44 protein-coding genes, 1 pseudogene and 2 riboswitches (1 of these 47 running past the window's edge) are annotated in these 57671 nt (G+C 70.9%); of the genes and pseudogenes, 31 read left to right on the forward strand and 14 right to left on the reverse strand.

Features of this window, described 5'->3' with window-relative positions:
* A pseudogene (locus tag V5F61_RS17180) lies at positions 1-1128 on the reverse strand (ribonuclease E/G); the annotation flags it as partial.
* Between the two features lie 796 nt (positions 1129-1924).
* Here V5F61_RS17180 and V5F61_RS17185 point away from each other — a divergent pair.
* The 15 genes from V5F61_RS17185 (at position 1925) to V5F61_RS17255 (ending at position 21559) form a co-directional block, all read left to right on the forward strand.
* Complete coding sequence (locus V5F61_RS17185) at positions 1925-3286, forward strand: N-acetylmuramoyl-L-alanine amidase (protein ID WP_393989210.1); 1362 nt, start codon at positions 1925-1927, stop codon at positions 3284-3286.
* Between the two features lie 370 nt (positions 3287-3656).
* A complete protein-coding gene (locus V5F61_RS17190; protein ID WP_393989211.1) occupies positions 3657-6068 on the forward strand; it encodes a penicillin-binding protein 1A in 2412 nt (803 codons plus the stop codon).
* 238 nt (positions 6069-6306) lie between these two features.
* The gene (locus tag V5F61_RS17195) at positions 6307-6876 is read left to right on the forward strand and encodes a PAS domain S-box protein (RefSeq protein ID WP_393989212.1); all 570 of its coding nucleotides are present in this window, start codon (positions 6307-6309) and stop codon (positions 6874-6876) included.
* A gap of 80 nt (positions 6877-6956) precedes the next feature.
* Positions 6957-8879: a putative bifunctional diguanylate cyclase/phosphodiesterase gene (locus tag V5F61_RS17200; RefSeq protein ID WP_393989213.1), complete on the forward strand. Its 1923-nt coding sequence runs from the start codon at positions 6957-6959 to the stop codon at positions 8877-8879.
* A 141-nt stretch (positions 8880-9020) separates the two neighbouring features.
* Complete coding sequence (prfB, locus tag V5F61_RS17205) at positions 9021-10151, forward strand: peptide chain release factor 2 (RefSeq protein ID WP_393989214.1); 1131 nt, start codon at positions 9021-9023, stop codon at positions 10149-10151.
* Positions 10152-10334: 183 nt separating this feature from the next.
* A complete protein-coding gene (locus V5F61_RS17210; protein WP_393989215.1) occupies positions 10335-11255 on the forward strand; it encodes a helix-turn-helix domain-containing protein in 921 nt (306 codons plus the stop codon).
* A 469-nt stretch (positions 11256-11724) separates the two neighbouring features.
* Positions 11725-12315, forward strand: a complete 591-nt coding sequence (locus V5F61_RS17215; RefSeq protein WP_393989302.1) for a hydrolase — start codon at positions 11725-11727, stop codon at positions 12313-12315.
* Positions 12316-12497: 182 nt separating this feature from the next.
* Complete coding sequence (locus tag V5F61_RS17220; protein WP_393989303.1) at positions 12498-13334, forward strand: alpha/beta fold hydrolase; 837 nt, start codon at positions 12498-12500, stop codon at positions 13332-13334.
* A gap of 53 nt (positions 13335-13387) precedes the next feature.
* A complete protein-coding gene (locus V5F61_RS17225) occupies positions 13388-13696 on the forward strand; it encodes a XapX domain-containing protein (RefSeq protein WP_393989216.1) in 309 nt (102 codons plus the stop codon).
* Positions 13697-13812: 116 nt separating this feature from the next.
* A complete protein-coding gene (locus V5F61_RS17230; RefSeq protein ID WP_393989217.1) occupies positions 13813-15669 on the forward strand; it encodes an amidohydrolase in 1857 nt (618 codons plus the stop codon).
* Positions 15670-15677: 8 nt separating this feature from the next.
* Entirely contained in the window at positions 15678-16118 is a 441-nt protein-coding gene (locus tag V5F61_RS17235) for a DoxX family membrane protein (protein WP_393989218.1), read from the forward strand.
* 29 nt (positions 16119-16147) lie between these two features.
* Positions 16148-17776 (forward strand): MFS transporter, encoded by a 1629-nt coding sequence (locus V5F61_RS17240; RefSeq protein ID WP_393989219.1) that lies wholly within the window; start codon positions 16148-16150, stop codon positions 17774-17776.
* A 483-nt stretch (positions 17777-18259) separates the two neighbouring features.
* On the forward strand, positions 18260-19681 hold the full coding sequence (locus V5F61_RS17245) for a glutamate decarboxylase (RefSeq protein ID WP_393989220.1): 1422 nt from the start codon (positions 18260-18262) through the stop codon (positions 19679-19681).
* 193 nt (positions 19682-19874) lie between these two features.
* A complete protein-coding gene (locus V5F61_RS17250; RefSeq protein WP_393989221.1) occupies positions 19875-21080 on the forward strand; it encodes a linear amide C-N hydrolase in 1206 nt (401 codons plus the stop codon).
* 14 nt (positions 21081-21094) lie between these two features.
* Positions 21095-21559 (forward strand): YbaK/EbsC family protein, encoded by a 465-nt coding sequence (locus tag V5F61_RS17255; RefSeq protein WP_393989222.1) that lies wholly within the window; start codon positions 21095-21097, stop codon positions 21557-21559.
* Between the two features lie 186 nt (positions 21560-21745).
* Here V5F61_RS17255 and V5F61_RS17260 read toward each other — a convergent pair whose 3' ends face one another.
* Entirely contained in the window at positions 21746-23086 is a 1341-nt protein-coding gene (locus tag V5F61_RS17260) for an Nramp family divalent metal transporter (RefSeq protein WP_393989223.1), read from the reverse strand.
* 226 nt (positions 23087-23312) lie between these two features.
* Here V5F61_RS17260 and mntR point away from each other — a divergent pair, with 226 nt between their 5' ends.
* The gene (gene mntR, locus V5F61_RS17265) at positions 23313-23792 is read left to right on the forward strand and encodes a manganese-binding transcriptional regulator MntR (RefSeq protein WP_393989224.1); all 480 of its coding nucleotides are present in this window, start codon (positions 23313-23315) and stop codon (positions 23790-23792) included.
* Positions 23793-24311: 519 nt separating this feature from the next.
* Here the strand turns inward: mntR and V5F61_RS17270 are convergent.
* The 4 genes from V5F61_RS17270 to cobO all read right to left on the reverse strand — a co-directional run bounded on the left by V5F61_RS17270 (position 24312) and on the right by cobO (position 30876).
* A complete protein-coding gene (locus tag V5F61_RS17270; protein WP_393989225.1) occupies positions 24312-27308 on the reverse strand; it encodes a glycosyltransferase in 2997 nt (998 codons plus the stop codon).
* Positions 27309-27930: 622 nt separating this feature from the next.
* On the reverse strand, positions 27931-29376 hold the full coding sequence (locus V5F61_RS17275; RefSeq protein WP_393989226.1) for a cobyric acid synthase: 1446 nt from the start codon (positions 29374-29376) through the stop codon (positions 27931-27933).
* 4 nt (positions 29377-29380) lie between these two features.
* Entirely contained in the window at positions 29381-30268 is an 888-nt protein-coding gene (locus V5F61_RS17280; RefSeq protein WP_393989227.1) for a DUF1289 domain-containing protein, read from the reverse strand.
* Positions 30268-30876 (reverse strand): cob(I)yrinic acid a,c-diamide adenosyltransferase, encoded by a 609-nt coding sequence (cobO, locus tag V5F61_RS17285; protein WP_393989228.1) that lies wholly within the window; start codon positions 30874-30876, stop codon positions 30268-30270. The genes V5F61_RS17280 and cobO overlap by 1 nt, the downstream gene beginning before the upstream one ends.
* A 38-nt stretch (positions 30877-30914) precedes the next feature.
* A riboswitch (cobalamin riboswitch) is annotated at positions 30915-31141 on the forward strand.
* 93 nt (positions 31142-31234) lie between these two features.
* Here cobO and cobW point away from each other — a divergent pair.
* Genes cobW through cobJ form a run of 6 tightly spaced genes read left to right on the forward strand, consistent with a single transcriptional unit; the run spans position 31235 to position 38920 of the window.
* Positions 31235-32290 (forward strand): cobalamin biosynthesis protein CobW, encoded by a 1056-nt coding sequence (cobW, locus tag V5F61_RS17290; RefSeq protein ID WP_393989229.1) that lies wholly within the window; start codon positions 31235-31237, stop codon positions 32288-32290.
* Positions 32291-32293: 3 nt separating this feature from the next.
* Positions 32294-35596: a cobaltochelatase subunit CobN gene (gene cobN / locus V5F61_RS17295; protein ID WP_393989230.1), complete on the forward strand. Its 3303-nt coding sequence runs from the start codon at positions 32294-32296 to the stop codon at positions 35594-35596.
* Positions 35593-36777: a precorrin-3B synthase gene (gene cobG, locus V5F61_RS17300; protein WP_393989231.1), complete on the forward strand. Its 1185-nt coding sequence runs from the start codon at positions 35593-35595 to the stop codon at positions 36775-36777. The genes cobN and cobG overlap by 4 nt, the downstream gene beginning before the upstream one ends.
* A gap of 3 nt (positions 36778-36780) precedes the next feature.
* Positions 36781-37410 carry a precorrin-8X methylmutase gene (locus V5F61_RS17305; protein ID WP_393989232.1) on the forward strand — a complete coding sequence of 210 codons (630 nt, stop codon included), beginning with the start codon at positions 36781-36783 and terminating at the stop codon, positions 37408-37410.
* Positions 37407-38135: a precorrin-2 C(20)-methyltransferase gene (locus V5F61_RS17310; RefSeq protein WP_393989233.1), complete on the forward strand. Its 729-nt coding sequence runs from the start codon at positions 37407-37409 to the stop codon at positions 38133-38135. Before V5F61_RS17305 ends, V5F61_RS17310 begins: the two co-directional genes overlap by 4 nt.
* Before the next feature lie 14 nt (positions 38136-38149).
* Complete coding sequence (gene cobJ, locus V5F61_RS17315; protein WP_393989234.1) at positions 38150-38920, forward strand: precorrin-3B C(17)-methyltransferase; 771 nt, start codon at positions 38150-38152, stop codon at positions 38918-38920.
* On the opposite strand, the gene V5F61_RS17320 is transcribed toward cobJ, so the two are convergent.
* A complete protein-coding gene (locus tag V5F61_RS17320) occupies positions 38893-39648 on the reverse strand; it encodes a cobalt-precorrin-6A reductase (protein ID WP_393989235.1) in 756 nt (251 codons plus the stop codon). The two genes, cobJ and V5F61_RS17320, sit on opposite strands and share 28 nt — an antisense overlap.
* Between V5F61_RS17320 and cbiE the strand changes: the two genes are divergently transcribed.
* The 5 genes from cbiE to cobF are packed head-to-tail and all read left to right on the forward strand — an operon-like array spanning position 39647 to position 44448.
* Positions 39647-40846 carry a precorrin-6y C5,15-methyltransferase (decarboxylating) subunit CbiE gene (cbiE, locus tag V5F61_RS17325; protein WP_393989236.1) on the forward strand — a complete coding sequence of 400 codons (1200 nt, stop codon included), beginning with the start codon at positions 39647-39649 and terminating at the stop codon, positions 40844-40846. The two genes, V5F61_RS17320 and cbiE, sit on opposite strands and share 2 nt — an antisense overlap.
* A 13-nt stretch (positions 40847-40859) precedes the next feature.
* Positions 40860-41654, forward strand: coding sequence for a precorrin-4 C(11)-methyltransferase (cobM, locus tag V5F61_RS17330; RefSeq protein ID WP_393989237.1), 795 nt, complete (start codon positions 40860-40862; stop codon positions 41652-41654).
* Positions 41647-42990: a cobyrinate a,c-diamide synthase gene (locus tag V5F61_RS17335; protein WP_393989238.1), complete on the forward strand. Its 1344-nt coding sequence runs from the start codon at positions 41647-41649 to the stop codon at positions 42988-42990. Before cobM ends, V5F61_RS17335 begins: the two co-directional genes overlap by 8 nt.
* On the forward strand, positions 42987-43721 hold the full coding sequence (gene cobA / locus V5F61_RS17340; protein ID WP_393989239.1) for a uroporphyrinogen-III C-methyltransferase: 735 nt from the start codon (positions 42987-42989) through the stop codon (positions 43719-43721). Before V5F61_RS17335 ends, cobA begins: the two co-directional genes overlap by 4 nt.
* Positions 43714-44448 (forward strand): precorrin-6A synthase (deacetylating), encoded by a 735-nt coding sequence (gene cobF, locus V5F61_RS17345; protein WP_393989240.1) that lies wholly within the window; start codon positions 43714-43716, stop codon positions 44446-44448. Before cobA ends, cobF begins: the two co-directional genes overlap by 8 nt.
* On the opposite strand, the gene V5F61_RS17350 is transcribed toward cobF, so the two are convergent.
* From V5F61_RS17350 to V5F61_RS17360, 3 genes are all read right to left on the reverse strand, one after another.
* Positions 44427-45086, reverse strand: coding sequence for a hypothetical protein (locus tag V5F61_RS17350; protein WP_393989241.1), 660 nt, complete (start codon positions 45084-45086; stop codon positions 44427-44429). The two genes, cobF and V5F61_RS17350, sit on opposite strands and share 22 nt — an antisense overlap.
* 241 nt (positions 45087-45327) lie before the next feature.
* The gene (locus tag V5F61_RS17355; protein ID WP_393989242.1) at positions 45328-46080 is read right to left on the reverse strand and encodes a CbtA family protein; all 753 of its coding nucleotides are present in this window, start codon (positions 46078-46080) and stop codon (positions 45328-45330) included.
* A 10-nt stretch (positions 46081-46090) separates the two neighbouring features.
* Positions 46091-46300, reverse strand: a complete 210-nt coding sequence (locus tag V5F61_RS17360; protein WP_393989243.1) for a CbtB domain-containing protein — start codon at positions 46298-46300, stop codon at positions 46091-46093.
* Between the two features lies 1 nt (position 46301).
* Positions 46302-46456, reverse strand: a riboswitch (adenosylcobalamin (AdoCbl) riboswitch).
* A gap of 66 nt (positions 46457-46522) precedes the next feature.
* Between V5F61_RS17360 and V5F61_RS17365 the strand changes: the two genes are divergently transcribed.
* On the forward strand, positions 46523-47098 hold the full coding sequence (locus V5F61_RS17365) for a histidine phosphatase family protein (RefSeq protein ID WP_393989244.1): 576 nt from the start codon (positions 46523-46525) through the stop codon (positions 47096-47098).
* 111 nt (positions 47099-47209) lie between these two features.
* On the opposite strand, the gene V5F61_RS17370 is transcribed toward V5F61_RS17365, so the two are convergent.
* From V5F61_RS17370 to V5F61_RS17380, 3 genes are all read right to left on the reverse strand, one after another.
* The gene (locus tag V5F61_RS17370; RefSeq protein WP_393989245.1) at positions 47210-48970 is read right to left on the reverse strand and encodes a methyl-accepting chemotaxis protein; all 1761 of its coding nucleotides are present in this window, start codon (positions 48968-48970) and stop codon (positions 47210-47212) included.
* 222 nt (positions 48971-49192) lie between these two features.
* A complete protein-coding gene (locus tag V5F61_RS17375; RefSeq protein ID WP_393989246.1) occupies positions 49193-50662 on the reverse strand; it encodes a sensor histidine kinase in 1470 nt (489 codons plus the stop codon).
* On the reverse strand, positions 50655-51332 hold the full coding sequence (locus V5F61_RS17380) for a response regulator transcription factor (protein WP_393989247.1): 678 nt from the start codon (positions 51330-51332) through the stop codon (positions 50655-50657). Before V5F61_RS17380 ends, V5F61_RS17375 begins: the two co-directional genes overlap by 8 nt.
* Positions 51333-51599: 267 nt before the next feature.
* Between V5F61_RS17380 and V5F61_RS17385 the strand changes: the two genes are divergently transcribed.
* From V5F61_RS17385 to V5F61_RS17395, 3 genes are all read left to right on the forward strand, one after another.
* On the forward strand, positions 51600-52805 hold the full coding sequence (locus V5F61_RS17385; RefSeq protein ID WP_393989248.1) for an efflux RND transporter periplasmic adaptor subunit: 1206 nt from the start codon (positions 51600-51602) through the stop codon (positions 52803-52805).
* A 10-nt stretch (positions 52806-52815) separates the two neighbouring features.
* Entirely contained in the window at positions 52816-55983 is a 3168-nt protein-coding gene (locus V5F61_RS17390; RefSeq protein ID WP_393989249.1) for an efflux RND transporter permease subunit, read from the forward strand.
* A gap of 95 nt (positions 55984-56078) precedes the next feature.
* Complete coding sequence (locus tag V5F61_RS17395; protein WP_393989250.1) at positions 56079-56345, forward strand: hypothetical protein; 267 nt, start codon at positions 56079-56081, stop codon at positions 56343-56345.
* Positions 56346-56507: 162 nt separating this feature from the next.
* On the opposite strand, the gene V5F61_RS17400 is transcribed toward V5F61_RS17395, so the two are convergent.
* On the reverse strand, positions 56508-57671 hold the end of the coding sequence (locus V5F61_RS17400) for an autotransporter domain-containing protein (protein WP_393989251.1). 5046 nt of this gene lie beyond the right edge of the window; 1164 of the gene's 6210 nt are visible here — the last part of the coding sequence; its start codon lies beyond the right edge, outside the window; it ends in the stop codon at positions 56508-56510.

Below are 57671 nucleotides of genomic sequence, written 5' to 3' on the forward strand. Positions count from 1 at the left end.
CATCAGCACCGAATAGCGGCCGGCGAGAGAGAGGTAGGTGGTCAGCGCCGCGCCCTTGTTGCCGCGCTCTTCCTTCACCACCTGCACCAGCATCACCTGGCGACGGCGGATGACCTCCTGGATCTTGTAGGTGCGGGCGCGCCGCTGGGGCGCGCGCTCGGGCACCTCCTCAAGCGCGTCCTCGTCGGACCCGAGGTGCTCGATTTCCTCTTCTTCGTCGATCTGGTCGACGTCGCCGTCGTCCTCATCTTCCTCGTCGTCATCCTTGTCGTCGTCGGAGCGACGGGCCTCGACGGGGGCGTCCTCGTCCTCCGGCAGGATGGGGGCGGGCTGCACCTCGCCCTCCTCCGCCTCGTGGCGGCGCTCGGCCTCGTCGGCGTGCGCCTGCTCGGCGGGAGCCGGCAGTGACGTGCCGAGGGCGGATTCGGCGACGGCCTCCTCGCGCTCCTCTTCCTGCTCCGCAGCCTCCGCGTTGGCGAGCAGGGACGTCACGGTATCCACATGCCGGGGCGCTTCCGCCTCGGGGCCGGATTCCGTGGAAGATTCGGCAAGAGCCTCAGCAGGCGCAGCGGCGGGCGAGCCCTCGGCGGCCTCCACTTCGTCGGTGCTTCCGGCGGCGGCAGCGGAGGCATCCGAGGACACAGCCTCATCGGCCGGCACGGCGGCGACCACAGGCGCATCTGCCGCAGCTTCGCCTTCCGGTGCCAGCACCGCGGCGGCATCCGCCTCCTCGGCCGGCGCGGCATCCTCGCTCACGCTGGCGTCGGCGCGGGAGCGCTTGGAGCGGCCGCGCTCGCGGCGCTTCTCGCGCAGGTCCGCCTCATCCTCGGCGAGGCGGGCGGCGCGCTCCTCCTCCTCGATCAGCGCGAGGCGATCAGCCACCGGGATCTGGTAGTAATCGGGGTGGATCTCGCTGAAGGCCAGGAAGCCGTGGCGGTTGCCGCCATACTCCACAAACGCCGCCTGGAGGGAGGGCTCCACGCGCGTGACCTTCGCCAGATAGATGTTGCCCCGCAACTGCTTGCGGGAGGCGGACTCATAGTCGAACTCTTCGACCCGGTTCCCGCGCACGACCACGACCCGGGTCTCCTCCGGGTGGGTCGCATCGATGAGCATCTTGTTGGCCATGGAATTCTCTCTTCACGGCGCCGGAGCCAAAGCCCCGCCGCAGGCGTCGTGGGGTGTCGCAGGACCCCGCAGGAACGCCGCTGGAACGCCGGATGTGATGACGAAAAGAGGCAGAGGCTCGGTCGCGCCGGGGCGTGTCATTCACACCCGCGGCGTCGGGGCACACTCTGGCGCGGCGAACGCGCCGGTCGTGCGGATAAAGGTCCATGCCCTCGGCTACCCGGTCCTCGATGAAAGGTCCAACCGGCCCCGGCGCCTAGGCTCCGGTCCGGCTACGGCACACGCCCGCCCGATTCCCCAGATCGTTCCTCGAAGGCATCTTTCGGGAGGGCTGCCGGAACCACCGCGCCATATGCCGCCGAAATCCCTCCCCGGCGCTCCGCGCCCGGGGAGAACGACCTGCGACGAACGGCACCGCGCCGAAGATGAAGCGCGCGCCGCAAGGACCACGCAGACTTCCAAACCGGCGGAGCACCCGCGGCAGCCGCGGCAGCCGGAGGCCGAAGGGCCTGGTCCGGAACGCGAACTGTGTACCGGCCTTTTGTAGACGCCCTGATCGATGCTTGGCAAGGTTTATGCGTGTGCAGGCATTCGGCCTTCGCACCGCGCCCCCGCGCGGCGGCTTGCCGACACACCATTTTCATACCGTCGTGAATGCGACGTCGCAGCCGTCCACCGGGCGCGGGCGAGGTGTCAACCGAAGGTTAACGGACCTGCCCCTATCCCTGAACGGACTGCGGAGCGGCGCCCCCTGAAAAGGCGGGCATCGCCCGGTCGCCGGCACGACGGGATGCGCATGGTCCAAGCCTTTTGGCACATCACAGCTTTTCGACCTGCCGCGCCGGGCGCCGGCGGCCGATCGATTCGTCGTCTGCTGCTGCCCCTGCTCCTTGCCGGGGCGGTTCTGGGCCCGCCCGCCCGCGCCGCCGGGCCGGACGCCGTGACATCCGACGCAGGGATGGACGCCACCGGGAGCATCGGCCGGCCGGCCGAGGCGCCACGCCCCCCGGTGCTTGCGCGCGACGCCCGCATCGCCGGGGACGAGGGACGCACCCGCCTCGTGCTCGATCTCGACCGGCCAGTGGAAATCCGCACCTTCACCCTCGCCGACCCGTACCGGGTGGTGGTGGACCTGGACGACGTGGTGTTCGCCATGGCGCCGGCCCCCGAGCAGCTCCAGCGCGGCATCGTCACCGCCTGCCGTTACGGAGTGCTGGCCCCCGGCAAAGCGCGCATGGTGCTGGATGCCGGCGGCCCGGTGGCCATCGAAAAGGCATTCATCCTCGATGCCGCGGACGACCAGCCCGCGCGGCTGGTGGTGGACCTCGTGCCCACCGATGCCGCCACCTTCGCCCGTACCCTCGCCAGCGCCGCCCGCACCCCGGCCGCTGCGCCCGCGCCGGTGGCCGCGCCCGCCGCCGGAGACACCCGGCCGGTGATCGTCATCGACCCCGGCCACGGCGGCATCGATTCCGGCACCACCGGCTACAGCGCCTATGCCGAGAAGAACATCGTGCTCGAAACCGGCCGTGCCCTGCGCGACAAGCTGGAGAAGACCGGGACCTACCGGGTGGTGATGACCCGCGACGCGGATGTCTTCATCCCCCTCGGCGAGCGGGTGCGCATCGCCCGCGCCCACCAGGCCTCCCTCTTCATCTCCCTGCACGCCGATGCCCTCGCGCGCAACGACGGGAAAGCCCGCGGCGCCAGCGTCTACACCCTCTCGGAGACCGCGAGCGACGCCGACGCCGCCCGCCTCGCCGAGCAGGAGAACAAGGCCGACCTCATCGCCGGCGTGAACCTGAGCGACGAATCCGACGCGGTGGCGGGGATCCTCGTGGATCTCGCCCAGCGGGAAACCCGCTCCTTCTCCGCTCATTTCGCCCGCGAGCTGGTGCACAGCCTGAAGGGCGTCGCGCGCACCCACCGCGGGGCGCTGAAATCCGCCGGCTTCCGCGTGCTGCGCGCCCATGACGTGCCCTCCGTGCTGGTGGAACTCGGCTACATGTCCAGCAAGGAAGACCTGAAGCTGCTCACCTCCGACGCCTGGCGCGACCAGGTGAGCGACGCCATGGCCGCCGCCATCGGCGACTTCTTCGCCGCGACGCGCGCCGCCGGCCAGACCGCCCGCGCCGAGCCCGGCAAGGCCGCCGACTGACGGCGCACCAGACGGCGCACCTACCCGCCACGATTCGCCCCGCTATGAACCGCCGTGCGCCCACGCGCCTTGCGCGATAAGGCCGCGGCGGTTGTGTGCGGCCGCCCTTCCCCTGCCGCCGTCGCGAAGCGGCCATGTTTGCCGGCCATAGGGCACGGATGCCCGCCGCGCGGCGGCAGCCGCCGGTGCCCGGCTTCGCGCTGTTGTGATGGCCGCGCGGCGTCGGTTCGCCGTGCGCTGCGGCATCTGCCGCTTCGCAGCGGAGGATAATCGCGGTAAGGCGATGTCTCCGCGGTTCCGGCGCGGCGGACGAAACCGGGCAGCATGCCCCTGCGGCATGCGCGGCAATCATGTGGAGGGGCCCTGCGAGATGAGTCTGTTGCTGCGGTTTCTGGGCTTCCTGTTCGCGCTGTTCTCCCTCGTCCTGCTGGTGGGGGCGGCTGGCGCGACCTATCTCGTATGGAAGTATTCCAAGGACCTGCCGGACTACACGCAGCTCCAGAACTACGAGCCGCCGGTGATGACCCGCGTGCACGCGGCGGACGGATCGCTGGTGGCCGAATACGCCAAGGAGCGGCGGCTCTACACGCCCATCCAGTCGGTGCCGAAGCTGGTCATCGAGGCGTTCCTCTCCGCCGAGGACAAGAATTTCTACGAGCACGGCGGCGTCGACCCCACGGGCATCTTCCGCGCCGCGTCCTTCTTCCTGCAGAACTACGGCAAGAACGTCCGGCCCCAGGGCGCCTCCACCATCACCCAGCAGGTGGCGAAGAACTTCCTCCTCACCAACGAGGTCTCCGTCGACCGCAAGATCAAGGAGGCGCTCCTGGCGCTGCGCATCGAGCGCGCCTATTCCAAGGACCGCATCCTCGAGCTCTACCTCAACGAGATCTACCTAGGCATGGGCGCCTACGGCATCGCCGCGGCTGCACTGGTCTATTTCGACAAGTCGGTGGAAGAGCTGAACGTGCAGGAGGTGGCCTACCTCGCCGCCCTGCCGAAGGCGCCCTCCACCTACAATCCCTTCCGCGAGCGCGCCCGCGCCACCGACCGCCGCAACTGGGTGATCGACCGCATGGTGGAGAACGGCTTCGTCTCCCCCGAGGACGGCGACGCCGCCAAGAAGGCGCCGCTGGAAGTGACCCCGCGCCCCTCCGGCGCCCAGATCTTCGCCGCCGAATATTACGCGGAGGAAGTGCGCCGCCAGATCTTCGAGCGCTACGGAGAGGGCAAGCTCTATGCCGGCGGCCTCTCGGTGCGCACCCCGCTCGACCCCAAGCTGCAGGTGCTCGCCAAGAAGACGCTCTCCGACGGCCTCGTGCGGTTCGACGAGCAGCGCGGCTGGCGCAAGCCCGTCACCCATATCGACATCACCGGCGCCGACTGGGGCGTGAAGCTCGGCGAGGTGAAGGAGTTCACCGATATCCCCTGGCGCCTCGCCGTGGTGCTGGACGTGAGCAAGGATTCCGCCCGCATCGGCCTGCAGCCGCCGCGCACCAAGTCCGGCGCGCGCTCCACCGAGCGCGAGGTGGGCCTCATCACCGCCGACGGCGCCAAGTGGACCCGCCGGCCCATCTCCAGCTTCCTGAAGACCGGCGACGTGGTCTATGTGGAGCCCATCGCCGACCGCCAGGGCCAGTACCGCCTGCACCAGATTCCCGCCGTGGAAGGCGCCATGGTGGTGATGGAGCCCACCACCGGCCGCGTGCTCGCCCTCTCCGGCGGCTTCTCCTATGACGAAAGCCAGTTCAACCGCGCCACCCAGGCCATGCGGCAGCCCGGCTCCTCCTTCAAGCCCATCGTCTATTCGGCGGCGCTCGACAACGGCTACACCCCCTCCTCCATCGTGGTGGACGCCCCCTTCGAGCTGGAGCAGGCCGGCCAGGCCACGTGGCGGCCGGAGAACTATTCCGGCAAGTTCTACGGACCGCAGACCCTGCGCTTCGGCCTTGAGCAGTCGCGCAACGTGATGACCGTGCGCCTCGCCAACGACATCGGCATGCCGATCATCTCCGAATACGCCAAGCGCTTCGGCATCTACGACAACATGCCGCCCATGCTCTCCATGGCGCTCGGCGCCGGCGAGACCACGCTGATGCGCATGGTGGGCGCCTACGCCATGATCGCCAATGGCGGGCGCAAGGTGACGCCGTCCCTCATTGACCGCATCCAGGACCGCTACGGCCACACCATCTACCGCCACGACGAGCGCGAGTGCCGCGACTGCGACGCCGACCAGTGGGCGAACCAGCCGGAGCCCACCCTCATCGACCGCCGCCCCCAGGTGCTCGACCCCATGACCGCCTACCAGATCACCTCCATGATGGAGGGTGTGATCCAGCACGGCACGGGCACGGCACTGAAGGAGCTGGGCAAGCCCATCGCCGGCAAGACCGGCACCACGAACGAAGAAAAGGACGCGTGGTTCATCGGCTTCACGCCGGAGATGGTGGTGGGCGTCTATCTCGGCTACGACCGGCCCAAGCCCATGGGCAAGGGCTCCACCGGTGGCCTCATCTCCGCGCCCGTGGTGCGGGACTTCATGAAGGTGGCGCTGGCGGAGAGGCCCGCGATTCCCTTCAAGGTGCCCGCCGGCATCAAGCTGGTGCGCATCGACCGCAAGAGCGGGCAGCGGACCGGCTCGGGAGACGGCAACGCCATCCTGGAGGGCTTCAAGCCCGGCACCGCCCCGCCCGACAGCTATTACTCGGCCGACTATTCGAGCAGCTCGCCCAGCGGCGTACCCGCCGACGGCAGTTCCGGAACCGGCGGCCTCTACTGAGGCCGCCGCGGCACGGCGGAGAGGTTTTCCTCTGCGTTCTGAGATTCCGTCAACATATTGCGCCCATTCACAGAATGCGCGGCTGGCTACCGCGCACGGTAGAATAATGTCGCGACGAAGCTTTGGATAAGCTTGACGGTATCCGCGCGTCCCTCAAAATGGGGCTCCACGCCTGCGGGCCAGGACGGCGCACGCGCCGCCGGGATCGCAACGGGGAACCGCAGGGGGGCGGGACATCATGGAAGACGAGGTGGCCCAGGATCTCAACCAACTGGCTTTGAGCCGGTGCCTGGATGCCGTCGTCTTCATTGATGACAAGAACGAGGTCATCTTCTTCAACGACGCCGCCGAACGGCTCTGGAAAATGCCGCGGGCGGAGGCTCTGGGGAAGAATGTTTCGAGCCTGGTGCCCATGCAGTGGCGTGGCCAGCACGACAGCTTCATTGAGACCCAGCGCAAAACCGGCGTGGAGCGGATCGTCGGCACCACACGGGAAGTGCCTGTGGAACGGGCAGACGGCACGCATGCCTGGGGCCAGCTCGCCCTCTCGCGCGCCGACATGGACGGCAAGGTCTTCTACACCGCGTTCGTCCGCGAGATCACCGACGACGTGCGCCGCCGCGAGCAGATGCGGATACTCTCTCTGGTTGCGGAAACGACCGGACGGGCTGTCATGGTCATGAGCGGACACTGCGAAGCCGTCTACATCAACCAAGCCTTCTCGGAAATGTTCGGTTACACGCCCGCGGAGCTACTGGGAAATCGCCTTTTTCCCTGCTTTCGAACGATGATACCTCAAATGGGTTAACGGATCGTCTCATTGATCGCCTAAAACAGTTGCCGGGCTTCACGGAAGAGGTACTATTCTGGGACAGCTCAGGAAAGGGCGTGTGGGTGTCTGCGACCTTCAATCGTGTGATCGATAGCGTGACGGGCGACATCACCAACATCGTCGCCGTGCTCGCCGACATCACGCAAATCAAGCAGATAGAGGAACTGCAGCGTGACGTGCTCGCGTCCGTGGTTTCCGACGAGCCGCTCGGCAGCGTCGCCGAGCTGATCTGCCGCAAGGTGGAAGCCATCGCGCCCGGCGTCATCACCTCCATCATCGCCGTGAGCGATGAAGGCCTGCTCCAGCCGATCGCCGGGCCCAGCCTCCCGCAGAATTTCAGCGCCGCCCTGGAAGGCGTGGCCATCGGTCCCAAGGTCGGCACCTGCGGCACCGCCGCCTTCCTCGGCGAGCCTGTGCTGGTGGATGACATCGCCACCAGCCCGCTATGGGAAGATTTCCGCTGGCTGCCGCTGCCGCCGAACCTCGTCGCCTGCTGGTCGGTGCCGGTGAAGCTGCGCTCCGGCAAGGTGGCCGGCACATTCGCCTTCTATTTCGCCGACCGCCGCGGGCCCACCGCCTGGCATGAGCAGATCGTCAATGCGTGCATCCACCTGTGCGCGCTCGCTCTGGAGCGGCAGGAATCCAAGCGCCACATCGCGCGCCTCGCCTCCATGGACTCGCTCACCGGCCTGCCCAACCGCAGCGAGATCCTGCATCTCATGAGCGACGAGCTGCTGCGTGCAGACGGCCTCAAGCTGCCGCTGGCGCTCCTGTTCCTCGATTTCGACCACTTCAAGGACGTCAACGACACCCTTGGCCACACCACCGGCGACCGCCTGCTGGTGGAAATGTCCCGCCGCCTCAAGGCGCAGCTGCGCACCGGCGACATCGTGGGGCGCATCGGCGGCGACGAGTTCGTCATTCTCATCCACAATTGCCGCGGCGACGAGGCGGCGCGCATCTCCGCCCGCCTGCTCGAATATCTCGCCGCGCCGGTGAACATCGAGGGGCTCAACCTCTCCATGTCGGTGAGCATCGGCATCACCCTGTTCCCGGAGCACGGGCGCGACGCCGAGACCCTGCTGAAGCACGCCGACACCGCCATGTACGAGGCCAAACGGGAGGGGCGCGGCAAGTTTCGCTTCTTCACCGAGGACCTCAACCAGCGCGTGCAGAACCGCCTCGTGCTCTCGGTGGCCCTGCGCAAGGCCATCCAGAACAAGGCGCTCAAGCAGTATTACCAACCCCAGGTGTGCATATCCGACGGCACGCTCCATGGCGTGGAAGCCCTCAGCCGTTGGCATGATCCCGTGCACGGAGACGTACCCGCACCACGCTTCATCGCCCTTGCCGAGGAATACGGCCTTGTCGACGGCATCGACGAATGGGGCGTGGAGACCGCTTGCGCGCAGATCGCCAAATGGCGCGCGGAGGGGCTGCCGGTTCCTCACATCTCGGTGAACCTTTCTCCCCTCAGCTTCCGCAGCGGCACCATCGTGGATGTGATTTCCGGCTGCATGCGCCAGCACAATGTCGAGCCCTCGGACCTGCGGGTGGAAATCACCGAGCGCGTGATGATGGACCAGCACCCGAACTCCCTCGCCACCGCCCGCGCCATTGAGGGGCTCGGCGTGCACATCGCCATGGACGATTTCGGAACCGGCTATTCGAGCCTGTCGTCCCTGGCCCGCCTGCCCATCGCCGAGCTGAAGATCGATCGCTCTTTCATGATGAGCCTGGAGCAGGACCAGAACTCCCAGGCCCTGGCCACCGCCGTCATCCGCATCGGCCAGAGCCTCGGCATGTCGGTCGTGGCGGAGGGCGTGGAGACAGAGGCGCAGATGGCGCTGCTGCGCGACCTGAAGTGCCACGCGGCCCAGGGCTACCTGTTCGCCCGGCCGCTCTCCACCGAGGATTTCGAGGCCTGGTTCGCCGCCCGGCTCCATCAGCACATCCGCCCCGCCGCCGGCCACGCCTGATCCTGCGCGGCGGCGCCCGCGCCCGCACGCCACCGGCTCCGCTTTCCAGGGCGGGGCCCGGCGATGCTTTCCCGCCTGCGCCGTTTACACCCGCGCCCGCCGCCGCTATTTTCCGCGGCCCCACCCGGAGACCATGAAGCCATGCGCGCGGAACTCGCCGCGAAAGTCGACGAGATCAATCAATCCCTGGACCTGCTGCGGTCCCACCTGGACGTGGACCGCTCTCGCCGACGCCTGGCCGAGCTGAACGCCATGGTGGAGGACCCCACTTTGTGGGACGAGCCGGACCGGGCCCAGAAGATCATGCAGGAGCGCACGACGCTGGAGGACGGGCTCGGCGCCGTCGACCGCGTCGCCCGCGATCTCGCCGACAATATCGAACTGATCGAGCTCGGCGAGGCCGAGAGCGACGAGAGCGTCGTGACCGAGGCTGCCGCCGCCCTCGACGGGCTGAAGGTGGAGCTGGCCCGGCGCGAGCTCGACTCCCTGCTCTCCGGCGAGGCCGATTCGAACGACAGCTACCTGGAGGTCCACGCCGGCGCCGGCGGCACCGACAGCCAGGACTGGGCGGAGATGCTGCTGCGCATGTACACCCGCTGGGCGGAACGGCACGGCTTCAAGGTGGAGCTGGTGGACGAGTCCGCGGGCGAGCAGGCAGGCCTGAAGTCCGCCACCATCCAGGTGAAGGGCCACAACGCCTACGGCTGGCTGAAGACCGAGGCGGGCGTGCACCGGCTGGTGCGCATCTCGCCGTTCGATTCCAACGCCCGCCGCCAGACCTCCTTCTCCTCGGTGGACGTCTACCCCGTGATCGACGACCGCATCGTGGTGGAGATCAACGAGGCGGACGTGCGGGTGGACACCATGCGCTCCGGCGGCGCCGGCGGCCAGCACGTGAACAAGACCGAATCCGCCGTGCGCCTCACCCATATTCCCACCGGCATCGCGGTGGTGAGCCAGGGCGACCGCTCCCAGCACAAGAACCGCGCCACTGCGTGGAACATGCTGCGCGCCAAGCTGTACGAGATGGAGCTGAAGAAGCGCGAGGCGGAAGCCGCCGCCGAGCAGGCCGCCAAGACCGACATCGGCTGGGGCCATCAGATCCGCTCCTACGTGCTCCAGCCCTACCAGCTGGTGAAGGACCTGCGCACCGGCGTCACCTCCGGCACGCCGCAGGAGGTTCTGGACGGCGACCTCGATTCCTTCATGCAGGCCGCCCTCGCCCAGCGCGCCTATGGCGGCGGACCCGACAGCGTCGACGACGTGGACTGATACCCCCGCGTGGAGGCACCGCCTCCGCGCGTCCGTTTCCGGCCTGCTCCCGCCGCGGGCGCATTGACATTTCAAGGCCATGGCCCAAGCTGCGCGGCCTCGAACCGGCGCTGCGGGACAACCGCGCCCGCAGCGGGCGCAGAACCGCCCCATCGGCCGGAGACACGGTGGGGGCCACCATTGATGTCCGCAACGAACGCCGCAGCCGGCCGTCGGCCCGCGTCTCCTCTCGCTAAGAAGCCCCGCGACAGCCTGGGCTGCGCGCTCGATACGCTCGGCTGCCAGCAGGAGCTGGCCGGTCCCGGCTTCATCGCCTACCGCCGCACCATGGCCGCCGGCGAGACACGGCGCGTGGAGACGCCGCCGAGCGGGCGCGGTCTGCTGCTGGGCGTGGCGCTCTCGCCGGGACACCGGCGGCGCATCATCGCCGGCAAGCGCGCCACCCTCAGCAGCTTCGATACCGGAGGTTGCTACCTCCGACCGTTCTCCGATCCCTACCGCGCGGACATGGAGAGCGGTTTCGACTTCTGCCTCATCGAGATTTCCCCAAGCGCGCTGGAGCGCACCCTGACCGAGCTCCAGCTTCCGGTGACCGACGGGCTCTATTGCGCGCCGGGCCAGAATGACCCGGTCCTGGCGCACCTTGCCCAGGCGCTGCTGCCGGCGCTGGCGGCGCCCGATTCGGCCGCGCCCGTGTTCGTGGACCACGTGATCCTCGCCATGCAGAGCCATGTGGCCCGGCGCTACCATGGCGGCACCGCGCGTGACAGCCGGGCGCGCGGCCTCTCCCACGGGGAGCTGGCGCGGGCGAAGGAGATGCTCGCGGCCGGGCTCGACGGCCAGATCCTGGTCGGCGACATCGCGGACGCCTGCGGCGTCTCCCGCAGCGCCTTCATCCGCGGCTTTCGGGCGGCCACCGGCGTCACGCCCTATCACTGGCTGCTGCGGCACCGGGTGGCGCGGGCGCGCGACCTGCTGGTGCAGTCCTCCCTGCCCATCGCCGACGTGGCCGTCGCCTGCGGCTTCTCCGACCAGAGCCACATGACGCGGGTATTCACGAAGCTCACGGGGGTCACGCCCGGCGCGTGGCGGCGGCGCCAGTAGCCCACAACCGGAGTGCTTTCGTTCAAGAATCCCCCCTTTCGTGCAAGACGCCCGACGGGCGCGGCGCGATAGTCCCGGCGCGACACAAGGACCGCCGGTAGTCACAGCCATGACCGTCCCCTTGGAATCCCGCGCGCCCGCCCCCGCCGGCCGCGGAAACCAATCCACGTGCCTTCCCGGAACCAATGCCCGCTTTGCCGCGTTACGGCGGCGGCGCGGGCCTGCCGTTCCACACGGGGGATAGGCGGCGGCCATCTGAGTTCCACGGCCCGTCCGGGCATTTTCGGACCCGGCCCGTTCCGGCCTGCGCGCAGGCTGGAGCGGGAACGAGGAGGCGTGTCCCGGCCCCGGCCGGGGGACCCGTCATGTGTCGCGAGCTGACCCGTCCATCAACAGGAGAAGTGCCTTGCCCCACGCCGTTGCCGCTCCCGGCGCCCTGCTGCTGTCGCCCAAGGACCACACCCTCGTCATGATCGACTTCCAGTCGCAGATGTCGTTCGCGACCAAGTCCATCGACGCTGTGAATCTGCGCAACAACGCCGCCCTCGTCGCCCATGCGGCGGCCGGCTTCGGCGTCTCCACCATCCTCACCACGGTGGCGGAGAAGAGCTTCTCCGGCCCCATGTTCTCCGAGATCACCGAGGCCCTGCCCGGTGAGAAGCTGCTCGACCGCACCTCCATGAACACCTGGGAGGATGCGGCGGTGATCGCCCGCGTGAACGAGATCGGCAAGGGCCGCATCGTGCTCAGCGGCCTGTGGACCAGCGTCTGCATCGTCGGCCCCGCCCTGTCCGCCATCGACCAGGGCTTCGAAGTCTATGTCATCGCGGATGCCTGCGGCGATGTCTCCGAGGAGGCGCACGAGCGCGCCATGGAGCGCATGGTGCAGGCCGGTGCCCGACCCATGACCGCGCTTCAGTACCTGCTGGAGCTCCAGCGCGACTGGGCCCGCACCGAGACCTACGACTTCACCACCGGCGTGGCGAAGAAGTTCGGCGGCGCCTACGGCCTCGGCGTCATCTACGCCAAGACCATGTTCGGCGCGTCCGAGGGCCACTGAGCATGGCGCCGGCCGTGCTTCCCCCGGCCGCCGCGCCCGGCGCCACCCGCAGGAGCGTGCTCGGCCTCGGCGCCGGCGCGGCCCTCGCGGCGGCGCTGGGCCTGCCGGCGGCAGCCCGGGCCGCCGACGCGCCCACGGGCGCGCCCTCCCCTTCCCCAGTCACAGCCAAGGGAAACTCCCCCATGCCCTTCGTCACCACCAAGGACGGCGTCGATATCTTCTACAAGGACTGGGGCCCGAAGGATGCCCAGCCCATCGTGTTTCACCACGGCTGGCCGCTCTCGGCCGACGACTGGGACGCCCAGATGCTGTTCTTCCTCCAGAACGGCTATCGCGTGGTCGCCCACGACCGGCGCGGCCACGGCCGCTCCACCCAGGTCTCCGACGGCCATGACATGGACCACTATGCCGCCGACGCCTTCGCGGTGGTGGAGGCGCTGGACCTTCGGAACGCCGTGCATATCGGCCACTCCACCGGCGGCGGCGAGGTGGCGCGCTACGTGGCGCAGCATGGCCAGCCCTCGGGCCGGGTGGCCAAGGCGGTGCTGGTTTCCGCCGTGCCGCCGCTGATGGTGAAGACCGCCGCCAACCCCGGCGGCCTGCCCATCGAGGTGTTCGACGGCTTCCGCGCGGCGCTGGCCGCCAACCGGGCGCAGTTCTTCCTCGACGTGCCCGCCGGCCCCTTCTACGGCTTCAACCGGCCGGGCGCGAAGGCCAGCCAGGGCGTCATCGAGAATTGGTGGCGCCAGGGCATGATGGGCGGCGCCAAGGCCCATTACGACGGCATCAAGGCCTTCTCCGAGACCGACCAGACCGCCGACCTGAAGGCCATCACCGTGCCCACCCTGGTGCTGCACGGCGAAGACGACCAGATCGTGCCCATCGACGATGCCGCCCGGCTCTCCATCAAGCTGCTGAAGAACGGCACGCTGAAGACCTACCCCGGCTTCTCCCACGGCATGCTGACGGTGAACGCCGAGGTCATCAACCCCGACCTCCTGGCCTTCGTGAAGGCCTGATCCCCCCGCGGCGCCGGCCCCACCGGCGCCGCCCATCGCACAGCGTGGACGGCATGAAGCTCTATCTCGCCTCGCTCGGGGCCGGCATCCTCGTGGGCATCGTCTACAGCCTCATCAACGTGCGCTCGCCGGCGCCGCCGGTGGTGGCGCTGGTTGGGCTCCTCGGCATTCTCGTGGGCGAGCAGGTGGTGCCGGTGGCGCGCCACCTGCTGCAGGGCGACAGCCTGCGCGCCGCCATCGGCCTCGCCGACTGCGCGGACCACGTGCTCGGCCAGCTTCCCGGCCGCCAGGCGGATGCCGCGCTCCAGCAGGAGGCAACGCCCACGGACCCGCCCGGCGAGGACCGCAGGCACAGCTCCTGAGGGCCCGCCCGCCGGCACGGCCGGCGGCGATCCATCGCGGAAGACGGACGGCCCGGCGTTTCAGGGGACGCGGGGCACCGCCGCCACCCCACTCACACGCGCGAAGGCACGAAGGCATGACCGCAACCGCCGATCTCGTCCTCCTCAACGGCCGGGTGACCACCCTGGACCGTTCCAATCCGCAGGCCGAGGCCGTGGCGGTGAAGGACGGCCGCATCCTCCTCGCCGGCACGGCTGCAGAGGCCATGGCCCTCGCCGGCCCGGACACGCGCACCATCGATGCCGGCGGGCGGCGGGTCATCCCCGGCCTCATCGACAGCCACATGCACATCATCCGCGGCGGGCTGAACTACAACATGGAGCTGCGCTGGGACGGCGTGCGCTCGCTGGCCACCGCCATGGAGATGCTGAAGAAGCAGGTGGCCATCACGCCGCCGCCGCAATGGGTGCGCGTGGTCGGCGGCTTCACCGAGCACCAGTTCGCGGAGAAGCGCCTGCCCACCCTGGAGGAGATCAACGCGATCGCCCCGGACACGCCGGTGTTCATCCTCCACCTCTACGACCGGGCGCTGCTCAACGCGGCCGCCCTGCGGGTGGTGGGCTACACCAGGGACACGCCCAACCCGCCCGGCGGCGAGATCGTGCACGACGCGGCCGGCAACCCCACGGGCCTGCTCATCGCCGCGCCCAACGCCACCATTCTCTATGCCACCCTGGCCAAGGGCCCGAAGCTGCCGCCCGAATACCAGAAGAATTCCACCCGCCACTTCATGCGCGAGGTGAACCGCCTGGGCGTCACCTCCGTCATCGACGCCGGCGGCGGCTTCCAGAACTATCCGGAAGACTACGCCATCATCGAGGAGCTGCACCGCGAGGGGCAGCTTACCGTGCGCATCGCCTACAACCTCTTCACCCAGAAGCCCAAGGGCGAGCTGGCCGATTTCTCGGGCTGGGCGAAGCAGGTGACCCCCGGCGCGGGCGACGACCTCTACCGCCACAACGGCGCCGGCGAGATGCTGGTCTATTCCGCCGCCGACTTCGAGGATTTCCAGCAGGCACGCCCCGACATGCCGCCGAACATGGAGGGCGACCTCGAGCCCGTGGTGCGGCTGCTGGCGGAGAACCGCTGGCCCTTCCGCCTCCACGCCACCTATGACGAGACCATCTCGCGCGCCCTCGACGTGTTCGAGAAGGTGAACGCGGACGTGCCGCTCGCCGGGCTCAACTGGTTCTTCGACCACGCGGAGACAATCACCCCGCGCAACATCGAGCGGGTGGCGGCGCTGGGCGGGGGCATCGCCGTGCAGCACCGCATGGCCTACCAGGGCGAATACTTCGTGGAGCGCTACGGCGCGCGCGCCGCCGAGCATTCTCCGCCCATCCGCCGCATGCTGGATGCCGGCCTGAAGGTGGGCGCCGGCACCGATGCCACCCGCGTCGCCTCCTACAATCCCTGGGTCTCCCTCTCCTGGCTGGTGACGGGGCGCACGCTCGGCGGGCTCTCGCTCTATCCCCCGTCCAACCAGCTCAGCCGCGAGGATGCGCTGCGGCTGTGGACCGAGGCCAACACCTGGTTCTCCAGCGAGACCGGTAAGAAGGGGCAGATCAAGGCCGGCCAGCTCGCCGACCTGGTGGTGCTCTCCGAGGATTACTTCTCCGTGCCGGAGAACGAGATCCAGGACATCACCGCCGTGCTCACCCTGCTTGGCGGCACACCGGTGCACGGGGCGGACGAGTTCAAGCCACTCGCCCCGGCCCTGCCGCCGGCCATGCCGGACTGGTCGCCGGTGCGCACCTTCGGCGGCTACCAGCCGCGCCCGGCGGCGGAGCGGCGCGCCTTTTCCGCCTGCGGCTGCGCCAATGCCTGCACGGTGCACGGCCATGCCCATGCCCAAGCGTGGGGTTCACGCCTGCCGGTGGCGGACGCGCGCTCCTTCTTCGGAGCGCTCGGCTGCGCCTGCTGGGCGGTGTGAGGCAGGCCGTGGCGGCGCCGCGCACTTCCCTCCCCGAGCGGCTGGCGCGGCGGCTTATCACCCCCGCGCCGGTGCGGGCGCTCGCCCTCCTCGCCCTCACCGGCGCCTATCTCCAAGGCGGCATCGCGAAGGTGCTCGATTTCCCCGGCGCGGTGGCGGAGATGACCCACTTCGGGCTCGCTCCGGCCGCGCCCATGGCGCTCGCCGTCATCGCCCTGGAGCTTGGCGCCTCCGCGCTCGTGCTCTCGGGGTTCTGGCGCTGGGCGGGCGCGCTGGCGCTCGCGGCCTTCACCCTCGCCGCCGCCCTGCTCGCCAACCGTTTCTGGACCCTGGCGGGGGCCGAGCGCATGCTCGCCGCCAACGCCTTCTTCGAGCACCTGGGCCTCGCGGGGGCCTTCGTGCTCGTCGCGTGGCACGACCTCACCCACCCCCGGACGACCCGCCCCTGAATGTCCCACCCCAAGAACGAGGCGCGCGCGTGAGCGATCAGCCGGCAGCCACCCCCTCCCTCACCCCATCCGGCGCCTTCGCGCCTCTGCGGCGCCGCGTGTTCGCGGTGCTGTGGGCGGCGACCATCCTCGGCAACACCGGCTCCTTCATGCGCGACGTGGCGAGCGCCTGGCTGGTGACGGACCTTTCCGCCTCCCCGGCGGCGGTGGCGGCCATCCAGGCGGCGGCCATGCTGCCGGTGTTCCTGCTGGCCATCCCGGCCGGCGTGCTCTCGGATATACTCGACCGGCGGCGCTTCCTCATGGTCATCCAGCTCGCCCTGGGCTGCGTGAGCGCGACGCTGGTGGTGCTGTCCGCGTCCGGCCTCGTCACCGTGTGGTCGCTGATCGCCCTCACCTTCCTCGGCGGCGTGGGGGCGGCGCTGACGGCGCCCACTTGGCAGTCCATCGTGCCCGAGCTGGTGCCGCGCGCGGAGATGAAGAGCGCCGTGGCCCTCAACTCGCTGGGCATCAACATCGCCCGCGCCATCGGCCCCGCCACCGGCGGCGTGCTGCTCGCCGCCTTCGGCGCGGCGGTGACCTATGGAGCGGACGTGGCGAGCTATGTCATCGTCATCGCCACCCTGTGGTGGTGGCGCCGCGCGCCGGGCGCGGAGGACGACCTCTCCGAGCGCTTCACCGGGGCGTTCCGGGCCGGGTTGCGCTATGCGCGCTCCAGCCGGGAACTGCACGTGGTGCTGCTGCGGGCCGCCTTCTTCTTCTCCTTCGCAAGCGCGGTTTGGGCGCTGCTGCCGCTGGTCTCCCGCAACCTGCTGAAGGGCGATGCCGCCTATTACGGCCTGCTGCTGGGCTCGGTGGGCGCGGGCGCCATCCTGGGCGCGCTGCTGCTGCCGCGCCTGCGCGCACGACTCGACGCCGACGGGCTGGTGCTCGCCGCGGCTCTGGTAAGCGCCGCCGCCACCGCCAGCCTCGCCCTGGCGCCGCCCCCGGCGCTGGCGCTGGCCGTGCTGCTGGCCATGGGCGCGGCCTGGATCATCGCCCTCACCACCCTCAACGCCACCGCCCAGTCCATCCTGCCCAACTGGGTGCGCGGACGGGCGCTCGCGGTCTATCTCACGGTGTTCAACGGCACCATGGCGGGCGGCAGCCTGCTGTGGGGCGTGGTGGCGCAGCAGATCGGGCTTCCCGCCGCGCTGATCGTCGCCGGCGCAGGGCTCGCCGGCGCCGGCCTCGCGCTCCACCGCGTGGCGTTGCCGAAGGGCGAGTCGGACCTCACCCCCTCCCTCCACTGGCCCGAGCCGCTGCTGGCCGAGCCGGTGGACAACGACCGCGGCCCGGTACTCATCGAGATCGAGTATCGGGTGGCACGGGCGGAGCGCGACGCTTTCCTGTCCGCGCTCCACCACCTCTCCGCCGCGCGACGGCGTGACGGCGCCTATGCCTGGGGCGTGACGGAGGATTCCTCCGATCCGGAACTGCTGGTGGAATGGTTCATGGTGGAATCCTGGGCCGAGCACCTGCGCCAGCACCGCCGCGTCTCCCATGCCGACGCCGACGTGCAGGCGGAGGCGATCCGCTTCCACCGGGGCGAGACGCCGCCACGGGTGCGCCACCTCATCGGCGTCGATCGCCCCGGCGGAAGCCACAGCGTCGCTTGAAGAAAACGCGCCAATGCAAAATCCAGGAGCGCTTTCCGCCAGCCTGTGCGGACGGGGAGCGCTCCAGGCTTGTCTCCAAAATGGGATATGCCCATTTCCTCAATGAGATCAGGGCCATCTGCGCTTGATTTCGGGGCTGGATTGTCGCTTACTCCCGGCCATGCTTGATCCTCACCGGAGGCGCGCGGTGGCGCCGCACGGCGAAGCCCCCGCCCGGCCTGCCCTGGCGCCGCTCCCTCGCGGCACGGGTTCCCTTGAGGTATCTTCCTCCCGCCTCCTGCCCTGCTCCGCCCCAGAGCAGGCCGATGAAAACGTCACACGAAGCGTGTCTTCTGCGGCGGCCCGCACATCGCTACGGGCGAGGCGCTTGCGCAGGCTCAAGGCTCCGGGGAGGGTTCCGCGCGTCCATGCGGCGTCAGCCCCTTCGGGGCGCCACCCCTTCCCGCCGCACGCGCGGTGACCCCGCCCAGAGGAGGCCGACCCATGACAGCAGACCTCTCCAAAGCTCCCTCCAGCGCCAGCCTGCGCGCGGAGCTGCTCGACGACGTCTATTCCTCCGGCGACCTGCACGCCCAGCTTCCGAAGTTCGACTTCCCCGCCCAGGAGCACGAGGCGCGCCACGTCTTCGCCGCCGTGCGGGACGAGCTGATGCTCGACGGCAACTCGCGCCAGAACCTCGCCACCTTCTGCCAGACCTGGGTGGACCCCGAGATCCAGGACCTCATGGCCTTGTCCATCGACAAGAACATGATCGACAAGGACGAATACCCGCAGACCGCCGAGATCGAGGCGCGCTGCGTGCGCATGCTGGCGGATCTGTGGCGCTCGCCCACCCCGCGCACCACCCTCGGCTGCTCCACCGTGGGCTCCTCGGAAGCGGCCATGCTGGGCGGGCTGGCGCTCAAGTGGCGCTGGCGCAAGGCCCGCGCGGCGCAGGGCAAGCCGACCGACAAGCCCAACCTCGTCACCGGCCCGGTGCAGATCTGCTGGCACAAGTTCGCCCGCTACTTCGACGTGGAGCTGCGCGAGATCCCGCTGGAGGGCGACCGGCTCATCATGAGCCCGGAGGAAGTGCTGAAGCGGGTGGATGAGAACACCATCGGCGTGGTGCCCACCCTCGGCGTCACCTTCACCTGCCAGTACGAGCCCGTGAAGGCGGTGAACGATGCCCTCGACCAGCTCCAGAAGGACACCGGGCTCGACATTCCCATCCATGTGGACGGCGCCTCGGGCGGCTTCCTCGCCCCCTTCTGCGCACCCGATCTGCCGTGGGACTTCCGCCTGCAGCGGGTGAAGTCCATCAACTCCTCCGGCCACAAGTTCGGCCTCGCCCCGCTGGGCGTGGGCTGGGTGGTGTGGCGCGAGGCCGAGGACCTGCCCAAGGAGCTGGTGTTCGACGTGAACTACCTGGGCGGCGACATGCCCACCTTCGCGCTGAACTTCTCGCGCCCCGGCGGACAGGTGATCGCGCAATACTACAATTTCATCCGCCTGGGCCGCGAGGGCTACGCCAAGGTCCAGGATGCCTGCTACGACACCGCCGGGTTCCTCGCCCGCGAGATCGCCGCGCTCGGCCCGTTCGAGATCCTGTTCGACGGCGACCGCAAGGCCGGTATCCCCGCCCTGTGCTGGAAGCTCAAGGACGACAAGGCCGGCATCGGCGGCTACACGCTTTACGACCTCGCCGACCGGCTGCGCGCGCGCGGGTGGCAGGTGCCCGCCTATTCCATGCCGGCAAACCGGCAGGATCTCGTGATCCAGCGCATCCTGGTGCGCCACGGGGTCAGCCGTGATCTCGCCGGGCTGCTGATCGACGACATGAAGCGGGCGCTCGACTATTTCGCCAGGCATCCCGTCACCGCGCCGCTCACCTCCGACGAGGCGAGCGGCTTCAATCACAACTGATACCAAAGCGCCCTCACCTTGCCTCATGGGGCTTTGGTGGTGCCGGGGCGGTTGGGATGAGGCGAAATGCTGCGCCGGCGCGACGGTTGACGCGCGGCGGCGCGGCCGGAACACTCCTGAGTACCTCCGGAACCGGGGAAGATCACTCCGGGCGCCGCAAAATCGCGATGGTCACTTGATGACGGGAGCCAGCATGTTCACCGACCGCGCCTCCGAAAGCCATTCCTGCCCGCCGGCTCTGGCGATGGCGCTGTTCGCAGCCTTCCTCGCCCTGGCGCTGCTCACGCCCGGCTCCGGGGTCGATGCCGTGGTCGCCTGCACCGCGCTGCTCTACCGGGACAACAAGGGCGGGGTCTATGCCGGCCGCACCCTGGAGCTGCCCATGGAGCTGCCCTACCTGCTCTCCTACGTGCCCGCCGGCCACAAGGTCGCCTCCAATGTGCCCGGCCGAGCCGCGCTCGACTTCGAGACCCGCCACGCCATCCTCGGCATCACCGTGCCCAACGGCACTGTGGAGGACCTCAAGGTGGTTGAGGGCGTGAATGAGAAGGGCCTCTCCTTCAGCCTGCTCGCCTTCGCCGATGCCGACGGCCCCGCCGCCGGCTTCCAGATGACCCGCGCCGCGCTCGCTGCCATCGATCTCGGCATGTGGGCCCTCGGCCTGTTCGAGACGGCGGAGGAGGTGAAGACCGCGCTCGCCGCCCAGCCGGTGCTGCTCACTGCCCTGGCGCCGCTGCACGGCGCGCGCACGCCCTTCCACTTCATCGTGCACGATCGCACCGGCGCCTCGATCGTCATCGAGTTCGCGGACGGACGGCAGAACGTCTACGACAACCCCATCGGGGTGATGACCAACGGGCCGGACTTCCCCTGGCACCTCACCAACATGAACAACTACTCCTTCCTGACCAACCTCGACCGGTCGGAAGGCAGCTTCGGCGCGCTCAAGGTGCGCCAGCCCGATTCGGGCATCGCCACGGCCGGGCTTCCCGCTTCCAACACCGCCGTGGGGCGGTTCGTGCGCGCGGCCTACTATGCTCAGTATGCCGAGCGCGCCACGCCCGAGGCCGCGCTCTCCACCCTCGCCCACATCATGAACAATTTCGACCGACCGAAGGGCATCACCGTCGATCCGCGCAGCGCGGGCGGCCTGGAGATGGAGGGCGCCGAGCCCGACGGTGAGAGCGACTACCAGACCGAATACACCTCCTGGACATCGCTCACCGATCTCGCCGGCGGCCGCTTCCTGGTGCGCACCTATGACGGCATGAACTACGTGGGGCTCGATTTCGCCAGTCTGACGGCAGCCACCGCGGTAAAGGTGATGCCCCTCGGCGCCGCCGGCCGCGCGCCCCTGGCTGACCTCGGCGCCACGCTGCTCGCGGCCAAAGCGGGCTGAGGGCGCGCGGGCAGATGGAAGGCGTGGAGCGCGTGCGGCGCGCATTGGCGGCGGCGGGACATGAAGACACCATTCTCGCCTTCGCCGAGGGCACCCACAGCGCCGCCGATGCCGCAGCGGCAGTCGGCTGCGCCCTGGCGCAGATCGCCAAATCCATTGTCTTCCGTGCAGGGGAAGACGCGGTGCTGGTCATCGCCTCCGGCGCGAACCGCATCGACCGCAAGAAGGTGGCGGTCGCCACCGGGCTCACGGTGAAGCCGGCCGGCCCGCAATGGGTGGCCGATCGCACCGGCTTTCCCGTGGGCGGCGTCTCCCCGGTGGGCCACGCGCACCCGCCCGTGGTGCTGATCGACGCCGACCTGCTCGCGCTCGATCCCCTCTGGGCGGCAGCGGGCTCGCCTCAGCATGTCTTCCGCACCTCCGCCGCGAAGCTGCTGGAGATCACCGGCGGGCGAGTGGCGGACGTGCGCCAGGAGTAGCGCAAAAGGCCCGTGGGCTTTCCTCGCGGGCCTTTTGGTAACGTGTACCTTGAACTCAAGGCGGTGCAGCGCCTGAGCGAAGCCTGCCTGACACCGGCGGGAAACCGGACCGGCGGCACAAGGTGCGTCGGGAGCGACGGCGGGCCCTGAACGGATCAGGCCCCAGCTTCCCGCTGGCGCGGGGCCTCAGATCCCCAGATCAAGCCCGAAGGTCTGCGCCAGCAGCACGGCATTCAGCCCCAGCACCATCACGCTGCCGCCGATGGCGAGCACATTGGTGAGGGCGCTGTTGGCGAACTCGCCCATCAGGTCGCGCCGGCGGGTGAACATCACCAGGGCGATCATGGGCACCGGCAGCGCGATGGAAAGCACCACCTGGCTCAGCACCAGGGCATAGGTGGTGTCCACCCCCATGGCCACCACGATGAATGCGGGCACCATGGTGACCAGCCGGCGCACCAGCAGCGGAATGCGGAAGCCCACGAAGCCCTGCATGATCATCTGCCCGGCCATGGTGCCCACCACCGAGCTCGACACGCCGGAAGCGATGAGCGACACGAGGAAGATGCCGGCCGCCCCCGCGCCCAGGAGCGGCGTCAGCGTGTGGTAGGCGGTCTCGATCTCCGCCACCTCGGAATGGCCGAGGTGAAAGGCGCTCGCGGCCATGATGACCATGGCCATGTTGACGAGCCCCGCCACCGAAAGCGCCAGCATCACCTCGCGATTGGAGAAGCGCACCAGCAGGCGGCGCTGGGCGACGTTCTCGGGCGTGATGCGGTTCTGCGTCAGCCCCGAGTGCAGGTAGAGGGCGTGGGGCATCACGGTGGCGCCGATGATGCCTACCGCGATCATGAGGGCTTGGCCGTCCGGCATCTGCGGGCGCACCGCGCCGACGAATGCCGCGCCCCAATCCACCGGCGCGATGAACAGCTCCGCCAGGTAGCACAGGCCGATCAGCCCCACGAGGCCGCCGATGATGAGCTCCATGGGCCGGAAGCCCTGCCGCTCGAACAGCAGGATGCCATAGGTGACCACGGCGGTGATTCCCATGCCCGCGAGCAGCGGCAGGCCGAGCAGCAGCGAAAGGCCGATGGCACCGCCCAGGAATTCGGCAAGGTCCGTGGCCATGGCCGCCACCTCGCTTACTGCCCACATTACCCACACCATGGGCCGGGGCAACTGCGAACGGCACAGCTCCGCAAGGTTGCTGCCCGTGACGATGCCGAGCTTGGCGGAGAGGGCCTGGAACAGCATGGCCACCAGGTTCGCCGCCACCACCACCCACAGCAGCGCATAACCGTAATGGGCGCCGGCCTGGATATTGGTCGCGAAATTGCCGGGGTCCATGTAGGCGATCGAAGCGATCACCGCCGGTCCCATGAACAGCAGCGTGCCGCCCCGCCGCCGCCCGGAAAGCACCTCGGCTATGGCGGCGCTGGTGCGCGCGGAAACGGAGTTCCCCCCGGCGGGGGCAAGCGGCAGCGCCGAGGGCGGTACCGGCGCGGAAGACAACGGCGAAGAGGGCATGGGGCAGGCCCGTGTTGCAGATGCTCTAGAATGTAGCCACGGCTACATTCATTGCAATGGCCTTTTTTCGAAGACGCAGCGCGGCGTGCGGGGGCATGCTGGTGGACGGCGGCCCGGCCGCGGTTGCAAAGCCCCGCCCCAAACCGATAATGGGAATGACTTCCGGTTCCGGCCTGTCGTACGACAGGCCGCGGCGGCGGGCGGGGGCCACCCGGCCGGGGCCACCATGGGGGAGCGATTGACTGCCGAGCACAAAGGCACAGGCCCGAGCGCGCCTGCCCCCCTCGACATTCCCGCCGAGGCGGACGAGGTGCACCGCTTCAGCCGGGCGCGCACGGCCCGTTCGGCCGAGATCCTGGAAGATTATACCGAGCTTATCGCCGACCTGCTCGCCGCCCATGGCGAAGCGCGGGTGACGGATATCGCGCGCCGCCTGGGCGTCACCCACCCCACCGCCACCAAGGCCATCGCCCGGCTGAAGCGGGAGGGACTGGTGACCTCGCGGCCCTATCGCGGCGTCTTCCTCACCGACGAGGGCGCGGCGATGGCCGAGCGCGTGCGGGCGCGGCACCGGCTGGTGGTGGACTTCCTGCTGGCGGTGGGCGTGCCACGCGAAGCGGCCGAGGCGGACGCCGAAGGCATGGAGCACTACGTGTCCGAGAAGACGCTGACCGCCTTCCGCCGCTTCCTTGCGGCCCGCGGCTGAACGCCGAAGCCAGACCGCGCGCAAGGTGGAAGCGCCGATGCGACCGGCTTTCGAGCGCCAGAGTGAAACCGCTCGAAAGCTGCAACGCTCAGCCGCATACCCATTGGATCGCAAGGGAAGGGCGAGCAGCCTTCAAGGCTGAAGAGCGCCGCTTAAAATGCGCCACGACGTGTGTTGATCTTCAACTTCTGGCACGATGAAGTTCATGGAGGATCCCATGCGCGATAAGGATTTTATCCGAGTTCGCGTTTTGGCGACGACATCCTCGACATTGCATGGGGGCCCAAAGGTTCGCGCTGACAGCAGCGCGCGGATTGAAGCATCGCATTCGACGTTGGATGGAGAGAAGCCTGCTCGCCGACGGCCCGGAGGCGCGCGTCTGCCGATGGCGCGAAGCGCGTCCGCGATGGGTCGGCCGCAGATCGCGATCAGCCATATGCCGCAGCAAGGATTGGCCATGCAGAAAGACGACCGGCGTGCGCCACGCCGGTCTCATCAACTCCCTCGGGCGGCTGCGCCTCAACGCGGGCTGCTGTGCTCCTCGCGCTTCTCGTCGAGGGCGGAAAGCAGGGATTCGCTCAGCGCGTGCAGCGAAAAATGCGCCTCAGCGTAACGCACCTGGCGTCGTGACTGCTCCAGCCACGCCGCATCATCGCCCATGAGATGGAGAATCCCGGCGGCAAGCTGCCCCGGATCGTCGTCGATCGGGCAGATGTCACCGAGGCCCTGCAGCCCTTCCGCGCCGATGGACGTCGTCACCAGCGGCAGGCCGATGCTCATCGCCTCCACGGTCTTGCTCTTGATGCCGCTGCCGAAGCGAAGCGGAATGATGGCCACCCGCGCGGCAAGATAGTGGCTGCGGAGCTGTTCCGCGCTCACCCAGCCGGTGACCTCCACGTGCCGCCCGGCCAGCGCCCGAACCTCAGCGGAGGGGTGCGAGCCAACGAGCTGCAGGTGGACGTGAGGCATCTTCGCCCACACCAGGGGCATCACCTCCTGCACGAGGAATTTCGCCGCGTCGATGTTCGGCGGATGTGCGAACCCCGCGACGAACAGCACGGTGCTGCCCTCCGGCGGCGCTTCCCGCGGCTCGAATGTCTCGAAGAAATACGGCACGATCGTCCGCGCGCGAATGCTCGACGATTCGGCGGCAACCACATCCGTCTCGAGCACCGATGGGTAGATCACGTTGTCGAAGCGCCGCCAGAGGTTCCGTTCGCGCGCTTCCATCTGCTTCGAATCCTCGAGCAGCACGGCATCTCCCGTCACCTCCGCCTGACGCCGCATGCGCAGGAAGTGCAGGTCATGCCCGTAATAGCTGAGGCGCGCGAACGTGTTGCTGACGAGGGGGCCGATGACATCCATGGCCACGTTCGGCCGGCTGACGAGGACATGATCCAGCGCATGGCCGTTGAGCGCGATCCAGGTCTCGAAACTGCCCCTCCAGCGGCTGTCGATGACCTCGATGCCCAGATCCTGCAAAGGCGGCGTATATTCCGGCGAATACACGCGGTTCTGCGGCCAGAACTTCACCACCCAGCCTTCCGAGCACAGGGCCTGCAGGAAGGCCATGATGGTACGCGAGCCGGCATCCTTGTCCGGCTCGGGTACGTAATGGTCTACCACGAGGATGACCGGCCGGTGCCGCGCCCGGTCCCGCGCCCGCAGCACGTCCTTGGGATCGGCCATGTGGTCGCGCTGGAGAATAGCCTTCCAGCGCTCGCGGAGCCGCTCCGTATTGGCGACCTGATAGGCCTTGATGCCGCTGCCGACATCGGTGCCGTGACTCTTGCCCTCGAAATGGACCACGACGGAGCGCGGCTCGTAGACCACCCGCAACCCGGCCTCCCGAATGCGGAAGGCGAGGTCGGAATCCTCGCAATAGGCCGGCACATAGGCCTCATCGAAGCCGCCCAGCGCCTCGAACAGCGCGGTGCGGACCATGATCGCCGCGCCGGAGATGTAGTCCGCTTCCCGGCGGTAATTGTATTCCGGCTTGGACGGGTCGCCACCGCGCCCGTAATTCCATGCAGAGCCGTCGGACCAGATGATGCCGCCCGCCTCCTGCAGCGAACCGTCCGGGTAGATCAGCTTGGAGCCGGCCATTCCCACCGTGTCGTCGCCCTCCAGGACATTGACGAGGGCGTCGATGGCGCCGGGCTGCAGCTCCGTGTCGTTGTTGAGGAAGAACAGATACTTGCCCCGGCTTTCCCGTGCCGCCGCGTTGCAGGTGAGCAGGAACCCCTTGTTGGCCGCATTGCGGATGACGCGCACGCCCTCGAAGGCCCCCTGAAGGCGGGCGGCATCGTCTCCGGGGTAGGCATCGTCCATGACGATGACCTCGAACGGCGCCGCGGGCGGATGGGCGGCGAGCGAGGCGACGCAGCCAATGGTGTAATCCACCTGGCCATAGGTGGGAATGATGATCGACACCACCGGCTCGGCGGCGCTCTGCAGGCGCAGGGGCAGGCGCGCCACCACGGCCGGCGGCGGTGCCTTCTGGCCGGAAACATCCGGGTGAGGCACCGGCCAATGCTCAAGGCGGCCGCAGGCAATATCCCACTCGCGCTGGAACCGCGCCGACCTGCGCTTATCCAGCGAGCGGCGGAGGCTGTCGCGGCTGCGCTTCGGCAGTGCCGGACGGAACAGGAGGACGAAGCGCAGGGCGGTGCGCTGCACCCCGCGCCACAGCGGGCGCCAGGGATGGGAATTGGCGGACCACAGCTCCTTGACGAACCGGTCGCCGACCGCCGTCATACCCGCGATGCGCTGCTCCGCGCGCGAGAGCGCATCTTCGTAATGGGACGTTGTGCGGGCGATGCGCTGCTCCGCTTGGGAAAGGGCATCCTCGTAGGCGAAGCCAGCACGCGGCGCATCGGCAGGAGTTTCCGGTGCCCGTCGGCCCCTCGCAAACGACCGGATCGCAGCAGCCAGACGGTCCTTGCCGGCAGAGCCGGGACGATCGAGGTGGGCGAGGATGCGTTCGAGCGCTTCGGGACGAAGAGGCCACGGCGCGGATGCCAGCGCCCGCCACGGCAGCGGCGGCCACGCGAAGGGACGCGCCTGCGCCCCATGAAGCTTCCGGCCTGCAACGCCGTTCGTCGCTGCGGTGGCGGCAAGCCCAAGCTCTCCCGCAAATCGCCGCAGCTCCGGAGAAAGACCGGAATCCGCGTCGTCCCAGAAGGCGAAGGGCACCCCATAGGCCGCGGCAACGACAGCCGCCGGCAGGCAGCCGCAGAGCACGAAAGCGGCGGACGAAATGGAATCGACGAAAGCCTCGAAGTTCCTTCCCCCGCCGGCGACATCCGCCCTCAGGACCAGATCGGCCCCCGAGAGGGCGCACAACTGCGGATCCGTGCGCCCATCGCCCAAACGAGGCACGCACAGGACACGCCCGGCATAGCGCGTATCGGCGACGGGCCGGTAGAGCGCCGAAAGGAGGAGGCCCGCCTCGCCAGCGGAAAACTCGCCTTCTCCCGCCACGAGAGAACCGCCGGAAAACAGCTTCTCCGCCAAGTATGCCTGGAGGACGCCGCAAGAGCACCCGACGTCCCCGCCATCGCGCCTGGAAACGGTTGCCTCGCCGCTGGAGTCGCTGTTTTTGCTCAATGCAAAATCCGCCTGCTGGGACCGTGGACCTGTCATGGATGCAGCAGCCAGCAGTTCGCGCAGAACGTGTTCATGAAAGTCTCGCCACTTTCGCTACTTCGCCCTTACCACACGTTCCACCCCGCTGTCAGCGACAAAGACACAGATCCGAGACTTTGAATCAAGGAGGATGTCTCTCCGACCGATGACGAAGGTAAGATGACGAGCCGCGCGCCAAACACAATTGAGCTGCTCCGACAAAGATGCGCGACCGGGACTCCGGCGCCATCGATTGTCCGCAGGCCGTCCACCGGGTTCAGACGACGGGCACGGGCGTGAATATTTCACGCCTGGGCGGTGCTGTTCGCACCACAAAATACATGGATTGATCTCAATATTCCCGCTTCGCCTCGACTCATCTTGAGAGCGGAGCCGGCCGATGCGGGCGCGAAGGCGTGAGGCGTCGCGGCTTTTCGGAAGATCGGCCCGCGCGATCCCCAGAAAACATCACCGAAAGATCGGAAAGCTGGTGAGGGCCGCCCGCTCCGCCCTATCGCGCGGCGACGAGCAGCCCGTCCACGTCCAGATGAACCTCCAGATGCGCGGCGAGGGCGTCCAGGGTCGCCTCCACGCCCGCATCGTAGCGCACGGAAGAAGAGGCACCGAGACCGGCCAGCACGGCCGCGCGGAACGCATCGTCGCGGAACATTCCGTGCAGGTAGCTGCCAACCACCCGCCCATCGGCGCTGACCGCGCCTTCCGAAGATGCGCCGACATAGGCAAAGGGTCGCGCGCGATCGGGTCCCTGCGTGCGGCCGATGTGGATCTCATAGCCGCGGAACGCCTGGCCCGAGGCCGCGTGGACCGCCTCCACCTGCGTGAGGCGCTTGTCCGGCGTCATCACGGTCTCGACCTCCAGCAGGCCGAGGCCGGGATCGCTGCCCGCGGAGCCCTCGATGCCCTCCGGGTCGGCGATGGTCCGGCCGAGCATCTGGTAGCCGCCGCAGATGCCCAGCACGCGCCCGCCCCGGCGGCGGTGGGCGGCAAGGTCCACATCCCACCCCTGCGCGCGCAGGAAGGCGAGATCGCCGCGGGTGGACTTGGTGCCGGGCACGATCACCAGATCCGCGTCGCCGGGAATCGCCCGGCCAGGCCCCAGCATGGTGAGGCGCAGGCCCGGCTCCTGCGCCAGCGGGTCGAGATCGTCGAAATTGGCGATGCGCGAGAGCACGAGGCACACCACATGCGGCCCGCCCGCCCGCCGGGGAGCGCCGATGTCCAGCGCATCCTCCGCCGGCAGCCTCCAGGCCTCGGGAAACCAGGGGCAGACCCCGAAGCCACGCCAGCCGGTCCGCTCCGTGATCAGGGCATAGCCGTCGTCGAACAGGCGCGGGTCGCCGCGGAACTTGTTGACGAGGAAGCCGGCCACCAGGGCGGCATCCTCCGGATCCAGCACCGCCTGGGTCCCGATGATCTGGGCGATCACGCCGCCGCGGTCGATGTCGCCGGCGAGGATGACGGGCACATCGGCGGCCCGCGCGAAGCCCATGTTGGCGATGTCGCCCTTGCGCAGGTTCACCTCCGCCGGGCTGCCCGCGCCCTCGACGATGACCAGGTCATGGGCGGCGGAAAGGCGGCGGAAGCTCTCCACCACGGTGCCAAGGAGCTGCGGCTTGAGCTTGAAATACTCGCCCGCGCGCGCCGTGGCGAGACGCCGCCCCTGCACGATGACCTGCGCGCCCACGTCGCTCTCGGGCTTGAGCAGCACCGGGTTCATGTCGGTGTGGGGGACGATGCCGCAGGCCAGCGCCTGCAACGCCTGGGCGCGGCCGATCTCGCCGCCGTCGGCGGTCACCGCCGCGTTGTTCGACATGTTCTGCGGCTTGAACGGCGCGACGGAGAGCCCACGCCGCAGCGCCGCCCGGCACAGGCCGGCCACGAGGAGGGACTTGCCGACATTGCTGCCGGTGCCCTGGATCATGATCGCGCGCGCCATGGGATCAGGCCGGGTAGAACAGGAGGGAGAGAATGTAGCCCTTCGGCGGCGCCAGCCCCGGCGGGGCGTCGAGGCCCTGGGCCAGCACCTCCGGCAGGAGATGGGTATGGGGGCCTTCCGGCGATCGCCCCTCGGGCAGGGGAATGGGCGCATCCACCTCCGCCCGAAGGCAGGGGGCCTCCACCACCCGCACCGGGCTTTCCGCCAGCACGGCGGCGCCGATGCGCGCGAGGCCCTCCGGCCACGGCGCGCCGCCATGGGGGGCGACGCGCGCGGCGAGCCCGGCGGAGCAGCGGATGGAGAAGCGCGCCGCCCGGCGCCCGAGGCCGAGATCGAAGCGCATGCCCCCGGCATCGCGGGCGAGCAGCGCCTCGGTGTCCGCGCCGAGGGCGGTGAGCACGCGCGGTCCCTCAGGCCCCACCCGGCCCGCCGGCACCGCCAGCGCGATGACCGGCGCGGCGTCGGCGCGCGCCATCTCGAACGCGGCCAGATGAGGTGGCGCCTCCAGCCGAAGCGCCGCGCGGGCGGTGCGCAGGATCAGCGCCTCCCCCGCGCGTCGCGCTTCGAGTGCCTCCCCCGGCGCGCGCAGCATCTCCGCCACGGCGCCGTGCACGCCGGCGACGAAGCTGCCCTGCGCCCCCGTGAAGCGCCGCTCCACCTCGTCCAGAAGCCCCTCCCCGCGCCAAGGCAGCCGCCGCACCGCGAGACCGAGCATGGCGGCGCGCGCCGGCAGCGCGCGCCAGACGCGAGCACGGGTCGCCTCGTCGGCGGAACCCCAGATGGCGATCTCGTCGCGGGTGCGGGCGCAGCCGGTGCACAGGCCGCGCGCCTCATCCATGGCGCAGGCGCCGATGCAGGGGCTGGCGGGGCGCACCTTCTGCGCGACATTCATCAGAACTCGACCCCCGCCTGGGCCTTCACGCCGTCGCGGAAGGGATGCTTCACCAGCGTCATCTCGGTCACGAGATCGGCGGCCGCGATCAGCTCCGGCCGCGCGTTGCGGCCGGTGAGGCAGACATGAGTCATGGGCGGCTTCCGGGTGAGAAGGAAATCCACCACCTCGGCGATGTCGAGATACTCGTAGCGCAGGGCGATGTTGATCTCGTCCAGAAGCACGAAGCGGATTTCAGGGTCAAGGATCTGCTCCTGGGCAATGCGCCATCCGTTGCGGGCGGCGGCCACGTCCCGCTCGCGGTCCTGCGTCTCCCAGGTGAAGCCCTCGCCCGAAACGAAGAAGCGGCACTCCCGGGCGAAGCGCTCGCGCAGCAGGGTCTTCTCGCCGGTATCCCGGTCACCCTTGATGAACTGGACCACCGCGCAGGGCATGCCATGGGCGATGCAGCGCAGGACCATGCCGAAGCCGGAGGAGGACTTGCCCTTGCCCGCCCCCGTGTGGACGATGACGAGCCCCTTCTCCTGCGTCTTCGTCTTCATCAGCTCGTCCCGCGCCGCCTTGATGGTTTTCATCTTGGCGTTGTGGCGGGCGGTCAGATCTTCCATCTCACGTTCCTTCGCGCTTGACAGGGCAGGCCGTTCGGGCACATTCCCCCGACGCTGGTGTCTGTGTAAACAGATGAAAAGGGAATGCGCCAGGCCGCTCCGCTGTGGAGCCCGGCCCAAGCGCAGCCGCCCCCGCGACCGTGACCGGAGAGGTCGCCCAACGCCACTGGTTTCAACACCGGGAAGGCAGGGCGACCGGCAGAGGGCCGAAAAGCCGCCTCTGACTTCCGCAAGCCGGGAGACCTGCCAGCCCAAACCGACGAAGCCGGCGGGGTGCACCGGTGTCGGGAGGGCTGCGCGCGCACCCACCCGCCATGCGAATCCCCCTGTGCCATCACCATGTGGGACCAAGGGCGCCATGGCCAACCTCGAAAAGCTACCCGTCACCGTCATCACGGGCTTTCTCGGCTCGGGCAAGACCACGCTCATCTCCCACCTGATGCGCAACGCGGGCGGGCGCCGGCTCGCGGTGGTGGTCAACGAGTTCGGCGACGTAGGCGTCGACGGCGAAATCCTCAAGGGCTGCGCCCTGCCCGACTGCCCGGCGGAAAACATCATCGAACTCGCCAACGGCTGCATCTGCTGCACCGTGGCCGATGATTTCATCCCCACCATCGAGGCGCTGATGGCGCTCGATCCCCGGCCCGAGCACATCCTGATCGAAACCAGCGGCCTCGCCCTGCCCAAGCCGCTCGTGAAGGCGTTCGACTGGCCGGACATCCGCTCCAGGATCACCGTGGACGGGGTTATTGCGCTGGCCGATGCCGAAGCCGTGGCGGCCGGCCGCTTCGCGCCCGACACGGCGGCCGTGGACCGCCAGCGCCAGGCGGACGCGAGCATCGACCACGAGACCCCGCTCAGCGAGGTGTTCGAGGACCAGATCGCCTGCGCCGACATCGTGCTGCTCACCAAGGCCGACCTTGCCGGGCCGGAGGGGGTGGCCAAGGCGAAGGCGATCATCCATGCCGAGGCGCCGCGCGCCCTGCCCGTCATCGAGGTGGTGGAGGGCGCCGTGGACCCGCGCGTGATCCTCGGCCTCGGCGCCGCGGCGGAGGACGATCTCGACGCCCGCCCCAGCCACCATGACGACGCATCGGACCACCACCACGACGATTTCGACAGCGTGGTCATCGACATCCCCGAGCTGGCCGACCCCGCCGAGCTGGCGGCGCGGATCGCGGAGCTGGCGGCAAGGCAGAACATCCTGCGGGTGAAGGGCCATGCGGCGGTGGCCGGCAAGCCCATGCGCCTCCTGGTCCAGGCCGTGGGCGCGCGGGTGCGCCACCAGTACGACCGCCAGTGGGGGCCGCAGGAGCCCCGCCGGGGCCGGCTCGTGGTCATCGCCGAGCATGACGACGTGGATGCCGAGGCCATCCGCGCCATCCTCGCGCCGCCGGCGCAGGCCGCCGAATAGGCCATGCACGTCGTCTTCCGCGAAAGCCACGGCCTCGACGAGACCGAGACGCCCACCGATCTCGGCCAGAGCCCGGCCGAGCTGGTGGTGCTGTCCTTCTCCGATTCCGATCTCGGCGCCTTCGCGGCCGGCTGGCGGCGCGGCGGCGGGCGCGAGGGGGGCATGCCCTCCCTGCGCCTCGCCAACATCGCCGCGCTGCGGCACCCGCTCTCCGTGGACACCTATGTGGAGCGCACCCTTTCCGGTGCCAAGGGCATCCTGATCCGGCTCATCGGCGGCCTGCCCTACTGGCCCTATGGAGTGAGCCAGATCGAGGCGCTGGCGCGCGCCCGGGGCATCGCCCTCGCGGTGCTGCCGGCGGACGGGCGGCCCGACGCGCGGCTCGACGCCGTCTCCACCGTGCCGGGCTCGACGCTGCAACGGCTGGCGGCGCTGTGCGACGCGGGCGGCGCGGTCGCGGCCCAGGCGGCGCTGGCGCAGATGGCGCTCGCCGCCGGCCTCTATGCCCCGCCGGTGCCGGGCGCGAAGACCCTGCCGCCCTTCGGCGCCTGGACCCCGGAAGACGGCGTGCGCGAGCCGGATGCCGCCCTTGGCGGCGCGGGTACCCCGCTGGCGCTCGTGGTCTTCTACCGCTCCTATCTGGTGGCCGCCGACACGGCGCCCGTGGACGCGCTGTTCACGGCCCTGCGGCAGCGCGGCTTCCGCGTGCTGGGCCTGTTCGCGCCCTCGCTGAAGGCGGCCGGCGCGGCGGAATGGCTCGCCCGGCAGGTGGCGGCGCTCGGGCCGGCGGCCATCGTGAACGCCACCGCCTTCTCGGGGCGGCAGGAAAACGGGCGGCAGGAGGGGGGCGCCTCGCCCCTCGACGCGGCGGGCGTGCCGGTGTTCCAGGTGGCGCTGGCGACCTCGACCATGGAGGCATGGAGCGCCGCCGCGCGCGGGCTCTCGCCGGCGGACCTCGCCATGCACGTGGTGCTGCCGGAGGTGGACGGGCGCATCTTCGCCGGCGTCGCCTCGTTCAAGGCGCCGGCGGAGCGCGATCCCCAGCTCGAATACGCGCGCGCCGTCCATGCGCCCCATCCCGGCCGCATCGCCGCCATCGCGAACCGGGTGGCCGCCTGGGCGCGGCTGGCCGCGCTGCCCGCGCACGCGCGGCGCCCGGCGCTGGTGCTCTCCACCTATCCAGGGCGGGCCTGGAACATGGCCCACGCGGTGGGCCTCGATCCCCTGGCCTCGGCCGAGGCCATGCTCGCCGACCTCGCGGCCGAGGGATACGGTGCGGCGCCGGGCGAGCCCCTCGCCAGTGCCCTCGCGGAGGCGCGCATCCACTGGCCGCTTGATGCCTATGAGGCGGCGCTCGGCGCCCTGCCGGAAACGCTGCGCGCGGAGCTGCACGCGGCCTGGGGTGCGCCGCAGGACGACCCGGACATCACCGGCCGGGGCTTCGCCTTCGCCGCCGTCCGCCGGGGCAAGGCCATCGTCGCCCTGCAACCGGAGCGCGGCCTTCCGGCCCGGCGGGACGGCGACTATCACGACCTCTCCCGCGTGCCCCGCCACGCTTACGTGGCCTTCCACCTGTGGCTGCGCGCGGAGGCGGACGTGCTCGTCCACATCGGCGCCCACGGCACGCTGGAATGGCTGCCCGGCAAGGCGGTTGCACTCAGCGATACATGCTGGCCAGAGGCGCTGGCGGGCGCCCTGCCCGTGGTCTACCCCTTCATCGTCAATGATCCCGGCGAGGCGGCGCAGGCCAAGCGCCGCATCGGCGCGGTGACGCTCGGCCACGTTCCCCCGCCGCTCCGGCCCTCCGGCGCCCCCGCCCGCCTCGCGCGGCTGGAAGCGCTGCTCGACGAATTCTCCAATGCCGACGGGCTCGACCCGAAGCGGCGCGCCCGCCTCATCCGCGACATCCGTGACGAGGCCCAGGCCCTGGGGGTGGAGCGCGACCTCGGCATCGACGCCGGACTGCCCCCGCACGAGGCCGTGACGCGGATCGACCGCTTCGTCTGCGACGTGAAGGAAAGCCAGTTCGGGGATGGCCTCCACGTCTTCGGCCGCGCCCCCGCCGCGCCCGGCGCCTTCGATGCGCGCGCCTCGGCTGCGGCCGAGCGGCGCGCCTTCCTCGATGCGCTCGACGGCCGGCGCATCGCGCCCGGTCCCGCCGGCTCGCCCTATCGCGGCCGGGCGGACGTGCTGCCCACGGGGCGCAACCTCTACACCACCGATCCGCGCGCGGTGCCCACCCGCGCCGCCTACGCCCAAGGCGTGCGGCTCGCGGGGGAGCTGGTGCGCCGGCACATGCAGGACGAGGGCGACTGGCCCCGCGCCCTCATCGTCGACCTGTGGGGCTCGGCCACCATGCGCACGGCGGGCGAGGAATTCGCCATGGCGCTCGCCCTCATGGGCGTGCGGCCGGTGTGGGACGCGGGATCGGAGCGGGTCGGCGGCATCGAGGTCATCCCCGTCGCCGAGCTGGAGCGGCCGCGCGTGGACGTGACCCTGCGCATCTCCGGCCTCTTCCGCGACGTGTTCCCCACCCTCTCCGCGCTGTTCCAGCAGGCGGTGCGCACGCTCGCCGCGCGCGAGGGCGAGCAGGAGTGGAACCCCTATGCGGGGCGGCCGGAGCCGCGCGTCTACGGCCCCGCCCCCGGTGGCTTCGGGCTCGGCATGGGCGGCCTCCTGCAGGATTATTCAGACGACGGCCGCCGCGCGGCGGGCGAGGCCTGGCTCGCCGCCAGCGCCTTCGCCCACGACGGGGTCGAGGCCACCCGCGACGAGGCGGGGCTGCGCGCGCGCATGGCGGGGGCCGATGCCTTCGTGCACCTCCAGGACCTGCCGGAGACCGACCTTCTCCTCGCCGAGGACTATGCGGCGCACGAGGTGGGCTTTGCCGCCGCGCAGGCGCTCGCGGGCGGCGGCGCCGCGCTCTACCACCTCGACAACACCGACCCCGCCCGCCCGCGCGCCCGCGCCCTGGCGGAGGAGATCGCCCGCGTGGTGCGCGCCCGCGCCGCCCATCCCGGCTGGATCGCGGGCATGCGCCGGCACGGCTTCCGCGGCGCGGCGGAGATCGCCGCCACGCTGGAGAACATGGCCGCCTTCGCCCATCTGGCCGGCGCCGTGCCGGCCCACCTGTTCGACCTCTACTGGGACGCGACCCTGGGCGACGCCGAGGTTTCCGCCTTCCTGGCGGAGGCGAACCCGCAGGCCCACGCGGCCATGCGCGCGCGCTTCGCCGCCCTCCACGCGGCCGGGCTCTGGCGCTCGCGCCGCAACTCGGTCCTCGCGGCGCTGGGGACGGCGGAATGAGCGCGCCGGACATCAAGGGCTGGTGCCCCGGCGCCCATCGCCCCATGGCCTCCGGCGACGGGCTGGTGGCACGGGTCCGCCCGCCGCTGGGCGAGCTGACGCCGGAGCAGGCGCGCGGCCTCGCCGACCTGGCGGAGACGCTCGGAAACGGCTTCCTGGAGCTGACCAGCCGGGCCAACCTGCAACTGCGCGGCGTGGCGGAGGCGGACCACGCGGCGCTGCTCCACGCCCTTGCCCGCCTTGGCCTGCTGGACGCGGACGCAGAGGCGGAGGGGCGGCGCAACATCGTGACCGATCCGTTCCGCGCCCTCGCGGCGGACGATATCCAGGCGCTGTGCGCCCACCGGCTCGCGCGCGGCCTCGTCGCCCCGGAATTCGCCGCCCTGCCCTCCAAGTTCGGCTTCGTGGTGGATGCCGGGCCGCTCCGGCGGCTCGCCGGCATCAGCGGCGACATCCGCATCGAGGCGGCGAGCGGCCGGCTGCTGGTGCGGGCGGACGGCATGGCGCTCGGCCGGGCGGTGGCGGATGCCGGGGAGGCGATCCGCACGGCGCTGGATCTCGCCCTCTGGTTCCTCGCTTCAGGCGGGGTGGGGGCGGACGGGCGCGGCCGCATGCGCGGGCACCTCCGGGCCGGAGCAGCGCTCCCCCCCGCATTCTGCGGAGACATGCGGCCCGATCCCGAGGCGCCGGCGCCGCGCCCCGGCCCCATGGCCACGGGGTTCGGCACCGGGCTCAACGTGGCTGCGGCGTTCGGCCAGCTCCGGGCGCGGGACCTGCGCCGCCTTGCCGGCAGTGGCACCGGCGTGCTGCGCGTCACGCCCTACCGCATGCTTCACCTGCCCGACGTGCGCGACATCGGCCCCATCGGCGATGCCCCGGACCTGATCCTCGCGCCGGACGATCCCCTCCTCGCCGTCGCGGCGTGCACGGGGGCGCCGGGCTGCCCGCAGGCCGGCGCGGCGACCCGCGCGCTCGCCCGCGCGCTCGCGCCCCTGGTGCCGCGCGGCGCCACGCTGCACGTCTCCGGCTGCGCCAAGGGCTGCGCCCTGCCCGGCCGGGCGGACCTTACCCTGGTGGCGCGAGAGGGCGCCTTCGACCTCATCACCCATGGAGCACCCTGGGACGAGCCCGCGCATCGCGGCATCGCCCCCGAAGCGGTGCCCGCGATCATCGGCGGCTGACACATGCCCTACGACTACGAAACCGACGGCGCGGCCATCTATGCCCGCTCCTTCGCCATCATCCGGGCGGAGGCGGATCTCACCCGTTTCCCCCCCGAGGAGGAGCAGGTGGCGGTGCGGATGATCCATGCCGCCGGCATGGTGGGCCTCGAAGCCCACATCCGCTTCTCCCCCGGCATGGTCACCGCCGCGCGGGCGGCGCTGGAGGCTGGCGCCCCCATCCTGTGCGATGCGCGCATGGTGGGCGAGGGCATCACGCGCGGCCGCCTGCCGGCCGACAATCCCGTCGTCTGCACGCTCCACGAGCCTGAGGTTCCCGCTTTGGCGGCGCGCCTGGGCACCACGCGCTCGGCCGCGGCGCTGGAGCTGTGGCGACCCCGCCTCGAAGGCGCCGTGGTCGCCATCGGCAATGCGCCCACCGCCCTTTTCCACCTTCTGGAGATGCTGGAGGACCCGGCCTGCCCGCGGCCGGCGGCCGTCATCGGCTGCCCGGTGGGCTTCGTCGGCGCGCGGGAATCGAAGGAGGCGCTGTGGGCCGCCCGGCCCGCGCCCTGCCTCGTGGTGGAGGGCCGCCTCGGCGGCAGCGCCATCACGGTCGCCGCCGTCAACGCCATCGCGAGCCGCGCGGAATGAGCGCCGGCACCGTCTATGGCGTGGGCCTCGGCCCCGGCGATCCCGAGCTGATGAGCGTGCGCGCCGACCGGCTGGTGCGGGGCGCGGCCCATGTGGCCTATTTCCGCAAGGCAGGCGCCACCGGCCGGGCGCGCGGCATCGTCAAAGGCATGGTGCGCCCCGATGCGCACGAGCACCCCATGGACTATCCCCTCACCACCGAGATCCCGTTCTCCGATCCGCGCTACAACGAGGCCCTCTCGCGCTTCTACGCCGAGGCGAGCGCGCACCTGCGCGCCCTGGCGGAGGCGGGGGAGGACGTGGTGGTGCTGTGCGAGGGCGACCCCTTCTTCTACGGCTCCTTCATGCACCTGCATGTCCGCCTGAAGGAGCATGTGCCGGTTCGGGTGGTGCCGGCCATCACCGGCATGTCGGCGGCCTGGACCGCCACCGGAGAACCGGTGACCTGGGGCGACGACGTGCTCACCGTGCTCGCCGGCACCCTGCCGGAGGCCGAGCTTGCCCGACGCATGGCGGAAGCGGACGCGCTGGTGGTGATGAAGATCGGCCGGAACCTCGGCCGCGTGCGCCGTGCCCTCGCGGCCGCCGGCATGGCGGAACGCGCCTTCCTGGTGGAATACGCCAGCATGAGCGACGAGCGGGTGACCCCCCTGCGCGCGGTGGAGGGCGAGGCCGCGCCCTATTTCTCCATCGTCGTCGTCCACGGGCGGGGGCGGCGGCCATGAACGGAGCTGAGGCCATGGGCGGACCCGAACGCGCGGGCGGCTGGCTCGTCATCGCCGGGCTCGGCCCCGGCGATGAGGCCCTCGTCACCCCCGAGGTGACGGCGGCCTTGGACGCCGCGAGCGACATCGTGGGCTACATTCCCTATGTGCGACGCGTGGCGCCGCGCGCCGGGCTGCGCCTGCACGAGAGCGACAACCGCGTGGAGATCGAGCGCGCGCTCCATGCGCTGGCGCTCGCCGCCGCCGGGGGCCGCGTGGTGGTGGTCTCCTCGGGCGATCCCGGCGTGTTCGCCATGGCCTCGGCGGTGTTCGAGGCGCTGGAGCAGGGCGATCCGGCCTGGCGCGCGCTCGACATCCGCGTGCTGCCGGGCGTCACCGCCATGCTGGCCGCCGCCGCCCGCGCCGGCGCACCGCTGGGGCACGATTTCTGCGCCATCAACCTCTCCGACAATCTGAAGCCCTGGAGCCTGATCGAGCGGCGCCTGAGGCTGGCGGTGGAGGGCGATTTCGCGCTGGCGCTCTACAATCCGCGCTCCAAGGCCCGGCCCGAGGGCTTCGCGCGGGTGCTCGATGTGCTGCGCGCGGCCTGCGCGCCCGGCCGGCTCGTCATCTTCGCCCGCGCCGTCACCACGCCCGAGGAGGAGATCCGCGTCGTGCCCCTGGCGCAGGCGCGCCCGGAGATGGCGGACATGCGCACCGTGGTGCTGGTGGGCTCCTCCGCCACCCGGCTCATCGCGCGGGAGGGGCGCCCGCTGGTCTACACGCCGAGGGCGGTGCCGGCATGAGCGACCCAGTCGAGCACCGCCTCCACGCTTTCCGCCCGTGCCTGCGCCTGCTGCGGCGGGCGGTCGATCATGATGACCGGAAGCCCCAGCGCCCGCGCGGCGGCGATCTTCGCATAGGCGCCGGAGCCGCCGGAGTTCTTCGAGACCACGAGGTCGATACGGTGCGCCTCCATCAGCGCGCGGTCCGCCTCCGCGCTGAAGGGCCCGCGATCCACCACCACATGGTGGTCGGGGAAGGGGAAGGGCGCCTTGGGCGGCTCCACCAGCCGCAGCAGGTAGAAGTGCTGGGGATTGGGCGCGAACTCCTCAAGGTGCATGCGGCCGACGGCGAGCATCACCCGCGCGGAGGGCCGCGCCAGCGCCGCCACCGCGGCGGGAATGTCCGCCACGCGGAGCCAGCGGTCGCCCGCCACCGCGCTCCAGGGCGCGCGGGTGAGCACCACGAGCGGCACGCCCGCCTCGGCGCAGGCCGCCGCCGCATGGGCGCTCATCTGCGCGGCGAAGGGGTGGGTGGCATCCACCACATGGGTGATGCGGTGCGCGCGCAGATAGGCGACGAGCCCCTCCACCCCGCCGAAGCCGCCGACCCGCTGCGGCAGCGGCTGCGCGGGCAGGCGCTCCACCCGCCCGGCGAAAGAGACGGTGCCCGAAAGTCCCGCCCCGGCCACCGCGCGGGCGAGCGCCGCCGCCTCGGTCGTTCCGGCCAGGATCAGGAGGTTGGGACGCATGGCTGAGCTTCCTTGGCTGACGATCGTCGGGCTCGGCGAAAATGGACCGGAGGGGCTGCCGCCCGCAAGCCGCGCCGCGCTCGAAGCCGCCGAAGTGGTGATGGGACCCCCGCGCCACCTCGCCCTGCTGCCGGACCTGCGGGCCGAGCGCATCGTGTGGCCGGTGCCCTTCAATGACGGCCTGCCGCTGCTGCGCGGCCTGCGGGGGCGGATGGTGGCGGTGCTCGCCTCCGGCGATCCCTTCTGGTTCGGCGCCGGCAGCGTCATCGCCCGCGCGTTCGCCCCCGGCGAGTGGCGTGCTTTGCCGGGCCCCTCGGCCTTCTCCCTCGCCGCCGCCCGGCTCGGCTGGCCGCTGGAGCACACCGCCTGCCTGGGCCTTCACGCCGCGCCCCTCGCGCGGCTGCGCCCCCATCTCGCGCCCGGCGCGCGCGCCCTGGTGCTGCTGCGCGACGGCGCGGCGGTGAGCGAGCTTGCCGCCTACCTGCGCGCGCAGGGCTTCGGCGCCAGCCGCCTCAATGTGATGGAGGCGCTGGGCGGCCCGCGCGAGCGCCTGATCGAGGCCACCGCCGATGCCCTTCCCTCCGACGGCTTCGCGCACCCGGTCTGCGTCGGCGTGGAGGTGGCGGGCGCGGGCGCCGTCGTCACCCGTGCCTCCGGCATCGCGGACGACTTCTTCGACACTGACGGGCAGATCACCAAGCGCCCGGTGCGGGCGCTCACCCTCTCGGCGCTGGCGCCGCGGCCGGGCGAGCTGTTGTGGGACATCGGCTGCGGCTCCGGCTCCATCGCCATCGAATGGCTGCTGGGCCATCCGCGGATGGAGGCCATCGGCATCGAGGCGCAGCCCGCGCGCGCAGCCCGCATCCGCGCCAATGCCGCGCGGCTGGGGGTGGACCGGCTGCAGGTGGTGGAGGGTGCGGCGCCGGAGGCGCTGGAGGGCCTGCCCCTGCCCCAGGCGGTGTTCATCGGCGGCGGCCTGAGCGCGGCACTGCTGGCGGCGCTGGAGGCGCGCCTGCCGCCCGGCACGCGGCTCGTCGCCAATGCGGTGACGCTCGAATCCGAGGCGGTGCTGGCGCTGGCCCAGGCGCGCCTGGGTGGCGAGCTGCTGCGCATCGCGCTGGCCCAGGCCGCGCCGCTCGGCGACCGGCGCGGCTGGAAGGCCGCCTATCCCGTGGTGCAATGGCGGGTGGTGCTGTGAGGAGGCAGGCGCAATGAGCGTGCATTTCATCGGCGCCGGCCCCGGCGCGCCGGATCTTCTCACCCTGCGCGGGCGCGATCTCATCGCCGCCTGCCCGGTGTGCCTCTATGCCGGCTCGCTGGTGCCCGAGGCGGTGCTGGCCCATTGCCCGCCGGGCGCGCGGATCATCAACACCGCGCCCCTGGACCTCGACGCCATCGTGGCCGAGATGGCCCTCGCCCACGCGGCGGGCGAGGACGTGGCGCGGCTGCATTCGGGGGATCTTTCGGTGTGGTCCGCCATGGGCGAGCAGATCCGGCGGATCGAGGCGCTCGGTATTCCCTACACGGTGACGCCGGGGGTGCCCGCCTTCGCCGCCGCGGCCGCCGCGCTGGGGGCGGAGCTGACGCTGCCGGGACTCGCCCAGTCGGTGGTGCTCACGCGCACGCCCGGCCGCGCCTCCGCCATGCCGGCGGGCGAGACGCTGGCCGCCTTCGCCGCCACCGGCGCGACCCTCGCCATCCACCTCTCGATCCAGAACATCGCCCGCGTGGTGGCGGACCTCGTGCCCCATTACGGCGCCGATTGCCCGGTGGCCGTGGTCTACCGGGCGAGCTGGCCGGACCAGCGCATCATCCGCGCGACGCTCGCCACCATCGAGGGCGCGCTCGGCACCGATATCGCACGCACCGCGCTCATCCTGGTGGGGCCGGCGCTGGCCGCGCAGGGCTTCGCGGAAAGTCGGCTCTACGCGCCTGACTACGACCGCCGCTATCGCCCCCAATCCGCCGGCAGCGCCTGGGCCGAATGGACGCCGGACGATGAATGACACGCGCAGCCCGGGCTTTCCGCCCGGCCTCCTCGTCTCGGCGCCGTCATCCGGCACGGGCAAGACCACGGTGATGCTCGGCCTGCTGCGGGCGCTCGCGGAAGACGGGCTCACCGTGCAGCCCTTCAAATCGGGGCCCGACTATATCGATCCCGCCTTCCACCACGCCGCCTGCGGCCGCGCCTCCTTCAACCTCGACACCTGGGCCATGGACGGCGCGCTGCTCGGCGCCATAGCGGCCCGCGCGCAGGGGGCGGACCTGAGCCTCGCCGAGGGCTCCATGGGGCTGCACGACGCCGTCGCGACACGCGGCCTCACCGGCTTCGGGTCGAGCGCGGAAACGGCGCAGGCCATGGGCTGGCCGGTGATCCTGGTGCTGGACGTGGGCGGGCAGGCCCAGTCGGCCGCCGCCACGGCCCTTGGCTTCCGCGCCTATGCGCCAGAGCTGCCGTTCGCCGGGGTGATCCTGAACCGGGTGGCGAGCCCGCGCCACGAGCGCCTCGTGCGGCTCGGCATGGCGCGCGCCGGCATTCCCGTTCTGGGCGCCCTGCCCCGCCGGGGCGATCTCACCCTCCCCGAGCGGCATCTCGGCCTCATTCAGGCCGCCGAGCACCCCGACCTCGAAGCCGCCATCGCCCGCTACGCCGCCTTCCTGCGCGCCCATGCGGACCTTCCCGCCATCACGGCCGCCGCCCGCGCCGGCACGAGCCCGGCGCCCGGCGCCCCGGCCGGCCCCCTGCCCGCCCCGCCGGCCCAGCGCATCGCCCTGGCGCGGGACACCGCCTTCTCCTTCGCCTATCCGCATCTTCTGGAAGGATGGCGGGCCGCCGGCGCGGAGATCCTGCCCTTCTCGCCGCTCGCCGACGAGCCGCCCGATCCCACGGCGGACCTGGTGTGGCTGCCCGGCGGCTACCCCGAGCTTCACGCCGGGCGCATCGCCGCCGCCGCGCGCTTCCTGGAGGGGCTGCGCCGCCACGCGCGGACCCGGCCGGTTCACGGGGAGTGCGGCGGATACATGGTGCTCGGCGCCGCGCTCGTGGACCGGGAGGGCGCGAGCCACGCCATGGCGGGGCTGCTCGGGCTCGTCACCAGCTATGAGGCGCGCAGGCTTCATCTCGGCTACCGCCGGGCGGAGCTGCTGGCGCCAATGCCGGGGCTCGCGGCGGGCGCCGTTCTGCGCGGCCACGAGTTCCACTATTCGAGCATCCTCGCGCAGCCCGACGCGCCGCTCGCCCGTGTCGCGGATGCCGACGGCGCCACGGTGGCCGAGACCGGCTCGCGCCGCGGGGCCGTGAGCGGCACCTTCTTCCATTTGATCGCACAGGAGCGCCCGTGAGCGGCTTCGTCAGCTTCGTCGGCTCGGGCCCCGGTGACCCGGAGCTTCTCACCATCAAGGCCGCGGACCGCCTGAAGCGGGCGGACGCGGTGCTGTTCGACGACCTTTCGGCCGGGCCCATCCTCGCCTTCGCACGACCCGGCGCCGATCTGGTGGGGGTGGGCAAGCGCGCCGGGCGCCCCTCCCCCCGCCAGGACCACGTGAGCCGGCTTCTGGTGGATTATGCGCGGGCCGGCGGACGGGTGGTGCGGCTGAAATCCGGCGACGGGGGGCTGTTCGGCCGCCTGGAGGAGGAGCTGCTGGCGGTGCGGGCGGCCGGGATCGCCCACGAGATCGTGCCCGGCGTGCCCTCGCCCTGCGCGGCGGCCGCCGCCTGCGGCATTCCGCTGACGCGACGCCTCACCGCGCGGCGCGTGCAGTTCGTGACCGGGCACGACGCGGACGGCGGGCTGCCTGAAGATATCGATCTCGCCGCGCTGGCCGACCCCCGAGCCTGCACGGTGGTGTTCATGGGCCAGCGCACCTTCCCGGCCCTCGCCGCCGCGCTCCTGGCGCGCGGCCTGCCGGCCGACACCCCCGCTTTGCTGGCGGAAGCGGTGGGCACGCCGGAGCAGGCGCTCCAGCGCCTCACCGTCGCCACCCTGGCGGAGCGCCTTGCCGGCGCGGTGAGCCCCCGGCCGGCGCTCATCGTCTACGGCCCGCTCGCGGAACTGGGGGTGGGCTTTGACTGAGCTTTGGCTGGTCGGCATCGGCACCGGCAACCCGGACCACGTCACGCGCGAGGCCCAAAGGGCCCTACGCGACGCGGCTCTGATCCTCGTGCCCCGCAAGGGGCCGGACAAGGCCGACCTCGCGGACCTGCGCCGCGCCATCCTCAAGGATTGCGGCAGCACGGCGCCGGTGGCGGAGTTCGACATGCCCGTCCGCGACGAGAGCCTGCCCTATCTGGAGCGCGTCCGGCGCTGGCATGACGAGATCGCCGCCATATGGGCGCGTGCCATCGCCCAGGCGCGGCCCGAGGGCCCCGTGGCGCTGATGGTGTGGGGCGATCCGGGGCTCTACGACAGCACGTTGCGCATCGCATCGCGGCTCGATCCGCGCCCCCGCATCAAGGTGGTGCCGGGCATCTCGGCATTGCAGGCCCTCACGGCCGCACACGCCATCCCCTTCAACACCGTCAACGGCCCGGTCACCGTGACCACCGGCCGCCGCCTGCGCGATTTCGGCTGGCCGCAGGGCGCGGACACCATCGTGGTGATGCTGGACGGCGAATGCAGCTTCCAGGGGCTTGAGCCGGAGGGCCTCCACGTCTGGTGGGGCGCCTTCCTCGGCATGCCCGAGCAGGTTTTGGAGGCGGGCCCGCTGGCGCAGGCGGGCCCCCGCATCCTCGCCGCCCGCGCCGCTGCCCGCGCGCGGCACGGCTGGATCATGGATACCTATCTGCTGCGGCGCGGGTGAGCGCCCGGCCGGCGGAACAGCGCCGCCCCGGCAGCGCCCAGCGCCACCACCACCCCGCCGGCCGCAAGCAGGCTCGGCGGATGGCGGGCGATGTCCCGCCATTCCGGCATGATGACCTCGGCCGTGTTGAAGCTCTCGCTGCTGAACTGACAGATGACGTTGAAGGCGGCGTTACGCTCCAGCTCCCGCGTCATCTCCTGGTCGAGCTTCAGGGCCGCATCCTGCCGGCCCGGCATGTCCCGCATGTGCACGAGCAACGCGCGCAGCGCCGAAAGATAGGCGTGCATGCAGGCGTTGAAGGGGCTGTCCTCGTCGGCCACGCTGCCGGGCATCAGGCCCCACAGGCAATAGGTGCGCTGGAGCGCGGCGAAGTTCGCGAGCCGCCGGAAGGTGGGATCGGTCCGCATCTGGCTCTGCGCCGCGGCGCGGATGGCCGGCGCATAGCCCGCGATCACAGCCATCTCGCCATGGGTGAGGCCGGCGATCTCGAGCCCGCTCCGCTCGCCCTGCACCGTCTGCCGGTGGGCGTTGGCCGGAAGCGGCGCCAGCAGCGCCAGCCATGCCGGCACGAGCAACGCCAGCCGCCAGACGCACGCGCCGGAACGCCTTCCGCCCGCATCGGCTTCACTCTTCTTCATGCCGGGAGACGTCCAATCTCGCTTGAAGGGATCGAGAACGCGAGGGAGCCCATGCGGGCCACGGCCAGGACCCCGGGGGATGAATCATTTCCACCCGTGTGAAGGCCCGCACGTGCGCTGCGTGGATGGGGCGCGGCTTGCCGGGTTTGCACCAGAAGCGGGCACCAGCTCACGGCGATCGCGCAGGCCGTGAGCCGATAGTCCGCGGGCGGAGCCTCAACCTCCCCCAACCAGGAACACGCTATCGCGCGCCCGCCACGGGGGTGAGCCGCGCGGAGCCCGAGCCGGCATGAGCGAGGGTGCGTTCCGCCACGTACCCGAACAGCAGGCCCAGCGTCGTCCATATGATCGCCTGGAGGCCCAGGGAGGCGAGGCGGAACTGCCACAGCAGCGTGGCGGGGAACTGCTCGGGCACCTCGTTGACCGACGGCAGCGCGGCCTGGAGGAGCACCACGAGCAGCGCATAGGCGGCGACCCCGGCGAGCACGGCGTTCCAGGCGCCGAGCCCGGCGCGCAGCCGGCGGACGAGCGCCACCGAGGCGGAAGCGGCGACCAGCGAAGCCACCAGCATGGCGAAGTAGAGCTGGGTCCTGAGGCCGATGGTTTCCGGGTCGCCCACCGCCGGCGGATTGGGCGGATATTTCAGCCCCGGCACCAACACCAGCACGACGAAGCCGCCCAGCGCCAGAAGGCCCGCGGTCGCCCGCGGCGACAGGGTCGTCAGCCGGCCCTGGGAAAAGGCGAAGACCAGCGCGAACAGGCCGCCCAGGGCGGCGGAGAAGGTGACGACGCCCGTGAACAGGCCGACGCCGGCCTGCACTTCGCGGCTCACGAGCTCCGGCTCGGGCGCTTCGCCCTTCGCCTGGCCCGCGGCTTCCTCCAGTGCGATGGCGTGCGCCACCGGGGGTTCCCCGAACACCCGCGCGAACCCGAACGCGAGAAGTCCCGCGACCACGCCGACAAGCATGCCGCGCAGCAGGAGATTTCCGACCATGACGCGCTCCTCAGTGGCAGGGAAAGCCGAGGAGATGGCGCCCGTCGTGCACGAATTCGTGCACGTAGGACCCGGAAATGAGGGATGTGGCTCCCTCCTCCGCGCCGACGAAATAGATGGCGAGCAGGAGGATGAGACCAGCGAACACCGCCCACGGCAGGATCTCGCTCACCGGGATGGGAGCGGGGTGGACGGCAGGCTTCAGGACAAGATCAGACATGGCGCACTCCGGGGATGACGCGTCCCGCTGGGTGAATATGGTCGAGTGCGGATCAGATCTGACTTTCGGGACGACAATGAAGGCCCCGATCTACAGTGGCGCGACCGTGCCGGAATTTCACCGGCTTCCAATCGGCATTCGACGGCCCAAGCTAGGCGCCGGCACACCCGCGTGTCAACGGAATGTGGCATCGCGATGCCACGCCGTGGCATTTTGCATGGCATGCTACGCCTCACGCTCCTCAGCCACGCCCCCACCGCGGCCATGCGCCGGGCCGTCTTTCCGGCGGACGAGCCGGCAGAATCACAGACCCTGGCCGGCCTCGCGGGGCTGGCGGCGTGCCTGCCCCGCCACGACCGCGCGTTTACGAGCCCGGCCCTGCGCGCCCGGCAGACCACGGAGGCCCTTGGGATCGAGGCCGGGGCGGAGCCCGCCCTCGCGGATCTCGATCACGGCCCGTGGGCGGGGCACGGCATCGCCGACATCGCGGCATCCGAGCCTAAGGCCTTTGAAGCGTTCATGCGGGACGACATCCGCCCGCCCCAAGGCGGCGAGACCGTGGCGGCCCTCAAGGCGCGCCTCGCCGCATGGATGGAGCGCCAGAGCGGCGGGCGCGGGCACACGGTGGCGGTGACCCACGCGGCCGTGATCCGGTGCGCCGTCCTCCTCGCCCTGGAAGCGCCTGCCGCCGCCTTCTGGCGGATCGACGTGGAGCCGCTGAGCCTGACCGACCTGCGCTTCGACGGGCGGCGCTGGGCCTTGCGATCGCTCAACCGGAACCTCACGCGGGAGGCGTAGCGGCGCAGTCCGACGACACGACGCACCCTATTGCCGGAGCGGACCCGCCCCGCCGGGCGCCGACGCACGCCTGAGCGCGGCAGGATACGCGCGCGAGGCCCCCTTCTGCGGTCAGAGCTTGTAGGAGGTGCGGAACGCCCCCCAGTGGCGACCGGCGACGAAGATGGGCGCATCCACCTCGCGCATCATCACCACCTCGCCGCCCATCTGCCGGGCATAGACCTGCACCAGATAGGGCTTGGTGTTGCGCGCGGCCAGGAGGCCGGCGCGATCATCGAAGATGCGGCGGTTGCGGCTGTTGGCATTGTTCCACACAGGGTCGCCCGGCCGCTGCGGCTTGGAATAGCGGGCATTGTGCACCGGCAGATAGCCGTTGATGTCCACCGCCACGCAGAAGGCCAAGCTGCGGTCCTCTTCCACCATCGCCTCGATCAGCGTGGGCAGCAGTCGTTCGAGCAGCGGGAGGGAGGCGGTCTCCACCTGCTGGGGGTCGGAGCCCGGTACCGGCCGGTATTGGGTGTCGAACAGCTCCGGCTGCGAGATCAGCCTGTTCCGCAAGGCCTCCTCAAGGACGAGGCGCACCTTTTCGGCTCCCGCGCTGGCGCGGGCAATGGCGGGCGCCGCCTCCCTGGCGAGAGCAGCGAGGCGCGCCTTGACGGCCTCGTTCTCGCAATCATCGAAGGCCACATGGCAGCCGAGCGCGCTGATGCCCACCACCCGGCCGGCGAGAAGCCCCATGCCGCCCAGTTCCAGCCGCACCGGCGCGCCCACCACCGGCGCCGGAGAGAGCGCGGCGAGCAGCACCCCGCCCTGCGACAGGTCCAGCGTCTTCACGCTCTGGCTGGAGCCGGCGAAGCTGGCGCGGCCGTGGATCTCCACCGGCCAGCGCTCGAACCGGCGGCGATCGCCCATGGCGGTCTGCCGCAGCACGCTGAGGAGATGGCGGGCCATCTCCCGCACGCCGTCGGCCACCTGCGCGGTGCTGCGCTCGATCTCGGCGCCGGTTTCTGCGGCGGCGCCGGTGGCAGCGCTGATGGAAAGGGCACGCGACGCCACCGTCTCGGCAAAGCGCTCCACCCCCTCGGCGCTGCGGTGGATGTCGTCCATGGTGTCCGCCTGCCCGGCGACGGCATCGGCCACGCGGGCCGCCACCGGGCTGATCTCGGCGATGGTGGTGCCGATCCGGCCGATGGCCTGATCGCTGGCCTTCGCCGCGAGGGCGAGGCGCTCGATCTTCTGGGAGATGTCCTGCGTCGCCTTCTGGGTCTGGCCGGCCAGCGACTTCACCTCGTTCGCCACCACCGCGAAGCCCGCCCCCGCCGATCCCGCCCGCGCGGCCTCGATGGAGGCGTTCAGGGCCAGAAGATTGGTCTGGCGCGCGATGTCGGCGATCAGCGCGACGATGGCCTGGATCTGCGTGATGGCGCCGTGCAGTTCCTGGGTCGCGGCGATCACGTCGCGGCTCGCGGCCTCGGCCTCCCCCGCGAGGCGCCCGGAAACCTGGGCCTGACGGCCGATTTCCAGGGTCGTCTCCGCAAAGGCGCCGATGGCGCGGGCGAGCCCGGCGGCATTCTCCTTGGCGGAGGCGGTCTCGGCCGTCATCTCCTCGGCATCACCGCGGATACGCTCCATGTCGCGCACGCCCGCGGCGGCGCTGGCCCGCATGGCGCCACCCGCGCTCGCCAGCCGGGACTCCGCGCGGCGGATGTCGGCCTCCAGCAGGACGATCAAGTCGGCATCGGCAGCGGGCGCCGCCGTCTCGGCAGCGGCCGCCGGCTGGCCCTGGCTGTCCTGCAACCCCGCAACGCCCGGTTGCGGCGAGACGATGGCGGCGTCGATCCTGGCCGAGCTCCTGCCCGAAAATCCCCACATGGCGTGCTCCCATCCCTGAGCGAACGAAACCACGCGGCGGACCTGCGCGACCCGCCCGGGCACGTTCCCCGCCCGCCGGCCTCTCTTGCGGATGCCGTGGGGGCGTTGCGCCAGCTCGCGCGAACTGGCGTTGCCTTAGCCTAGCCATCTCCCGAGACGGGTTTCAAGTTGGCCTTAGGATCAAGAAATCTCCAAAACGGAAGTAACGAGCCGCCCCGAACCTCATGGCAGCCGATGCGGCTGCAACGACGCAAGCGCCTCCGCCGAAACGGCCCCGCCCTGCGCGGAGCCCGCCGCGCCGCTCGGACGAGGCGAGCCGTCGAGGTCCCCGGCGGAGGAACGCCGGCAGACAAGCTCGAAGCGGCATCCCCCGCCCGGCGCCTCGGCGACGCCGACGGTGAAGCCATGGAGCCCGGCGATGGCGGCGACGATGCTGAGGCCCAGCCCGTTTCCATCACTGTGGCGCTCGGGTGCCGAGCGGTAGAAGCGCTTGAAGACCTCCGCGCGTTCTGCAGGGGGGATGCCCGGCCCGGTGTCCTCCACGAAGACCACCGGCGCGCCATCGCGCATGCCGAGGCCCAGCCGGACCGTCCCGCCCGCAGGCGTGAACTTCACCGCATTGTCCACGAGGTTGGCCACGGCCTCGAACATGAGGTCGCAATCGCCGGTGATCTCCGCGTCCCCGTCCGCCATGTCCAGCGTGAGGCGGATCGCCTTCTCCTCGGCCGTGGGCTCATAGAGCTCCGCCACCTCGCGCAGCACCGGCGCGAGATCGAACGGGTGGAAGGCGGCCCGGCGGCGCTCGTGCTCGATCTCGCCGATGCGCAGCACGGCGGTGATGAGCGACAGGGTCTGGTCGAGCCAGACCAGCGCCTGGTCGATGGCCTGCTGGAACTCCTCGACGCTGCGCGCGCCGTCGCGGCTGCGCTCCAGGCGCGCGCGCAGGCGGGTGAGCGGCGTGCGCAGGTCGTGGGCGATGCTGTCGCCGACACCGCGCACCTCGTCCATCAGCCGCTCGATCTCCGCCAGCAGGGCGTTGACGCCGGCGGAGAGGCGGTCGAACTCGTCGCCGGTGCCGTTCACCGGCAGGCGATGGCGCAGATCGCCGCGCATGAGCTTGGCGAGCACCGCTTCCACCTTCCCCACCCGCCTGCGCGCCTGGGCCGCGAGGAAGACGCCGCCGACCACCGAGAGCAGCAGCATGGGCCCCATGGCCAGCGCCAGCGCCCGCAACATGACGCCCCGGCCGCGCTGGACCTCGTCCAGGTCATGGGAAACCACGATCCGCCGCCCGTCATCGAGGCGCACGGCCACCGCCCTCAGTTCCTCGGAAATGTCCTGCCCGCCGAGCTGCACCGTCATCTGGACGCGGCGCGCGGTCCCGTCGGCGGGCAGCTCCGGCGGGAAATAGCCGAGGTTGCCGGCCAGGGGGGCGCCCTCGGCCGAGAACAGGCCGGCGAAGCGCACGCTGTGCAAATCCTCCTGCAGCCACATCTGCAGGCGGTGGGCGGCCTCGGCCGGCACCGCCGCGGCGAACCCCGCCTCGTGCAGCACGAGGTGGTCGAGCCGCTCGCGGGCGAAGGTCACCGTCTGCCAGTAGACGAACGCCAGCAGCACCAGCGACAGCAGGCTGGACCAGGCGGCGATGGCGAAGGCCCAGCGGAATGCGGTGGTCTTCAGGAGCCTACGCATCGGGCTGGAACACGAAGCCGACGCCACGGACATTCTCGATCAGGCTCGGCTCGCCGGGCGCATCGAGCTTGTGGCGCAGGCGGCCGATGTGCACATCCACCAGATTGGACTTGGGCACGAAATTGTACTTCCACACATCCTGGAACAGCATCGCCCGCGTGATGGTCTGGCCCGGACGGCGCATGAGATATTCGAGCAGCCTGAACTCGCGGGGCAGCAGGTCGATCTCCCGCTCGCCGCGCCGTGCGGTGGTGGAGATCAGGTCGAGCTCCAGGGAGCCGACCCGCAGCAAGGTCTCCTTCGGCTCCGCCGGCCGCCGCAGGAGGGCCTCGATGCGCGCCGCCAGCTCGGCGAAGGCGAAAGGCTTGACGAGATAGTCATCGCCCCCGGCCCGCAGGCCGCGAATGCGCTCGTCCACGCTGCTGAGCGCGCTCAGCACCAATGCCGGGGTGCGCACGCCCTCGCTCCTCAGCTCCTGGAGCACGCTCAGCCCGTCCCGCCCCGGCAACAGCCGGTCAGTGACGAGGATGTCCCAGGCGCGCTCCCGCGCGAGGTCGAGGCCGGAGGGGCCGGTCGCGGCCCAATGCACCTCGTGCCCGCGCCCGCGCAGGTCGCCGACCACTTCCTCGGCGGTCTCGCGGTCATCCTCGATCAGCAGCACCTTCGCCATCACGCGCGTCCCTCGCCGGGTTTTCCCGCCCATTCGCCCGGCCCACGCAAGCACTCATAGCGCATTCCCGCGGACGATAACTCTAAACTCGAATTTAATGGCTTCGCCGCGCGCCATGGCTTCTAACCCACGGATGTAGACGGCTGGCAGAGGTGAATCTCTGCATGACGCAAGACCATCTCATCACAGATGGTGACTACACCGACTGCACGCAAGCTTTCATACGCCACTTACCACCATACATCTGCGCTCCTTGGACACATGGGCATGAAAAACATCATTCGTGGCATCCTCGGCGTCATCGCCGTGGCTATGCTCGGCATGGCTGCCTCCCGTTACATGCCGCTCACGGCAGCGGAAGCACCGGCCGAGCAGATCACGGCCACGCCCGTGCCCGACCCCGGCCTCGTGACCCTCGACGCTGAGACCCGCCGCGACCTCGGTATCGTCACCGCTCCAGCGGAAGCGCGCGAGATCCGCAAGATCGTCCGCACGCCTGGCACGGTGGCCTTCGACGAGCGGCGCGTCGCCCGCGTGAAGGCGCGCACCCAGGGCCGCGTGCTCTCCCTGGCCGTGCGCCCCGGAGACGCCGTGAGCGCGGGCGCCGTGCTCGCGACCCTCGACGCGAGCGGGGTTCTGGACGCACGCAACGGCCTTGCCGCCGCGCGGGCCGCGCTGGCCGAGGCGCAGGTGGCCGAGAAGATCGCCGAGACCGCGCTGGACCGCGGCAACGTCCTCATCCAGAGCGGGCGCGTGGCCCAGATCGACCTGGAGCGGCGGCAGGTGGACGCGGCCAAGGCCCGCGCCGCCGTGCAGTCGGCCAAGGCACAGGTGGACCTTTACGCCGCCCAGTACCAGCGGCTGGCACCGCCGCCGGGCGAGGAACCGGGCACCAGCGCCATCGTCTCGCCCATCTCCGGCGTGGTGGTGGATCTCGGCGTGACCCTCGGCGACGTGGTGGACGCCACCCGCGACGCGCTGACCGTGGCCGACCCCTCCCAGGTGCTGGTGAAGGCCAATCTGTTCGGCGACGACATCTCCATCGTCAAGGCGGGCGACCCGGCGGTGGTGGCGGCGCCCGGCGTGCTGGACGACAGCTACGCGGGGCGCGTCGCCTCCGTGAACCCCGCCCTCGACATGGCCACCAACACCGCCCTCGCCCGCGTCGAGATCGGCAATGCCGGCGGGGCGCTGAAGGCCAACATGTACGTCACCGTCGAGATCACCGCCGACCTCGGCCGGAGCGGCGTCACCGTGCCCGCCGGCGCCGTCCAGCAGAGCGAGGAGGGGCCCATCGTCTTCGTGGAGCGGGCCGACGGCGCGTTCGAGCGGCGGGCGGTGAAGCTCGGCCTCCAGCGCACCGACTGGGTGGAGGTGCGCGAGGGCGTCGCCGCGGGCGAGATCGTCGCCGCCGAGGGCTCCTTCGCCCTCAAGGCCGTGCTGCTGCGCGCCCTCCTGGGCTCCGGCGAGTGAGGAGGCACCCATGAAGGCCTGGTTCTCCCTTCTCATCGCCCGCCGCCGGCTGATCCTGGTGCTGGTGCTCGCCGGCGCGCTGGCCGGGCTCGTCAGCCTCAGGGCACTTTCCGTGGATGCGGTGCCGGACATCTCGCCCAAGCAGGTGATGATCCTCACCCAGTCTCCCGGCCTCGGCCCGCTGGAAGTGGAGCGGCTCGTGACGTTCCCGGTGGAAAATGCGCTCGCCGGGGCGCCGGGGCTCGAAAGCGTGCGCTCGGTCTCGCGCTTCGGCGTGTCGGCGGTCTATGCCACCTTCGAGGACGGGGTGCCGCTCGCCCAGGCGCGCGACGACGTGTTCCAGCGCCTCACCCAGGCCAAGGCGATGATGCCGCCCGGCGTGGGCGAGCCGCAGATGGGGCCCATGGCCACCGGCCTCGGCGAGGTCTACCAGTTCGAGGTGCGCGGGCCCGGCCATTCGCCCATGGCGCTGCGGCGCCTGCTGCAATGGACCATCGCGCCGCGCCTGCGCCTCACGCCCGGCGTCGCCGACGTGAACATCTACGGCGGCGAGATGCCCACCTACGAGGTGCGCGTCTCCTCGGACGCGCTGCGCCGCTACGGCGTCACCATGGCCCAGCTCTTCACCGCGCTGGAGCAGAACAATTCCGCCCGCGGCGGCGCCTACCTCAGCCACAACGACCAGCAGGAGGTCATCCGCGGCCTCGGCCTCGTGCGGACCATGGGCGACATCGCCGACATCGTGGTCGCCACCGGCGAGGGCGGCGTGCCGATCACGGTCCGCACCCTGGGCGAGGTGGTGGAGGCGCCCAAGGTGCGCCTCGGCGCCGTCACCCACGACGCGGCCGGGGAGACCGTGGTGGGCGTGGCGATGATGCAGTACGGCGCCAACGCCAGCGCCGTGGTGGGCGCCATCAAGGCCACCGTCGCGGAGCTCGAGGCCCAGCTCCCGCCGGGGGTGGAGATCCGCCCCTTCTACGACCGCAGCACCCTGGTGGAGCGCACCATCACCACGGTGACGCACAATCTGATCGAGGGCGCGGTGCTGGTCATCGTGGTGCTGCTGCTGATCCTCGGCAACCTCAGGGCGGGGCTCATCGTGGCCGCCGCCATTCCGCTGTCCATGCTCATCGCCTTCGCCGGCATGCGGGCCCTGGGCCTTTCCGGCAACCTCATGAGCCTCGGCGCCATCGACTTCGGCCTGATCGTCGACGGCGCGGTGGTGATGATCGAGAACGTCATGCGCCGCCGCGCCGAGGAGCCGGGCCGCAACGCCTACGAAGTCATCCGCGACGCCACCGCCGAGGTGGCCAAGCCCATCGCGTTCGCGGTGGCCATCATCATCGTCGTCTACGTGCCCATCCTGTCGCTGGACGGGGTGGCCGGCAAGATGTTCCGCCCCATGGCCATCACCGTCATCCTGGCGCTCGCCGGATCGCTGGTGCTGACCATGACGGTGATCCCCGCCCTCGCCGCTTTGTTCCTCGCCCGCGGCCGGATCTCGGAGCACGAGACGCGCCTCGTGCGGGCGGCGCGCTGGCTCTACACCCCCACGCTCGAGCGCGCGACCCGCCATCCGGCGATGACGGTGGCGCTCACCCTCGTGGTGTTCGGCGCCAGCGTGTTCCTCGCCAGCCGCCTCGGCGGCGAGTTCCTGCCCAAGCTCTCGGAAGGCTCCATCGTCATCACCTCGGAGAAGCTGCCGGGCATCAATCTGGAAGCCTCCGTACGCACGGTGAACCGCATGGAGCAGGTGCTGAAGGAGTTTCCCGAGGTCAAGCGCGTGGTGTCCCTCACCGGCAGTGCCGAGATCCCCACCGATCCCATGGGGGTCGAGGCCACCGACAGCTTCATCACCCTCACCGACCCCGCCACCTGGACCACGGCGCACACTCCGGACGCGCTGGTGGCCGCCATCGACGAACGCCTGCGGGCCAAGGTGCCCGGCGTCGCCTTCAGCTTCTCCCAGCCGATCCAGATGCGCATGGACGATCTCCTGGAAGGCATTCGCGGCGACGTGGCCATCAGCCTCTATGGCGACGACCTCAAGCTGCTGCGGGAGAAGGCCGACGAGATCGTGCGGGTGGTGTCGGGCGTCGAGGGGGCGGCGGATGTGAAGGCGGAATCCCAGGCCGGGCAGCCCTCCTTCTCCATCGCCATCGACCGCGCCATGGCCGCGCGCTACGGCATCAACGTCTCCGAGGTGCTCGACGTGGTCGAGAGCATCGGCGGGCGCACCGCCGGCATGGTCTATGGCGACGACAATTCCATCACCGACATCGTGGTGCGCGTGCCGCCCGAGGACCGCAGCGATGCCGAGCGCCTGCGCAACCTGCCGGTGGGCCGCTCGGGCCGCGCCATGGTGCCGCTCTCCCGCGTCGCCTCGGTGGAGGTGGCCTCCGGGCCGGCCCAGGTGAGCCGCGACCGCCTGCAGCGGCGCATCTCGGTACAGGCCAACGTGCGCGGCCGCGACGTGCAGAGCTTCGTGGCGGAGGCGGAAGCCGCCGTCGCCGCCAAGGTGAAGCTGCCGCCGCGCTACTCCATGGTCTGGAGCGGCCAGTTCCAGAACATGCAGGATGCGACCGCCCGGCTCGCCATCGTGGTGCCGGCGGCCATGGCAGCCATAGCGGTGGCGCTGGTGGTGATGTTCGGCGATGCGCGGGTTGCCGCCCTCATCTTCCTCAACGTGCCGGTGGCGGCCACCGGCGGCATCATCGCGCTCTACCTGCGCGACATGCCTTTCTCCATCTCCGCCGCCATCGGCTTCATCGCCACCTTCGGCATCGCCATCCTGAACGGCGTGGTGCTGATGAGCTATGTGCGCGACGAGGAGGCGCACGGCCTCTCGCCCCGCGCCGCCGCGCAGAAGGCCGCCGCCATGCGCCTGCGCCCAGTGCTGATGACGGCGCTGGTGGCGAGCCTCGGCTTCCTGCCCATGGCGGTCTCCACCAGCGCCGGGGCGGAGGTGCAGCGCCCGCTCGCCACCGTGGTCATCGGCGGGCTGGTCTCGGCCACCCTGCTCACCCTGGTGGTGCTGCCGGTCATCTATCCCTACGTCGCGACCTTCGATTTCCGCCGCCCGTGGGCGCGCCAGCCGCGCCGGCGGCGCGTGCCCGGCGCGGAGCACGCGCCGGCCGCCCCCAACATCCAGGCGCGCATCGGCAAAGGCGCCGCCTGATCGCCCGCCGGAACGACCGGCGGCTTCCCCGCGCCGGCCCGGCCGATAGCGCCGCGCCGTGGGCATTTCATTCCATCACATTGAGGAACGAGACGATGAAGTCATCCCTGCACAGACACTGGATCGCATCCACCGGCGCGGCCTTCGCCGCCGCCGCGCTGCTGGCCCTGCCGCTCGCCGACACCGCCAGCGCGCTCGACCCGCGCCCGACCACCCAGAAGGCGCGGGCGCGGCATGATTTCAGGGACGTCCAGCTCGGCCTCTGCCATCCCGCGGATGGAACGGGCAGCTCGAAATCCACGAAATGCACGGAGGCGCGCGAGCAGGAAAGCCAGCCGAAGCAGGTCACCGAGGAAAAATAGAGCAGCTCTCCGGCCCGGAGGCGTCCGCCGCAGCCGGCGTGACCCGGAAGATGCCTCAGGCGGCCGCGTCTCCTCAGCCTTTCGGCGCGCTCACCGCCGAAACCCGAGCCCGCCCGAGGCGCGAGGAGACGGGGCCGGCGCGATCGCGGCCCCGCCGGGGAATCAGAACCTCACCGCGAGCTGCGCGGTGAAGGCATTCTGCGCGGACGAGGCGGCGAACTGGCCCGTGTAGGCCACCGACAGGCTCGCCGTGTCGGAGAGGTCATAGGCCAGGCCCGCGTCCACCAGCAGCGCATCCTCCGCGATCGGAACGCCCGAGACGGAGAATGGCGTCGCCCCTCCGAGGAAGCGCATGATCGCGGCCGGCGTGGTATCGCCGAAGGCATGCTGCCAGCCCAGCGTCACGCTCGGCGTCAGGGTGCGCCCCAGCAGCGCGGTGGAGAACGCCGCCCGCATGCCGAGCGTGCCGTAGAGCGTGTCCATGGAACCGCTCTCCACCGCCAGCGCGCCGCTGCGGAGCGCCTCCGAGAACGAGGCCCCGCCCACATTCACATAGGCGAGGGCCGCGAACGGCTCGAAGGTGGCGGCGCCCGCCGGCAGGCCATAGGCCACCTCGCCGAACAACTGGGTGGTGCCGAGGGAATAGCCGCCCTCGGTGCTCTGGTAGAGGCCGGGAACGGAGATCTGGCGGCTCGCGGAAACGTCGTGCCAGCCGTAGGCGAAGCCGGCCCGCAGCGCGAGCGCGTCGAAGCGGACCCCGGCATAGGCGCCCAGGTCGTAATTGTCGCTGTTGCCGTTGGAGGCGCGGGCGTTCACATCGAAGCTCGACCGGCTGTAGCCGCCGAACAGGCCGGCCCAGGCATTGGGCGCCAGCGCCACGTCCGCGCCGATGAGGAAGCCGCCGAGGCTGTTGGAGACCGTGGCCGCGTTGCCGTTGCCAAAGCTGTTGCCCCAGCCGCCATAGCCATGCGCCCACAGGGTCACGTCGAGGTCCCGGCTCAGCCGCGCGGTGGCAGGGCCGGCGGCCTCGGCCGCGCGCGCCAGCGCATCCGCGCCCGCCGCGGCCTGCCGCAGCCGCGCGTTCACCGCCTGGCGCACATAGATGGCCTCCTGCTGGAGCACCGTGCCGACAGAGGCGTAGATCTCGCCCGAAAGCGCGTTGAACGCCGGGGCGACCGCCCCTTCGGGCAGGGACAGGATGGTGTCGTACACGAGGTTGCCACCGCCCAGCGCCTGCGCGGCCAGGGCCACGGCCGCCTGATTCTGCGTCCGCGCGTAGGTGATGAAATCGACCCCGTTGTAGATCAGGGACAGATAAACATTCTG

It is taken from the genome of Xanthobacter sediminis, assembly GCF_043195015.1.
In the GTDB taxonomy this organism is placed as follows: domain Bacteria; phylum Pseudomonadota; class Alphaproteobacteria; order Rhizobiales; family Xanthobacteraceae; genus Xanthobacter.

Excerpts from the sequence above, each read along its gene's own strand:
- V5F61_RS17375 (WP_393989246.1), bottom strand. The coding sequence starts at position 50,662 with ATGCGTAGGCTCCTGAAGACCACCGCATTCCGCTGGGCCTTCGCCATC.
- V5F61_RS17335 (WP_393989238.1), top strand. The coding sequence starts at position 41,647 with ATGAATGACACGCGCAGCCCGGGCTTTCCGCCCGGCCTCCTCGTCTCG.
- V5F61_RS17225 (WP_393989216.1), top strand. The coding sequence starts at position 13,388 with ATGAAGCTCTATCTCGCCTCGCTCGGGGCCGGCATCCTCGTGGGCATC.
- V5F61_RS17305 (WP_393989232.1), top strand. The coding sequence starts at position 36,781 with ATGCCCTACGACTACGAAACCGACGGCGCGGCCATCTATGCCCGCTCC.
- V5F61_RS17320 (WP_393989235.1), bottom strand. The coding sequence starts at position 39,648 with ATGCGTCCCAACCTCCTGATCCTGGCCGGAACGACCGAGGCGGCGGCG.
- V5F61_RS17370 (WP_393989245.1), bottom strand. The coding sequence starts at position 48,970 with ATGTGGGGATTTTCGGGCAGGAGCTCGGCCAGGATCGACGCCGCCATC.
- cobO (WP_393989228.1), bottom strand. The coding sequence starts at position 30,876 with ATGGAAGATCTGACCGCCCGCCACAACGCCAAGATGAAAACCATCAAG.
- cobJ (WP_393989234.1), top strand. The coding sequence starts at position 38,150 with ATGGGCGGACCCGAACGCGCGGGCGGCTGGCTCGTCATCGCCGGGCTC.
- V5F61_RS17185 (WP_393989210.1), top strand. The coding sequence starts at position 1,925 with ATGGTCCAAGCCTTTTGGCACATCACAGCTTTTCGACCTGCCGCGCCG.
- cobM (WP_393989237.1), top strand. The coding sequence starts at position 40,860 with ATGAGCGTGCATTTCATCGGCGCCGGCCCCGGCGCGCCGGATCTTCTC.
- V5F61_RS17380 (WP_393989247.1), bottom strand. The coding sequence starts at position 51,332 with ATGGCGAAGGTGCTGCTGATCGAGGATGACCGCGAGACCGCCGAGGAA.
- V5F61_RS17220 (WP_393989303.1), top strand. The coding sequence starts at position 12,498 with ATGCCCTTCGTCACCACCAAGGACGGCGTCGATATCTTCTACAAGGAC.
- V5F61_RS17230 (WP_393989217.1), top strand. The coding sequence starts at position 13,813 with ATGACCGCAACCGCCGATCTCGTCCTCCTCAACGGCCGGGTGACCACC.
- V5F61_RS17215 (WP_393989302.1), top strand. The coding sequence starts at position 11,725 with ATGATCGACTTCCAGTCGCAGATGTCGTTCGCGACCAAGTCCATCGAC.
- V5F61_RS17260 (WP_393989223.1), bottom strand. The coding sequence starts at position 23,086 with ATGCCCTCTTCGCCGTTGTCTTCCGCGCCGGTACCGCCCTCGGCGCTG.
- V5F61_RS17190 (WP_393989211.1), top strand. The coding sequence starts at position 3,657 with ATGAGTCTGTTGCTGCGGTTTCTGGGCTTCCTGTTCGCGCTGTTCTCC.
- V5F61_RS17365 (WP_393989244.1), top strand. The coding sequence starts at position 46,523 with ATGCTACGCCTCACGCTCCTCAGCCACGCCCCCACCGCGGCCATGCGC.
- V5F61_RS17280 (WP_393989227.1), bottom strand. The coding sequence starts at position 30,268 with ATGAATGTCGCGCAGAAGGTGCGCCCCGCCAGCCCCTGCATCGGCGCC.
- cobG (WP_393989231.1), top strand. The coding sequence starts at position 35,593 with ATGAGCGCGCCGGACATCAAGGGCTGGTGCCCCGGCGCCCATCGCCCC.
- V5F61_RS17245 (WP_393989220.1), top strand. The coding sequence starts at position 18,260 with ATGACAGCAGACCTCTCCAAAGCTCCCTCCAGCGCCAGCCTGCGCGCG.
- V5F61_RS17275 (WP_393989226.1), bottom strand. The coding sequence starts at position 29,376 with ATGGCGCGCGCGATCATGATCCAGGGCACCGGCAGCAATGTCGGCAAG.
- cobN (WP_393989230.1), top strand. The coding sequence starts at position 32,294 with ATGCACGTCGTCTTCCGCGAAAGCCACGGCCTCGACGAGACCGAGACG.
- V5F61_RS17210 (WP_393989215.1), top strand. The coding sequence starts at position 10,335 with ATGTCCGCAACGAACGCCGCAGCCGGCCGTCGGCCCGCGTCTCCTCTC.
- V5F61_RS17385 (WP_393989248.1), top strand. The coding sequence starts at position 51,600 with ATGAAAAACATCATTCGTGGCATCCTCGGCGTCATCGCCGTGGCTATG.
- cobW (WP_393989229.1), top strand. The coding sequence starts at position 31,235 with ATGGCCAACCTCGAAAAGCTACCCGTCACCGTCATCACGGGCTTTCTC.
- V5F61_RS17255 (WP_393989222.1), top strand. The coding sequence starts at position 21,095 with ATGGAAGGCGTGGAGCGCGTGCGGCGCGCATTGGCGGCGGCGGGACAT.
- V5F61_RS17390 (WP_393989249.1), top strand. The coding sequence starts at position 52,816 with ATGAAGGCCTGGTTCTCCCTTCTCATCGCCCGCCGCCGGCTGATCCTG.
- V5F61_RS17360 (WP_393989243.1), bottom strand. The coding sequence starts at position 46,300 with ATGTCTGATCTTGTCCTGAAGCCTGCCGTCCACCCCGCTCCCATCCCG.
- cbiE (WP_393989236.1), top strand. The coding sequence starts at position 39,647 with ATGGCTGAGCTTCCTTGGCTGACGATCGTCGGGCTCGGCGAAAATGGA.
- prfB (WP_393989214.1), top strand. The coding sequence starts at position 9,021 with ATGCGCGCGGAACTCGCCGCGAAAGTCGACGAGATCAATCAATCCCTG.
- V5F61_RS17195 (WP_393989212.1), top strand. The coding sequence starts at position 6,307 with ATGGAAGACGAGGTGGCCCAGGATCTCAACCAACTGGCTTTGAGCCGG.
- V5F61_RS17350 (WP_393989241.1), bottom strand. The coding sequence starts at position 45,086 with ATGAAGAAGAGTGAAGCCGATGCGGGCGGAAGGCGTTCCGGCGCGTGC.
- mntR (WP_393989224.1), top strand. The coding sequence starts at position 23,313 with ATGGGGGAGCGATTGACTGCCGAGCACAAAGGCACAGGCCCGAGCGCG.
- V5F61_RS17250 (WP_393989221.1), top strand. The coding sequence starts at position 19,875 with ATGTTCACCGACCGCGCCTCCGAAAGCCATTCCTGCCCGCCGGCTCTG.
- V5F61_RS17355 (WP_393989242.1), bottom strand. The coding sequence starts at position 46,080 with ATGGTCGGAAATCTCCTGCTGCGCGGCATGCTTGTCGGCGTGGTCGCG.
- V5F61_RS17395 (WP_393989250.1), top strand. The coding sequence starts at position 56,079 with ATGAAGTCATCCCTGCACAGACACTGGATCGCATCCACCGGCGCGGCC.
- V5F61_RS17310 (WP_393989233.1), top strand. The coding sequence starts at position 37,407 with ATGAGCGCCGGCACCGTCTATGGCGTGGGCCTCGGCCCCGGCGATCCC.